The following is a 57671-nucleotide window of genomic DNA, read 5'->3' on the forward strand; positions in this document are numbered from 1 at the left end:
TCCTGAAAAAAACAAAGATGCTGTTAAGTATGAAAACATTACCTTTAAAGATGTAATCGACAAAGGTCTTAAAGTTATGGATATGACTGCTTTTACATTGAGTGAAGAAAACAAATTACCAATCATTGTTTTCGACATGAACACTAAAGGAAACTTGTTAAAGTTAATATCTGGAGAAAATATTGGAACAATAGTTGATAACGAATAAATCGAAATTACCCTCTAATGAGGTTTATAAATACGAACAAAATGACTGAAGAAATTGATTTTATTTTAGATTCGGCCAAAGAGGCAATGAATGATGCAATTGAGCATTTAGTAAAAGAATTGCGTAGTATTAGAGCTGGTAAAGCATCTCCAGCCATGTTAGCAAATGTACAGGTAGACTATTACGGTTCTGCAACTCCATTAGGACAAGTTGCTAACGTAAATACTCCTGATGCTAGAACAATTTCAATTCAGCCTTGGGAAAAAAACATGTTACATGAGATAGAAAAAGCCATCATGCTTGCTAATCTTGGTTTCAACCCAATGAATAATGGTGAAAACATTATCATTAATGTACCACCATTAACTGAAGAGCGTCGTAAAGATTTAGCTAAACAAGCAAAAGCTGAAGCTGAGCATGCTAAAGTTGGAGTTCGTAATGCTCGTAAAGATGCTAACAACGAAATTAAAAAACTAGATGTTTCTGACGACATGAAAAAGATTGCTGAAGCTGATATACAAAAGCTAACAGATAACTTCGTAAAAGAAATTGACGACAAGCTTGTAGTGAAAGAAAAAGAGATTATGACCGTATAATTTTTTCTAAAAAATAAATTGAAAAAGAGTGTTTTTAACACTCTTTTTTTTTTCGTTTAATTGTTTCATTTAACATAACTTTGCTAAAATTTTTTTGAATGACTTTTTGGACTAAAATCGCAGGATTTGTATTGCGAAATCGTTATCTAGTTTTAATTACCATAGCTATCATTACAGGACTTTTAGTCACTCAAATGAAATATATGCGCTTCTCTTACACAGAAGCAAACCTGCTTCCTACCGACCACGAGGCTAATGTCCAATACGATAAGTTTTTAGAAATTTTTGGCGAAGAAGGAAACTTAGTTATTCTGGGAGTTAAAGATTCTACAGTATTTACACCTGCAAAGTTTAACGCTTGGAATAAACTTGTAAAAGATTTAGATAGTTTACCTCAAGTAGATTTCACCATTTCTATTGCCAATGTACAACAGTTAAAAGCTGATAGAAAGCAACGCAAATTTGTTGTAGAACCGTTGTTTAAAAACAATCCTAAAACGGCTAAAGAGGTAGATAGTATAAAAAAACAACTTTTTGAAAAACTTCCTTTTTACGAAAACTTATTGTACAACGATCAAGGAACTTTACAAACCGCTATTTATCTTAATAAGGATATTGTAAATACTCCTGCTCGTAGAGACTTTATAGCAGATGTTTTAATACCAACGGTTGATTCATTTGAAAAAGAATATCAATTAGATATCCGTGTATCAGGAATGCCATACATACGAACTGTAAACTCTCAAAACATCATTGATGAAATGGGGATTTTCGTTGTAGGAGCTTTACTTATTACTGCTATTATATTCTTCTTCTTTTTCCGTTCGTTTAGAGCCACATTTATTACTCTTTTGGTAGTAGGAATTGGAGTTGTTTGGGCTTTTGGTTTTATTGGGCTTTTCCGTTATGAAATAACGGTTTTATCAGCATTAATCCCACCACTAATTATTGTTATTGGAGTGCCAAATGCTGTATTTCTCATCAACAAGTACCAACAGGAAGTAAAAAAACACGGAAATCAAGCTAAATCATTACAACGTGTAATTTCAAAAGTTGGAAATGCTACGTTGATGACGAATATTACAACAGCTTCTGGATTTGCCACGTTTGTTTTTGTTAAAAGTCAATTACTACGTGAATTTGGTATCCTAGCATCAGTAAACATTGTCAGTATTTTCATTTTAGCTTTATTAATCATTCCAATTATATACAGCTTTATGCCACTTCCAGAGCAAAAGCATTTAAACCATTTAGAGAAAAAATGGATGGAAAATGTAGTAAACTGGATGGAGAACATGGTAAAAAAACAACGAATAGGTATATACATTACCGCCGTTGTGATTATCATTTTCAGCATGATTGGTTTATACCAAATTAGAGTATCTGGTAGCTTAATTGAAGACATGCCAAAAGGCAAGCAGTTTTATAAAGACATTAAGTTTTTTGAGTACGAATTTGGGGGTATAATGCCTTTAGAAATTTTAATTGACACCAAAAAAGATAAAGGTGTTATGAATCTTTCTACCTTAAAAAGAATGGAAAAGTTGAATGAAACTATTGAAACTTTTCCAGAATTATCAAAACCTATATCTATTACCAATTTAGTTAAGTACTCTAAACAGGCTTACTATAATGGAAATCCTAAATACTATCAGTTACCAACAAGTCAAGAAAAAGGATACATTTTTGCTTATACCAAAAATTCTAACAGTAATTCTGGCATGCTTAAAAATTTTGTTGATAGTACTGGGCGATATGCACGTATTACAACTTTTATGAAAGATATTGGTACTGATAAAATGGATATTATCCAAGATAGATTACAAGCCGTAATTAAAAAGCAATTTCCAGAGGATAAGTATGAAATTTCTATGACAGGAAAAGCTTTAGTTTTTCTAAAAGGAACAAACTACCTGATTAAAAACTTAGTAATTTCATTATCCTTAGCTATTATACTAATTTCTATTTTCATGGCGTGGATGTTCCGTTCTCCACAAATGATTTTAATCTCATTAGTTCCTAACATGCTTCCGTTGTTAATAACAGCTGGATTAATGGGATATTTAAGCATCCCTATAAAACCATCAACCATATTAGTATTTAGTATCGCTTTTGGTATTTCAGTAGATGACACCATTCACTTTTTAGCGAAGTATCGTCAAGAATTATTAGCTAATAACTGGAAAATAAAACCGGCTGTATATTCTGCCTTAAGAGAAACTGGTGTTAGTATGTTTTATACTTCTATTGTACTTTTCTTTGGCTTTTTAGTATTTACAATTTCTAGTTTTGGAGGCACAATCGCTTTAGGTGGTTTAGTCTCTATAACATTATTATTAGCTATGGTTTCAAACCTGTTATTATTACCTTCTCTTCTTCTTTCATTTGAAAAGAGAATTGCTAATAAGAACGTTTTAAAAGAAACCAAATTTAAAATCTTGCCCCCTAAAGAAGATAAATAAAACTTTACTTGCTTTTTGTAGTTCATCATTGCACATTTATTAGCAAAAAAAGTATCTTTGCTTGTTTTAATTGAAGATATTAAGTAATGAACAGAAGTAGCATTAAAGAACTATTACAATCGGATAAATTTTTACATGAGGTACACGTAAAAGGATGGGTGAGAACTTTTAGAAGCAATCGTTTTATTGCTCTAAATGATGGTTCAACCATTAATAATATTCAATGTGTTGTAGATTTTGAAAATACCGATGAAGCTTTATTAAAGAGAATAACTACTGGAGCTGCTGTAAGTATAAATGGTACTTTAATTGAAAGTCAAGGTAAAGGACAAACGGTAGAAATCACGGTAACAAACTTAGAAATTTTAGGAGATTCTAATCCTGACGAATACCCAATTCAACCTAAAAAACATAGTTTTGAATTTTTACGTGAGAATGCACATTTACGTATAAGAACGAATACTTTTAGTGCTGTTATGCGTTTGCGTTCTGCATTATCATTTGCAGTACATCAGTATTTCCAACAAAATGGATTTTATTACGTAAACACACCAATCATTACTGGTTCAGATGCAGAAGGTGCTGGTGAAATGTTTAAAGTTACTCAATTTGAGACTAACAAAGCTCCTTTAAATGAAGAAGGCGAAGTAGATTACACTAAAGATTTCTTCGGAAAAGAAACAAACTTAACTGTTTCTGGACAATTAGAAGCTGAAGCCTATGCAATGGCATTAGGTAAAGTATATACTTTCGGACCAACATTTAGAGCTGAAAACTCTAACACAACTCGTCACTTAGCTGAGTTTTGGATGATAGAACCAGAGGTTGCATTTAACGATTTAGATGCAAATATGGATTTATCTGAAGACTTCATCAAATATGTATTACAATATGTATTAGATAACTGTAAAGAAGATTTAGAGTTTTTAGATAACCGTTTAGCTCAGGAGGAAAAAGCAAAACCTCAAGCAGAACGTAGTGAAATGGGGTTATTAGAAAAATTACGATTTGTTGTAGATAATAACTTTAAACGTGTTAGCTATACCGAAGCTATTGAAATTTTACGTAATTCTAAACCTAATAAAAAGAAGAAATTCCAATTTCCTGTTAACGAATGGGGAGTGGATTTACAATCTGAACACGAGCGTTATTTAGTTGAAAAACACTTTAAATGTCCAGTTATTTTGTTTGATTATCCTGCAAACATTAAAGCATTCTATATGCGTTTAAATGACGATGGTAAGACAGTTCGTGCTATGGATGTTTTATTCCCTGGCATAGGTGAAATGGTAGGGGGAGCGCAAAGAGAAGAGCGTTTAGAAGTTTTAAAAGAAAAAATGGCTGCCTTAGACATTCCTGAAGAGGAGTTATGGTGGTATTTAGATACTCGTAAGTTTGGTACCGCAGTACACTCTGGTTTTGGTTTAGGTTTTGAGCGCTTGGTTTTATTTACTACAGGAATGAGTAACATTAGAGACGTTATTCCTTTCCCTAGAACACCTCAAAACGCTGAGTTTTAAAAAAATCATAAAACTTATAAATAACAATCGCCATTCAATAAGGAATGGCGATTTTTTTTATCCTATTTCATATCTTTGTGCATATGCTAAAACAAAGTTTACATCAAAAATTACTTCAAAAATTATCGCCTCAACAAATTCAGTTGATGAAGTTAATTCAATTGCCTACACAAGCCTTTGAAGAGCGTTTAAAACAAGAAATTGAGGAAAACCCTGCACTTGACACAGGTAAAGAGGAATCTGATAATTTTGAAGATACTTTAACGAATGATGAGTATGACGATTCGGGCAATGAAAAAATTGACGCCGAAGACATCAATATTGATGAATATTTAAGTGATGATGAGTTTCCTAGTTATAAAACACAAACTAATAACTATTCAGCAGACGATGAGGAAAAACAAATTCCTTATGCTGCTGGAACAACTTTTCATCAGTCTTTAAATAATCAATTAAACACCTATAGAATTGATGATGAAGAGCGTGCTATTGCTGAATTTTTAGTAGGTAGTATTGATGATAGTGGTTATATTCGAAGAGACATTATTGACATTGTTGATGATTTAGCTTTTACTCAAAACATTTTTACAACTGAAGAAAAAGTAAAAGATATTTTAATAAATATAGTACAGAAATTAGATCCTGTAGGGGTTGGTGCTCTAGATCTAAAAGAATGTTTAATTATTCAATTGAAATCTAAATCTGAAAATGAAAGCCGAGTTTTAGCTATTAGAATACTAGAGGATGCTTTTGATCATTTCGTTAAAAAACACTACAAAAGGCTTCTTGAAAAATTTACCATTTCAGAAGAACAGTTAAAAGAAGCTATTACCGAAATAAGCAAACTAAACCCTAAACCTGGAAGTTCTTATGCGGGTAATAACAAAATAGCTGAGCAAATAGTTCCTGATTTTTCCATTAGAATTATTGATGGTAATTTAGACTTAACCTTAAACTCTCGTAATGCTCCAGAATTACACGTTTCAAGAGAGTATAGCAACATGCTTAAAGGCTATCAAGACTCCAAAGAAAAGAGCAAATCACAAAAAGATGCTGTTCTTTTCATTAAACAAAAACTGGATGCTGCAAAATGGTTTATTGATGCTATTAAACAGCGCCAACAAACGCTTTTGATAACCATGAATGCAATTATGCATCGTCAAGAAGAATATTTTTTAACTGGTGATGAGCGCAAACTTAAACCAATGATTTTAAAAGATATTGCTGATGAGATCAACATGGATGTTTCTACCGTTTCGCGTGTAGCTAATAGCAAATATGTATCTACCCCTTATGGTACAAAGTTGATTAAAGAGTTCTTTTCTGAATCAATGAAAAATGACCAAGGTGAAGATGTATCTACTAAAGAGATAAAAAAGATTTTAGAGACAGTAATTAGTGAAGAAGATAAACGTAAACCTCTTACTGATGAGAAATTATCTAATATTTTAAAAGAAAAAGGATATCCTATAGCTAGAAGAACAGTTGCCAAATATCGTGAGCAATTAGACATTCCTGTAGCTAGGTTACGTAAAGAAATTTAATGCGCTGGCACAAATTTATATCAACTATTTTACACCCCATAGTAATGCCTACTATTGGGATTATTTTGTATTTTATTTTATCTCCAATACAACTTAATAATCAACAACAGCTTACAATACTTACAGTAATTTTTATAGCTACATATCTTATACCAATGCTTCTTTTAGTCTTTTTAAAGTCTATTGGTTATATAAAGTCTTTTCAAGTACACAGTATAAATGAACGTAAAGCTCCTATTTTCTTTATGATGACTTTATTTCTTATTCTTGGAAAACTCTTCTCAGATATGAGTATTGTTAGAGATTTAAGTTATTTATTTTATGGTACAGTTTTCGGCTTAGGAATAACTTATATACTTTTCCCTTTAAAGATAAAGAGTAGTTTACATTTATTATCAATGGGAGTAGCTACTGGCTTTTTTTTATTATTTCAACAAATACAAGCAATTTTTGTACTTCCTCTTATAATCACTTTTATTTTCCTTTCAGGGCTCTTAGCAAGCTCTAGATTGCATCTAAAAGCTCATACCTCAAGAGAAGTTTACATTGGCTTTTTTATTGGTTTAATAAGCCCTTTTATAGCTTATTATTTATTATAAGAGGTAAAAACTTAGTCCTAACCTTACAATCTTACTATTTATAGGGCTTCCATTCAGTTTAACATTTTTGAACATGGGTGTCAATCCATAATACACATGAAAGTTAAAAGTACCATAACCTGCAGACACAGTTAAACCAGTTTGCCATGTATTGTATTTTGACACATTAGAAATGTTTACACTCTCTGTAGGTAAATTATATTGAAAATTATTATTTAAGTTGTATATAATCTTTATACCTGCATAAAACCGCCAAAAAGAATATATATTGACGTCAGATGATCTCCATCTAAATTGTATCGGCATTTCAATATTATGAAGTTTTATTTTATTAGATGTGATCTCTGAGTCTATCTCATACTGGTTTACATCTCCTTCTAATACTTTTAAGCTATGATTAAATGAATCAAAACTGTAACCTAGTCCTATACCTAAAGCTGTTTTTCCTTTTCTGTTTAATGGAAAATCTTTTATATATCCAGCTGCAACACCATATGAAAATCCTGTTTTCCTTACTCCTTCTGGCTGATCGTTTAATAAGTTATAGGTAATGTCAATATATAACTGATCTTCCCAATATTTATCTCCAATTTGTAGAGAATCCTTTTGGGAAAAAGCATTTAATGACAATAATAATACAAGAAGATTTAATATATTTTTCATAATAATTATCTAACGATAAATATACTTTTTTTGTATAAAAAAAGAGCAATCGTACGATTGCTCTTTTTTAATTATTTAAAAGTAATTACTTGCTAATTACACTTCCTTTATGAGTAGATAAACTTAACTTAAGAGCATTTACATCTCTTAACTTTTCACGAATATCGGCTAAAGTACCAACACTCGATTCTTTATCTGCTTTAATAGAAGTTGTCATAAAAGGTACTTCAGCTTCTGATACGTTATCTCTTTCAAGAAAGATAAACGATGGTACATCCTCTGGTGTAGCAATCTTATCGTTTAACTGAATTCTATTATAACCTGTTCCATATTTTTGGTCCTTCGCTTTACCAACATAAATTGTACTCACTAAACTTTTACGTTCAAGTTTCTTAACTTCACTTGCACTAGGTAAACGTGGTGAATCAATCAATAAATCTGTTTCTCTCATAGTAGTAGTTACCATGAAGAAGAATAACAACATAAAAACAATATCTGGTAAAGATGCCGTTGATAATGCTGGCATACCTTTTTTCTTCTTTCTAAATTTAGACATACTATATTGTTTTATTATTGAACATTTGTTGGATCTGTATCAGATATAATTTGAGGGTAACTCGCTTTAATATCTTCAACTTTCTTTCTTAAAGACTCATCTTTTCTTGCTCCATCAATAAAAGCTTTTTCAAGTTCGTCAAAACTCATACCATATTTCTCCTGGCTAAGTCTATTACGTAAATCTGTATAAGCTCTTAATAATTCATTTTGAACAGCAACATAAGTACCATACTCAGTACCTCTATCGCTCTCTACTGAAATAATTGCTTTGTTTGGATGATCAGATGATTCTGGATCCTTTGCTCCTTTACAATAGTCGCAAGCTGCACCAGCTTCTTTACCTGGCATTGGGTTACCAATACCTCCACCATTATCAATAAATTTCATTGCAGCATCTTTTAAGTCTTTCAACTCCATAACCTCGTTTTCAACTAAAAGTTGGTTGTTACGGTTAATACTTACTTGAAAAATATTCTTTTCTTTAACGACTGGTGGTGGAACATCTGTTTTTTCAGCTAACTTTTTAGGGATACCTGAATCCACATCCATTGTTGTTGTTACAAGGAAAAAGATAAGTAGCAAGAAGGCAATATCTGCCATCGAACCTGCATTAATTTCTGGGTTTTCTCTTCTTGCCATAATAATCTATGATTTAACTAATCCTTTTAATAAATCCCACACGAAGAAACCTCCTGCGATCACTATTAAGATAATACTTAACCAAATACCTGTACTTGTGTTTTTAGACACACTACTACCAGCAGCTGCTATTACTTTTTCATTTGCGTCTATTACTTGACTGTCACTTGAAAACATGTAAGATACTACTAATAAAACTCCCATAGCTAATATCCCTAATAATGCTTTTTTCAATGCAGCTGGGTTTTTAAACAAGCTAAAAACAGAAGCTAAAACAGTTACTCCGGCTGTTAATATTAGTAATACTAAAGAATAAGTAACCAATGGAGAAACCGCATCTGACATTGCTACTTTGTCCTCACTATCTACTCCCATAGTCATTAAGAATAAGACTATACCGATAAGTGAAAGTAAAGCAACAACGATTGTTATTAATCTATTGTTCTTCATACTTCTATTATTTTTTATACTTAGCTAATAAATCGATTAAAGAGATAGATGCATCTTCCATGTTGTTTACAATACTATCTACTTTAGAAATGATGTAGTTGTAGAAAATCTGTAAGATAATTGCTACTACTAAACCAAATACTGTAGTTAAAAGTGCTACTTTAATACCACCTGCTACTACCGCTGGAGAGATATCGTTTGCTACTGCAATCGCGTCGAATGCTCCAATCATACCAATTACAGTCCCCATGAATCCTAACATCGGTGCTAAAGCGATAAATAATGAAATCCAAGAAATGTTTTTCTCTAATAATCCCATTTGCACTCCTCCATATCCTACTACAGCTTTTTCAGCAGCATCTAAACCTTCGTCAGCTCTTTCTAAACCTTGATAGAAAATAGAAGCAACAGGACCTTTTGTATTTCTACATAGTTCTTTAGCAGCCTCTACTCCACCTGAACTTAATGCCTCATCTACACTTGCTACTAATTTTTTAGTGTTAGTTGTAGCCATATTTAAATAAATGATTCTTTCAATTGCAATAGCTAAACCTAAAATTAAAGCTACTAATACAATTCCCATAAACCCTGGTCCACCTTCAATGAAATATCTTTTTAAAATTTGGTGGAAAGTCTCTGTTCCATCTGCTGCTGCTGCGTCTTGAGCATAAGTTGATTGAATAGCTCCTAAAAACATAAATCCTGCAATAGTTAGGATATTTACTACTTTTTTCATTTTGTTATAATTAATTTTAAATAGTTAACGGGTTAAAAATACAAATTTTACTACGAAAAACTTAATTTTTTATCAATAAGTGATTCTTAACTTGTACTTATTACGCTTTTTAATTTTTCAGAGTGGCAAGTAACAAAAAAATGTTGGGACATTAAAAAAAAACTCTTGCATTTCTATTAACACCCTACTTTTTTAGCCTTCCCCTTAGTATTTCAAGCAGTTACAGCTGCTAATTTAACAATTTATTTACAAATCAAGCCATTTCTCCTCTTAGAGGTTTCTCAAAATAATGCTTAAATTCTTCTTTTGAAAGCTTTTCTCCTAATAAATACATCATTTTTGCGATAGCTGTTTCTGTAGTAATATCCTTACCATCAACAATACCAATACGTTTCATTTCTGAACTTGTTTCATAATGTCCTAAAATTACGCTACCTCCAGCACATTGGGTTACATTAACAATATTAATTCCTTTTTGCACTGATTCTTCCAACAAATCAAGAAACCATTTCTCAGTAGGCGCATTTCCTGAACCGTAAGTTTCTAAAACAATTCCTTTTAATTCTGGTATGTTTATAAAACTTCTCACTACTGGCTCAGTAATTCCTGGGAACAATTTTAAAATCGCAACATGATTATCTAATTTTTTTCTAAAAACTAGTTTATCTTCTTCTTTTGTTGGCTTTAGTAATAAATGATGATTAAAGTTTAAATGTACACCACTTTCAGCCAATGGAGGGTAGTTCATCGACGCAAATGCTTCAAACTGTTCTGCATTAATTTTCGTAGTCCTATTAGCTCTATATAATTTGTATTCAAAATACAAACCTACCTCCTGAATTATTGGTTTATCATTTTCATGAGCCGATGCTATTTGTATCGAAGTTATCAAATTCTCTTTAGCATCTGTGCGTAAATCTCCTATCGGTAATTGAGAACCTGTAAATATTACTGGTTTTTGTAAGTTTTCGAACATAAAACTAATTGCAGAAGAAGTGTACGACATCGTATCTGAACCTGTTAACACCACAAAACCATCAAACTTATCATAATTACCAGAAATAATTTCAGCAATTTGAATGTAATAATCTACATTCATGTTTGACGAATCTATAGGATTCTCAAATGATATTGTGGTTATTTCACAATTAAGCTGTTGTAATTCTGGTATTTTACTAGATATTTGACTAAAATCGAAAGCCTTTAATGCTCCTGTATCATAATCCTTTACCATACCAATGGTACCCCCTGTATAAACAATTAAAATTTTAGGTTTATTTGTCATTTTGACACTTTTTATTACCGTTAATAAATTGGAATAATTTATGATATAAATTTATCCAACAAAAATGACATAAAATTTTAAAACTATATAAATTATGATTGGATTTTATATTCTGATTGGGATTATATCTTTATTCAGCTGGTTAGTAAGTAACACCTTACAACAAAAATTTAAAAAATACTCTCAAATTCACTTACGAAATGGAATGAGTGGAGCTGAAATCGCACAAAAAATGCTAGCTGACCATGGCATTTATGATGTACAAGTCATTTCTACCCCTGGTAGATTAACCGATCATTACAATCCACAAAACAAAACTGTTAATCTTAGCGAAGCAGTTTACAACCAACGTAACGCTGCTTCTGCCGCAGTAGCTGCACACGAAGTAGGACATGCTGTTCAACATGCTAGAGCTTATCAATACTTACAAATGCGTTCTAAATTAGTCCCTATGGTAAGTATTACTTCACGCTTTTCTCAATGGATGGTCATAGGTGGTATTGCTTTTGGAGCCGCTTCTGGTAGTACTGGTATTGGTTTTTATATAGCCATGGCTGGTTTAGCTTTTATGGCACTAGGTACTATTTTTAGTTTTATTACCTTACCTGTAGAATATGACGCAAGTAATAGAGCCTTAGCTTGGTTAGAAAATAAAAACATGGTTACTCGTGAAGAGTTAACAGGTTCTAAAGATGCATTAAAATGGGCTGCAAGAACGTATTTAGTTGCTGCTCTCGGTTCTTTAGCTATGCTTTTGTATTGGGGACTACGTGTTTTAGGAAACAGAGATTAGCTTTCAACCTAGCTATTTGAAAGTATACCAATTAAAAAAACCATTTTGATTAAATCAAAATGGTTTTTTTATTCTCTATTAGCTTCTTCTCAAAAAAACTAGTCATTCAACTTCAAAACTGCCATAAACGCTTGCTGTGGAATTTCTACATTTCCAACTTGACGCATACGTTTTTTACCTTTTTTCTGCTTTTCTAATAATTTACGTTTACGAGAAATATCACCTCCGTAACATTTAGCCGTAACATCTTTACGTAAAGCTTTTACCGTTTCACGAGCTATAATTTTAGCTCCAATAGCAGCTTGAATAGGAATATCAAATTGTTGACGCGGAATTAATTCTTTCAGCTTCTCACAAATACGCTTTCCTATTCCATAAGCATTATCTGCATGTAATAGAGCAGAAAGTGCATCTACTACTTGTCCATTCAATAACATATCAACACGAACCAATTTCGATGACTTCATTCCTATTGGATGATAATCAAATGATGCATATCCTTTAGAAACTGTTTTTAATCGATCATAGAAATCGAATACAATTTCTGCCAATGGCATATCAAAAATTAATTCAACTCGCTCAGGAGTTAAATAAGTTTGGTTTACAATTTGTCCACGTTTTTCTATACAAAGTGACATTACCTGACCTACAAAATCAGCTTTGGTAATAATTGAGGCTTTGATAAAAGGCTCTTCTACCCTATCTAATCTTGATGGATCTGGTAAATCAGACGGATTATTTACAATAATCACCTCATCAGGATCTTTCTTAGTAAATGCATGATAACTTACGTTAGGAACCGTAGTAATTACGGTCATATCAAACTCACGCTCTAAACGCTCCTGGATAATTTCCATGTGTAACATCCCTAAGAAACCACATCGGAAACCAAATCCTAATGCCGCAGAACTTTCTGGTTGAAATACTAATGAAGCATCATTTAACTGCAATTTTTCCATTGAAGCACGTAGCTCTTCATAATCTTCAGTGTCTACAGGATATATTCCTGCGAATACCATCGGTTTTACATCTTCAAACCCTTCAATTCTTTCTGTTGTTGGGTTTGCAAAATCAGTAATCGTATCTCCTACCTTTACTTCTTTTGCTGCTTTAATTCCCGTGATTAAATATCCAACATCCCCTGTTTTAATCTCATTTTTTACAACTTGATTTAACTTTAAGGTTCCCACTTCATCAGCTCCGTATTGCTTACCCGTTGCCATGAATTTTATTTGTTGATTCTTTTTAATAGAACCATCAATCACTCTAAAGTAGGTTTCAATTCCACGGTACGAATTATACACCGAGTCAAAAATCAACGCTTTTAAAGGTCCATCAGGATTTCCGCTTGGTGCTGGAATTTTTTCTATAATTGCTTTTAAAATATTATCAACCCCAAAACCTGTTTTTCCACTTGCATGAATTACATCTTCAGGATTACATCCTAATAAATCAACAATATCATCGGTTACTTCTTCAGGGTTTGCTGAAGGTAAATCTACTTTATTTAAGACAGGAATAATTTCCAAATCATTCTCTAACGCTAAATATAAGTTAGAAATAGTTTGTGCTTGAATACTCTGTGCTGCATCAACAATCAACAAAGCTCCTTCACAAGCTGCGATAGAACGAGAAACTTCGTAAGAAAAATCTACGTGACCTGGAGTATCGATTAAGTTTAGAATATAATTTTCTCCTTCGTAAACATAATCCATTTGAATAGCGTGTGATTTAATAGTAATACCACGTTCGCGCTCTAAATCCATGTTATCTAGTAACTGGTTTTGTTTTTCACGCTCAGTAACGGTTCCTGTATAATCTAATAATCTATCGGCAAGAGTACTCTTACCATGATCAATATGTGCAATAATGCAAAAATTTCTTATGTTCTTCATTCTTCGTAATCTAACTACTTGTGACTTGCAAAGATACTTTATTTACACAAAATAAATAGCGAAAATTTCACCTCTCTTTTAGCTTGAAAAAATATTTGATTTTATCTTAAAAATCCTTTTTTAAGCCGTCAACATACTTCCACATATACCTAAGCCAACTATTAAATATAAAGCTGCCAATATATAGAGTACTTTAGACGCTGTTTTATTTTTTTTTCTGATTGCTCCCCCAACAATTGCTAGTGCAATTGGTGGACCAAACATAATAAAACCAATAATTATAAATAGCCCTGATAAATCTCCTACTTCTAAAAACATCATATGATTAATGCTTAGTGTTATACTTTTTGTCTTAATTCTTCTAAATATTCTTTCTTATCATCCCTATAAAATAGGTTCATTGTTTCAAAAGGAATAATCTTATTGTCTTTATCTACAATATGTACACATGATTTTTTTACAGCTCTTACGTCAAAATTATAAGCATCTATAAATTGCATGATTATCACCCTAAACAAGTTGTCATATCCCAACTCTGGCGCATCGATATTTGGCAGACAACACATGATAGATTTTAAATTCTCCTCAGCTACTTCTACCGAATTCCCAGTACTAAATAGGTCAATCATTTTACCATGTAAAGTTTCATCTTGCTCATAAATAATGGTGTTTTTACTGTTATCTAGTAAATCATTCGGATTAATATATCTCGTTAACGGAAACACTTCTCCTCCTAACTTAAGCGCATACCCCATTACTAGTGCATCAGGATTACAAGGCACTGGTATTAAATCATCCGAATTAAACACACTAGTTTGCTCCATAATTTTTCTACGAACTTCTGTGAGAGTTATCCGATCTATTTCAGGATTAAAATTCTCTAATCTTCCTGCTATTTGCGTTGGTTGAAAAGTAACTCCTCGAATACATTTTTGTTCCAAGGCATAGTCGATCACTTTACCTATCTCGTGATCATTTAATCCTTTTTGAAGTGTCACTACTAAAGTTGTTGACAGGTTTAACTTATTTAAATTTTCAATTGCTTGTTTCCGTATTTTATTTAAATCAGCTCCTCTTAATTCTCTTAAAACATTATCTTCAAAAGAATCGAACTGTAAATAGACTTCAAAATCTGGCGCATACGTTTTTAATCGTTCAGCAAAAGCTAAATCTGTAGCAATTTTTATTCCATTGGTATTTAACATTAAATGCCGTATTGGTAAAGATTTAGCATAGTCTAAAATCTCCCAAAACTGCGGATGTATTGTTGGCTCTCCTCCACTTATCTGCACAACATCAGGTTCTTTTTCATTTTTAACCACAGCATCTAACATTGCTTTTATTTCTTCCAATGTTCGGTGTCTTCCATAAGTAGGAGAAGACCCTGCATAACAAGTAGGGCAAGTCAAATTACATCTGTCGGTAACCTCAACAACCGTTAAACAAGAATGCTGTTCGTGGTCCGGACATAAACCGCAATCGTAAGGACAACCATAATCTGTTTTGGTATTAAATGTATAAGGCATTTCACTCGGCTTATTATAATTACGAATGTTTTTATAATACGCAACATCATCGGCAATTAACACTTTAGAATTTCCATGCTCCCTACAACGTTTAAGCATATAAACCTTATCATCTTCAAAAACAATTTTTGCATCTACTCTTTTCAAACATTCAGGACATAAACTCAATGTAAAATCATAGTAATTATATTTTCTTTCTGGCATATTCTTTTTTTTGAATTACAAACCTAATATAATATAGCCAACAAACTATACATAATAACTGAATTGTACTTAATCCGAAGACATAAAACGTATTGGGTTTTAAAAACTCTATAAAAAAACGAAATCCAAAATAAGACAGCATAAAAATTTTAAAGAGTTCTCCAGATTGTAAAATGTACACTCTTTGCACATATCTTAAGCTTATAAATAAAACAATTAAAAACAGTAATTCGTATAACGCAACAGGGTGTCTTAAAACTCCATCACCTAAATTCATCCCTAAGAAAGATTCTGTTTGTCTTCCGTAAGTAAACTCATTAATTCCAGAAAGAAAACACCCTATTCTTCCTATAAAAATTCCTACAATTATTGGAAACACAAATAAATCTCCTGAAGATTTTATTTCTCCTATCATTTTCTTTGCAATCTCAACACCTAACAAACCTCCAAACAAACCTCCCATAATTGTTTTAGTATTCAAAATTTGAATTATATGTTCTGTGGAAAAAGTTATTAATGGATTTTCTAACACTCCCACTAAACGCGAACCAATTAAAGCTCCAATTGCAGCTCCTAAAATAATGGTTAAACGATTTTCTGAAGAAATACTGTCTTGTTCTTTTTTTCGCAAATAAAGGTAGAATCGAAACGCTATAAAAAAAGCCAAATACTCTAAAATTAGGTGTATGTTAATGGCATAACCAAATACAATAGGTTCAAATGGTAATTTCAATAAAAAAAATTGAGAGTTAAAAAACGAAAGATACGTAATTCCTTAAAAAAAAGTAACTTTGCAGCATGGTAAAAATAGGTAACATAGAACTTCCTGATTTTCCGCTATTATTAGCACCGATGGAAGATGTGAGTGATCCACCATTTAGAGCTTTATGCAAAGAGAATGGTGCTGATGTAGTGTATACTGAATTTATTTCTTCAGAAGGATTAATTCGCGATGCAGCAAAAAGCGTAATGAAGCTAGATATTTACGAAAAAGAACGCCCTGTGGGGATTCAAATTTTCGGTGCTAATCTAGACTCTATGCTTAAAACTGTTGAGATTGTTGAAAAATCAAATCCTGATATTATTGACATCAATTTTGGTTGTCCTGTTAAAAAAGTAGTTTCAAAAGGAGCTGGAGCAGGTATTTTAAAAGATATTGATTTAATGGTTTCACTTACTGAAGCCATGGTAAAACACACAAAATTACCTGTTACTGTTAAAACTCGTTTAGGATGGGATCATGATTCTATTCGAATTCTTGAAGTTGCCGAGCGTTTACAAGATGTAGGTTGTAAAGCCATTTCTATTCACGGTCGTACGCGTGCTCAAATGTATAAAGGTGACGCTGATTGGGCACCTATCGCAGAAGTAAAAAACAATCCGAGGATGCATATTCCTGTATTTGGAAATGGAGATGTTACCTCTCCTGAAAAAGCAATGGAAATGCGTGATATATACGGATTAGATGGCTGTATGATTGGTCGTGCATCTATTGGATATCCTTGGTTTTTTAACGAAGTAAAACACTATTTTAAAACAGGAGAACATTTACCAGGGCCTACCATTTCTGAACGTGTTGATATGGCACGTCGTCATTTAGAAATGGCTATCGATTGGAAAGGTGAGCAATTAGGTGTGGTAGAAACTAGAAGACATTATACCAACTATTTTAAAGGGATTCCTCATTTTAAAGAGCATCGAATGAAAATGGTTACTTCTGACGACCCTAAAGATGTTTTTGCTGCTTTTGACGAAGTACAAGCTAAATTTGGCAATGCTATTATTCCAGAGGTTGGATAACTAAAAATAAGCTTAATTTTTTACAGTATATGACCACACTAAACTTTGTAAAGTTTAGCTGTAAACGGCTTACTTTTACCCTTCAATAAAGGCTTTAGAAATTCTAGAGCTTGCAATTTTAGCAGCTAAATACCCTAATATTAATATAGTAGCAACAACCACTAATAAATTAGTCAATCTAAATTCTACGGGATATGCTAAGTTCTGTGTAATCATCAACAATCCATATTTCTGTTGAATTATCACCAAAACAACTGCCAAAACTAAGCCTATTGCCATACCTACTAAGGTTAGTAAGAATCCTTGAAATATGAATATCTTTTTTATTTCATCAATAGTGCTTCCTAAATTGTATAATGTTTTTAAGTTTTGACGTTTATCAATAATCATCATAATTATTGATCCAATAACATTAAATAAAGCTATCGCTACAATTAATGTGAAAATTAAATATGAAATGAAGTTTTCCGTATTAATCACCTTATAGTACAGCGTGTTTAGCTGTGCTCTCGTTTGCACCTTAAAATCAGCACCTAAAACTTCTTGCAAGTTTTCTTGAAAAGAATCTAAATCTATCCCTTCTTTTAATTTAAGTTCAACTCCTGATACCTGATTTTCTTTATAATCCAGCAATTCTTGTGCTAAAGAAATTGGCACATACACATATTTATTTTGAAATTCTTCTGATCCTGTATACACTCCGACAATTTGAGTAGAAACAGAACGAAACGCATTATTTGCATTGATAAAACCTTTACCTGGTTTCGGAACCAAAACTTGCAGAGGCTCACCAAAATTCAAGATTCCCAAAGACAACTTATACGATATTCCGTATCCAATTACCGCTATGTTTTTAAACTCAGGATCTAACCAAGTACCCACAGTTAAAATTGAATCAGCAGGAATAATCTGCGAGTAACTTACATCAACCCCTTTTACTTGGGCTATATGATCTTTGTTTTTATATTTTAAAAAAACTCTTTCTTCTACAACTTTAGAAAAGGCTTCAACCCCCTCCTTTTCTTGTAAAACATCATGAATTTTTGCTGAATACTCAAAAGATTTTCCTTGAGTTGCTGTAATTTTTATATCAGGATCTGAAGCGTTCAATAACGAATCACTAAAAGTTCGTAAGCCTGAAAAACCAGAGAGAATCACAAACATGGCTAAAGTACCAACAACAACTCCAAAAACAGCAATTGCTGTTATAATATTAATTGCATTAGTACTTGTTTTTGAAAACAAGTATCTTTTAGCTATGTATAGTGAAAAGTTCAAACATTAATAAATTTAGCTAGCCAAAGTACAGAAAATTTATTAACGTTTTTGACGGCGAGGTAAGATATCTGGGTTTTTAATCGGATCTACATCTTTTCCTTTTAAAGATTTATCTATTTCCTCTATATAATCTAAACTATCATCACCAAAGAACAACAATTCTGGCATTCTTCTTAATTGGTGTTTTGTTCGTTGTGCTAATTCGTGACGAATTAAGGGCGTATTAGATTTTACTCCTTGGATAATCTCATCTCTTTTTTCTGAAGGAAATACACTTAGGTACACTTTAGCAACTCCTAAATCGGCAGTAACCGAAACTTTAGATACCGATATAATCACCCCCTTCATTCCATCTTGCGCAGCACGTTGTAAAACGTCTACCAAGTCTTGTTGCAACACTCCTGCAATTTTACGTTGTCTATTTGTTTCTTCCATACTGCAAATTTAAGCATAAAATTATGGAGTATAAATTTTATTTTTAATAGCGTACATTACTAATCCCACTCTATTTCTAACATTTAGTTTTGTAAATAAACTATCTCTGTATCCATCTATAGTTTTGGGGCTTAAAAACATTTTGTCGGCAATTTCTTTGTAGGTTAACTCAGAGCATGCTAACTTCATAAAAGTAATTTCGTTTTCTTTAAATGATAAATTGTTTTTTGTATGTTTTCCTGAAACTGAATCTAGTAAAATAGTCGTTACATTTTTTGTGTGATAAAAACCATTATCCATCATTTCCAATAACGCTTTTTCTAATACATCTTTTTCAGTATCTTTTAGTAAATATCCAACAGCACCTGCTTTTAGCATTTTCAATATTGTACCATCTGCATCTTCTACAGATAATGCCATAACATGTACATGTGGATAGTTATTCACAATCCATTCAGTAGTCTCAATACCATTCATCACAGGCATATTTACATCTACCAAAACTACATCAGGAACATTTTTTGGTGAAGCTGAAAACTTCTCAGCTACTTCCTTTCCGTTTTTGCACGTGTAAAGCACTTTAAACTTATCAAAGGTATTTACCATTCCTTCAATAGCCTGTGATAACAACGTATGATCATCTACAACAACAACTGAGTATTTCATAATTTCTTAGGTTAGATTAGTTTTTTTTGTTGTTGGGGAAATACACTAGGGCTCCTTAAATATAATAATTTATTATTAAACTTGTGCCTTTTTGAGGTTCCGATATGAATTTTGCTTCCGCATTTATCAGTTTTGCCCTAGCTTTAATATTCTGTAAACCAATACCTTTTAACCTCACCCTATCCATTTCAAACCCAACACCATCATCTTTTGCTTCAATTTGAATAGAATCTTCAGAATAGTTTAAAAACACCATAAGTTTAGATCCTTTTGAATGTTTAATTGTATTGGAAAAAAACTCCTGTAAAATCCTAAAAATAACTATTCCATGTTTTTGATTAATTTCTTGCTCTTCCCCTTTTACCTCTAAACTTGCATCTATATAATTTAACCTGTTAAACCGCTCAATTTCTAATTTTAGAGCATCTTTTAACTTTACATTATTAATAAAATCTGGATTAATTACTTTTGACAACGCTCTTACTTCCGTTAAGCTTTTAGCTATGATTTCAGATATCTCTCCTATACTTTCTGGAGAAGAATGTTGTAATTGTATCTTCGCTAAAGTTAGGAGTTGTCCGATATTATCGTGCAACTCCCAACTAATATTTCTTAGTGTTTCTTCTCGTATTTCTATTTGGGCTTCTGCAATCTCACGCTCATATCGTTTTTTATTTTCAGCGCGTTCAAACAATAACTTATTTTTTCTCCGCTGGAAAACAGTGAATAATATCACCAAAAAAACAATAATTATAGTAATAACAATTGTTGCAATTATTAATATTCTTCCTTCTTGTTGCTCCATAATAACCCAAAAGAAATAATAATATTCATTAAAACAATTAAAAAATGTAAAATCGGCAATAAATTCCTATTCTTCATATAACTCCAAAAACTAAAAAAAGGAATAGCTGGTAAATGAAAAACAAGAAACCCTACCGACACCCAGAACGGTAAAAGCTCTTTATAATTTACTATTTTATCAGACAAGAGCAACTCTCTTAAATATAAAAAAGCCAAAATCCCTACATTAAATGACCCAATAATTATCGAATAAAAAAGGAACGTTTTGTTATAAAAAATAAGGCTCCAAATTACAATAAAAACAAAGAGCATAACTTTAGAAATATTCAACCTCTTTTTATCTTTTATGAGATTCTCGTATAGAAAATAAATAACTATATACTCAAAAAAGGTATAATAATGATAGATAAAAAAACTTGGCTTTTTTATCTCAGTATAATAAGCTCCAGCCAATTCAACCAAAAATGTAACCACTAAAAACAACGTTAAAACCTTTAAGAAACGTGTTTTCCTAAAAATTAAAAAAAAACAACTTAACAACGCTGCTAATAGCTGTGAATATAAAGGAAGTTCGCTTATAATCATAAATTAAAAAGGTGGTGATAATTGTCCTTGGTTCCCAGCTCCACTCAATGATTCTTCATCAAGTGTTAAAGCTGATACAAAATTTGCTTTGTTTTCTCTCAATACTCTTATGTTGTAGTTATAATCGTCTCTTTTTCCTTTTTCAAACTCTTCTTTAGTATCATATATCCATTTATATCCGTTTGAAACCAACATTTCTTTAAATGTTACCAATTTCCCTTGTTTTGCAGATTGCACAGGATCAAAAGCTATTTGTTTTCCATTTATGGTAGTAGTAGGAATATAAATCAAGTTTTGGTAAGTTTTTCCCGTTCCTTTATAATCTGGTTTTGCTGCTGAAATAAAGCTAATACCAGTTATCTTAACATTTGCCTTTTTACTCATATTTTCCACATGTGCTAAATATTTTTTAAATTGTACAAAGTCAAACGTATTTGCACGAGTATCTTCATAACCTAAAGTCTTTTCAACTGGTGCTATTCTTGTTCTATCATAATTCGACAACATTGCTACTATTTCTTTATAGTTAAGCATTTCTTTTGTTCTTCCTTCATCTGAATAACAAAATGTCCCTTCAGGAACTTGAGATCGCCAATCATCACAATCACATTTACTGTCAGTTTTTTCGCATGATACGGCAAAACTCATGACTAGAGTTAAAAATAATAATTGAAGTAGGGTAGTTTTTTTCATAATAAATTTGATTTTTTGATTTTCTAAATATAAACGCTTATTTTTTAATAAAAAAAGCACTTTTAGCAAGAAAGCCTTTAAAACTCCAACTACCAACCACTTAACACAAGGATGCAAATTCACAAACAGTGAAAACCCCCTAACCTCATCAATGTTTTAACCATTCTTTTTTCATGTCATATACTCTTGTTTTTATCTTTCAAAAAAAGTTAAACACCCTTCACAAAAAATTACTTTATTGCAAAGGGTGTTTACATGGATATTTTATCTTAGAAAAAGATTTACAATCTCAATTGTCTTTTTACTAAGGCATATAACTTATTAAAGCTCTGGCTAATAAGGAGGTGATAATTGCCCATAATTACCTGCCCCACTTACCTCATCTCCTTTTAGTTCTCTTTTTAAAAAATTCTCTTGTGTCTCTTCATTAACTTTATCTCTATTATCATAATCTTCTTTACTATCATATACCCAGTTATACCCATAACCTCCTAACATTTCTTTCATCGTTACTATTTTATTTTCAGTAGAAACTTCAGGTGCAAAAGCTATATTTTTACCTTCGATTTCAGTTGTAGGCATAAACATAATGGTTTGGTAATTTGGAGTACCTCTCTGCATTGTTTCTGGGTATGACGCTGAGACTATATTTATACCTGTTAGTTTAATCCCTTTCTCTTCTGATACTTTTTTCATATACGCTAGATATGTTTCTAAAGTTTCAATAGTATAAAAGTTAATACGTGTATCTTCATACCCCAAAGCTTTTTCTAAAACAGATTTCCTTGTTTCATCATAATGTTCTAACATTGCTACCATTTCTTTATACATAAGCAAATTTTGTGGTTTTGCAGTTTTCACTGTTTTTTCCGCTAATGCGTCTTCTGTTTTATCTTGACTACAAGACATAAAACTAACTATAGCAACCATCGTTGCTAAAAAAAAATTGGCTGTTTTCATAACGAATAACAATTTTTAAGTTAAAATTACTTAAATATAGTGCTTTCTCTCAAAAAGAATTGAATCTTCTTTCATACTTTTACCCTATGAACAAAATTGAACACATTGGTATTGCCGTTAAGGACTTAGAAAAATCGAATGCTTTATTTGCATCTCTTTTTGGTGAAGCTCACTATAAAATTGAAGAAGTTGCTAGTGAAGGAGTAAAAACTTCGTTTTTCAAATCAGGTCCTAACAAAATTGAATTATTAGAAGCTTCAAATCCTGATAGTCCTATTGCTAAATTTATAGAGAAAAAAGGAGAAGGAATCCATCATATTGCTTTTGCTGTTGATAACATAAAAGAGGAAATTAAGCGTTTACAAAACGAAGGTTTTACAGTTTTAAACGAAACTCCTAAAAAAGGAGCCGACAATAAACTAGTAGCTTTCCTACATCCTAAAACTACCAATGGAGTATTGATTGAATTATGCCAAGAGATAGAAGAATAGGATAAATTTTAAAGATTTTATATTTGTATCTTGCAACGCCTTAAAACCAGTATTTAATAATGACAACCTCTTTTGATTCTTTTCAAAAACGCCGATTACAATCTTCCTATATATCCGTTGTGGTTAGTATTGCTTTAGTCCTTTTTATGATAGGTGTTTTAGGATTGGTTTTATTAAAATCAACCAAAGTTGCCAATCATTTTAAAGAAAAAGTGGTTATGACACTTTTCCTAAAAGATGAAGTAACTGATGAAAATGTTAAAAGCCTTAAAGAATCTATTAAAAAAGAAACCTATGTAAACAAGGTTGTTTACATTCCTAAAGAAGAGGCTGCAAAAGAGTACAAAAAAGATTTAGGCGAAGACTTTTTACAGTTTTTGGGAGACAATCCTCTTAAAAATGGAATTGACATCTATTTAAAAGCAGACTATGTTACTCCTGAAAAAATGACGGAGCTTGAAACGTCTTTTGGAAAAAATCAATTTGTAGCTGAAGTAAATTATGATAAACCATTGGTGCAGTTATTAACTAAAAACATTCAACGTATAAGTTTTTGGTTGTTAGTATTAAGTGGATTCTTTGGTTTAGTAGCTATTATTTTAATCAACAGTTCTATCCGTTTATCAATTTACTCTAAACGATTTAATATAAAAACCATGCAAATGGTTGGGGCTACGAAAAGTTTTATTCGTAAACCTTTTATTTGGCAAAGTATACGATTAGGAATGCTGGGAGCTTTTATAGCTATAAGTGGATTGTCTATTGTAATTTATTATGTTGACAAGTACATTCCAACCTTAGAATTACTAACGGATTATTTAGCTTTAGGATATGTTGCAGGTGGTATTGTATTAGTTGCCTTCTTTATTACATGGATTAGCACTTTCTTTGCTACTCAACGCTTTTTAAACCTACAAACAAACGATTTATACTACTAGTATTAAGATATTATGAAAAAAGATAATTTACCAAAACAAGAATTTCTATTCGGTAAACGAAATTATATCATTATGTTAATCGGTATTGCTGTTATTGCCTTAGGATTTATTTTAATGGCAGGTGGTGGTAGTGATGACCCTAATGTGTTTAACCCTGAAATTTATGGTTGGCGTAGAATTCGTTTAGCTCCAACTCTAGTAATTATTGGTTTTGGTATTGAGATTTATGCTATTTTTGCCAATCCTAAAAAATAAGCATGGATTTATTAGAAGCTATTATCCTTGGAATTATTCAAGGACTTACCGAGTTTTTACCTGTATCATCTAGTGGGCATTTAGAATTAGCGAAAGCCTTATTTGGAGATACCTCCGTACCACAAGAAAGCTTAACTTTCACCGTAGTTTTGCATGCCGCAACGGCCTTAAGTACTATTGTTATTTTTAGAAAAGAAATTACTGAAATTTTTAAAGGACTCGTTCAATTCAAATGGAATGAGGAAATGCAATTTTCAGTAAAAATTATTTTATCAATGATTCCTGCTGTGATTATTGGACTTGCTTTTGAAAAAGAATTAGAAAGCTTTTTTGGTGGAAAAGTTTTATTGGTAGGATTCATGCTTTTAATAACCGCTGTATTACTTTTACTAGCCGATAAAGCCAAAAACACTAATGAAAATGTTTCTTTTAAAAGTGCTGTTATTATAGGTATCTCACAAGCTATTGCCATGCTACCTGGTATTTCTCGTTCAGGAGCGACTATTTCAACGTCGGTATTGTTAGGGGTAGATCGTACCAGAGCAGCTCGTTTTTCTTTTTTAATGGTGGTTCCACTAATTTTAGGGAAAGTAGCCAAAGATATTTTAAGTGGAGATATTAATTTTCAAAGTTCAGAGATTGTTCCACTTTCAGCTGGTTTTATTGCTGCTTTTATTTCTGGATTATTAGCTTGTACTTGGATGATAGCTTTGGTTAAAAAGAGTAAATTATCGTATTTTTCTTTATACTGCGCTATTGTAGGTTTAATTGCCATTGGCTATTCTTTATTTTTCTAAATGACTGCGGAAGATTACAAAAACGGACAAATTTTATTGATTGACAAACCACTAGAATGGACTTCTTTTCAGGTGGTAAATAAGCTTCGTTGGCATATTCGTAAACACTTTCATATTAAAAAAATTAAAGTAGGACATGCCGGAACCTTAGATCCGTTAGCTACTGGTTTATTAATTATTTGCACAGGTAAGCAAACCAAAAACATCAACGAATATCAAGGTCAGATAAAAGAATACACAGGTACCTTTGTTATTGGCGCTACCACACCTAGTTACGATTTAGAAACTGAAATTAACGAGACGTTTCCTACCGAACATATAACTGAAGAATTACTCCATAAAACTACAGAACAGTTTATTGGTAAAATTCAGCAAAAGCCACCTATTTTTTCTGCTATTAAAAAAGACGGAAAGCGTTTATACGAACTTGCTCGTAAAGGCGAAACTACCGAAATCAAAGCTCGTGAAGTAGAAATTAATGAATTTGAAATTACCAAAATTGATTTACCTAACGTAGAGTTTAGAATTGTGTGTAGCAAAGGAACCTACATCCGTTCTATTGCCAACGATTATGGAGAAGCCTTAAATTCTGGAGCACATTTATCCGTATTACGAAGAACCAAAATCGGAGATTTTTCAGTAGAAAATGCGCAGAGTGTTAATGAGTTTGTAGAAAAAATCACCTCTGTCGAGTAAACATTTTAAAATCAATAGAAAAGTCAGAAAATAGGTAGTAAAAAATAACAGCCACGACTATAGCTGTCAAAATCATAATAAGGTTAAATCTTTCCTTGTCTCTTTTAGCCTTAATCCTGATATTTTCTTTTATCTTTTTAAGATCCTTTTCAGAAACCTTCCCGAACTTTAAGCTAGTATTATTTCTTGTGCAAGTTTGTTTGTTTTTAAACAACCTTTTTCTATCTAACATGTTCTTTCTATTTTCTCGTAAAGTTGAGCCAACTTGACTCATATGTCCTTCTCCAGCCATAACCTATAATTTTACTTATAGGACGAGAAAAAATAAAATTGTTACAAAAATCGATTGTACCAACTTTCAGTAATAGGTACTTCCCAGTAATTTTCTAACTCACCTTTCGTTTGCACTAAGTTATCAAAAACAACTGTTTTAGCGGATACTGACTTCTTCTTAAGCAGCGTTTTAAACTCTTTTACATCTTTGTATTGGATGAACTCTCCTTGCTTAAAACATACATTCATTTTATCTAATAATTCAACCTCATACTCTTGCTGTAATTGTAAAATAAAAGCCACTTGTTGATCAATGTCTGCATTGATTAATTGAGCGTCTTCTTCCGCAGAAAAAACAATAAAACGATCGTATTTCAACTCGAAAGAAGCTTTAAAGTCAGCATCATCTTGTTTCCATACTTCTACAAAGCTTTGTAATTTTTCTTTTAATTCGTCAATTTCTTGAGGATAAAATTTTCGACTTGATGGATATACCCAAACTTTTGCTTCTTCTGATAAGGTATTGAATTCTACAAACATATTGATTCGTTATGGGCGCAAAGATACAGAAAACAATTCCCCTTCTTGAATAAAATCAAAAAGGGGAATTTATTATTGTCTCCTATTATTTATTGAAGCATTGAAATAATATCTTCTTGTGTATTTTCTCCTTTGTTTTTGTTATACCAAACCTGTAAGTTCTCTTTAAATTCGGCATCTAAACTTCCATTCTTAGCTTTATAATCAGCTACCATTTGTGTAGCTAACGTAGGCCTTGGTCCCCAAGTATTAATTACTTCTTTCTCTTCATTTAAAGCAATTAATTTAGGAATAGACCTTCCTCCATTGGTTAAAAAAGCATCCATCAACTCCAAGTTTTCATCTCGTAAAACCAATTTAAAATCGATGTTCGGATTTTCAGCCGCTATTTTATGAATCACAGGGATGTTTTGTGCTGCATCACCACACCACCCCTCTGTTAACACCAACCAAGTTTGAGGTTCTTTTACATCTTTAATTTTAGCGATGGTTTCCTCAGTAAGTTTAATTGTTTTGTCCAAACGCTTCATACGCTTGTCGTTTAACTTACTGTAGTTTAACAAATCATCTGACTGATTGGGTCCAGTAGATTTACCTTCCGTTAATAAATCGCTTACTAAGCTTCTATACTCAGTGTACGACAATGCTCTTTCTAAGCTTTCTTCAATAATTTTTTTCATCAGTAACATATTGCTATACAAAAATATTCCTTCTATAGTAAAGAATAAGTAACCTAGGTTACACTTCACGATAAAACTTGAATACCATAGACGAAAGAAAGAATGTAACCTTACATCTCTGTTGACTCTCCCGCTTTTGCTTGTAAATTCGTAATGATGTCTTTAGTCATAGAAGCTAAATCAAACTGATGTCTCCATCCCCAATCTTTTCTTGCTGCCGAATCGTCTATTACCTGAGGCCAACTATCAGCAATCGCTTGTCTAAAATCTGGATTGTAAGTAATGGTAAAATCTGGAATATATTTTCTAATCTCTTCAGCAATTTCTTTTGGTGTAAAACTAATTGCCGCTAAATTGTATGAAGTTCTTGTTTTAATCTTTTCAGCATCTGCTTGCATTAACTGAATGGTTGCATTGATAGCATCATCCATATACATCATAGGTAAGCGAGTGTTTTCAGATAAAAAGCATTCAAAAGTTCCTTTTTCTATCGCTTCGAAATAAATATCTACTGCATAGTCTGTAGTACCTCCACCTGGTAATGTTTTCCAACTAATAATTCCTGGGTAACGAATACTTCTTACATCTACCCCGTATTTTTCATGATAATAATTACACCAATGTTCACCTGCCACTTTACTAATCCCGTAAACTGTAGAAGGTTCCATAATAGTTTGCTGTGGTGTATTCATTTTTGGAGAAGTAGGTCCAAATGCTGCCATAGAACTAGGCCAGTATACTTTTTGAATATGCTTTTCTTTAGCCAATTCTAATACAGCTAGTAATGAAGTCATGTTTAAGTCCCAACCTTTTAATGGGTATTTTTCAGCTGTTGCTGATAACATAGCTGCCATTAAATACACTTGGGTAACCTTATATTTTTGAATGACACTTAAAATTTGCTCTTGGCTTGTAGCATCGATAATTTCAAAAGGACCAGCGCTCATCATTTCTGCATTTCCTTCTCTAATATCAGAAGCTATCACGTTATCTTTTCCATAGATAGAGCGTAATTTTTCAGTTAATTCTGTTCCAATTTGCCCGCAAGCTCCTAAAATTAATATGGTATCACTCATTTTAAATTATTCAAAAATATATGGCTGCAAAGTTATTAAATTTAAGATTTCGTAAAAAGTATTTATTCTTTTTTAACTATCTACAATACAGAATGCTAATACACTGATTTCAAACTTATAATTTAATCTTACAAATAATGCCAAGTAAAATATGTATTTTTATCGCTTTAATTTCTTGAGTAAAATGAGTCGTTTTTTATTAGTTATTGCTTCGTTGCTACTTTTTGTTTCTTCATGTCAAAAAAAGAAATCTCAAAAAACAGAACTACCTACTAAAACTGAAATGAATATTTCTGTTAAGCATGCTGATTACTCTAAAATAAAGGAAGATTATGTAAAAGAAATTAAACCTTGGAAAGAATACTTTGTAGTCGAAGACTTTTTACAGGAGTTAAAAAACACAACCCCAACAGAAGCTTTAAACAACGCTTTAGAGCTTAAAACTCTTACCAAACAACTTAAAGATAGTTTAAATATAGAAATTCTTAAAACACCTGCTTTTAAGGCTCGTATTAATGTTTTTGAAAACGAAACGTTGCGTTTGGCCGATATGACTTTTATTCCTTCTATTTCTGCCGATGAAGTAAACAATCAAGTTGAAAAAATTATGGTGATTTTTGGAAGTATGAATGATAAAATTAATACCGTTTACACTAAGAAAAAATTTGATAGTGAAATAAATATTGACAGCTTATTTAAGAATCAATAGTTTTTAAAGCTTCATAGACTAAGTTACTTTCAAACCCTCTGTACAACAGATAATCGGCTATTTTCTTTTTTCGTTTAAATTGATTGGTTTCGGATATAGATTCGTTCTTTTTTTCAACCAACTCATATAAGGTTTTGATGTATTCTTCTTCATCAATTTCTTTCAATGCTGATTTTATATTGTAGATCGAGATATCTCGAAATTTCAATTCTCTAACAATTCGTTCTTTTCCCCACTTTTTTATTCTGAACTTTCCTCTGGCGAAGCTTTTTGCAAAACGCTCTTCATTTAAAAAATTATGCTCTAATAAATGCAATAAAATATGCTCTCTCGCTTCCGGAATCAAACGGTATTCTTTCAGTTTTTCTTCCACTTCCTTATGACATCGATCTTGATACACACAGTAGTGTTCTATCTTCCTCTTTATTTCCTCAATTGTAAAAACCTGTTTATTCATAGCACGAAAATATAAAAAAGGGTTAAAAACAATAAGTTTTTAACCCTTTTCGTAGTTAACAAAAAATCAATTATAAAACGCTACGTAACCACATTTTGAACTTAGTGATTAAGTAGAATAATATCGGTACTACAATTAATGTTAAGAAGGTAGCGATAAATAATCCATAAATAACTGTCCATGCTAATGGACCCCAGAAGATTACGTTATCCCCTCCAACATATACGTGTGCATCTAGCTCACTAGCTAAGGTAAAGAAATTAATATTCAATCCTGTTGCCAATGGAATCAATCCTAAAATAGTGGTAATAGCCGTTAATAGTACTGGACGCAAACGAGCTCTACCTCCTCTTATGATTGCTTCTCCTAAAGTATTTATATCAACAAACTCATCTGCTGACAATCCATGTTCTACTTTCTTTCTATCAATCAATAACTGGGTATAATCCAAGAGGACTACTCCGTTATTTACCACAATACCCGCAAGTGAAATGATCCCCATCATTGTCATCATAATTACGAATGGTTTTGCGGTAATTATCAATCCTCCAAAAACTCCGATTAAACTTAAGAAGATTGCTAACATGATAATTGCAGGTTTTGAAACAGAGTTGAACTGGAAAATTAAAATCAAGAAAATCAATCCTAACCCACCAAAAAACGCTTTCATTAAGAATGCCATTTGCTTGTTTTGCTCCTCAATTTGTCCTGTGTAATCAATTTTTACTGAATCTGGTTTTTCAGTAAACGTCTTCATTTCATTTTGAATTTTAGAAACAATTGCTGCTGCATCCGTATACCCCGGTGCTAAAGCTGAATACACTGTTACCACTCTTTTTACATCTTTATGCTTAATAGCACTAAAACCAGATGTATTAGTTTCTTCGGCTACTGCTGATACAGGAATTTCCTTAATCGTTCCTGTAGCCATATCTCTAAAGGTAATCTTTTGATTGAAAATAGCACTCTTGTTATATCTATTCTCTTTATTAAAACGAACATAGATATCGTAATCATCACCATCTTCTTTATAGATTCCTGCCTTCGCCCCAAAAATAGCATTACGTAATTGACTTCCTACTTGAGAAGAGCTAACACCTAATTCACCTGCTTTTTTACGATCAACATTTACCAACATTGAAGGCTTAGACTTATTCACATCTATTTTTAACTCGTCGATACCTGCTATACTCTTAGAATTGATAAAATCACGCATTTTCTCAGCAGTATTGATCAATTCAGCATAATCATCTCCCTCTAATTCGATATTAATTGGATATCCAGCAGGAGGCCCTACAGCTTCTTTTTCAACCGAGATTTCCAATCCTGGATAAATTCCACGTAAAGCCTCAGTTACTTTCTTTTGCAACTCTTTACTATCCGCTCCTCTACGATCCTTATACTCACGCATTGACGCTGTAATTTTTCCTCTATGAGGCATCTCTGCTGTTGAACCTCCATCAGTTTGTGGGTTTCCTGAACCTGCTCCTACTTGAGAAACTGCACTCTCTACCAAGAAATTATACCCTTTATCAACATATTCAGGTGAATTCAACACTTTATATACACGCTCTTCCAAATCTTTCATTATCAGATTTGTTTTTTCAATATCGGTTCCTTGAGGATACTCGATATATACAATAATCTGGTTTGGTGTGTTATCTGGGAAAAATTCTACTTTAGTCCTCTGACTTCCAATTGAAGCCCCAAATCCTCCAAAAGCTATAATCAATAGCACAAAAGTTGCTACAGAAATTATATACGGTCTCCATCCTTTAAGAGATCCTCTCAACACTCTTTCATAAAAACGTTCCCAACGTGGTAACACCGTATTTTGAAAACGATTTGCCCATGGTCTTAATGCCAAACGGTACACCCATAACATAATCGAGGTAAAAATCATCACTGTACCTAAAGCTCTATACGTTCCCCCCAACAAAGCTATTAACAAACCTATGATTGCCATAGTAGACGATAAGATAATGATACGTCTTAACGGCATATTTTTATCTTCCACACTCATAAATTGTGACACCATTACTGAGTTAAAGAAAATAGCTACAAATAATGAGGATCCTAATACCGCAGAAAGTGTTATTGGGAAATACTTCATGAATTGCCCCATAGTTCCAGGCCACATTCCTAAAGGAACAAAAGCTGCTACAGTCGTTAATGTTGATATAATAATTGGGAATGCGATTTCTCCGATTCCTTTTTTAGCTGCTTCAATTCTAGGCATCCCTTCATCCATTAAACGATACACGTTTTCAACAACTACAATACCATTATCTACCAACATACCCAGCCCCATAATTAATCCGAAAAGAATCATGGTATTCATCGTGTAACCAGCCCAACTCAATATCATCAACGACATAAACATTGACATAGGGATAGCAAACCCAACAAATAAGGCATTTTTGAATCCTAGGAAGAACATCAATACCAATACCACTAAGATTACCCCGAAAATGATGTTATTTACTAAATCGTCTACTTGTCCAATGGTTTTAGAAGATTGGTCATTCGCAACAGTAACTTTTAAATTACTTGGAAATACATCTGCTTTGGCATGCTGAACAATTTTTTGAATTTTTTCAGCTGCCTCTACCATGTTTTTCCCTGAACGTTTTTTTACATCCAACATCACTACTGCCTCTCCAAACTCACGTGCATACGTAGTTTTGTCTTTATCTTTAAAAGATACTTTTGCGATATCTTTTAAATAGATTGAGTTTCCTTTTTCAGATTTTACCACAAAATCTTGTAATTCTTGTGGATTTTCAATTTCCCCTAAAATTCTTATAGTTCTTCTTTGTCCACTAGCAATTAAATTTCCTGCAGACATCGTTAAGTTTCCTCCATTTATAGAATTGATAACATCTTGAAAACTTACTCTTGCCGCCATCATTTTATAAATATCAACAGCTACCTCAACTTCTTTTTCTTCAGCACCACGGATATCAACTTTTTTAATTTCAGATAAATCTTCGATTTCGTCTTCTAAATATTCACCGAACTCTTTTAATTTTTCAACCGGATAATCTCCCGAAATGTTGATATTTAAAATTGGCATTTCTTCTGAAAGGCTTAACTCGAACACATTAGGTTCTACCTTAGCACCATTAAATGTAGGCCAGTCTTCACTCGAAGTTTCTTGGTCTATTTCATCTTTTACCTTTTGTTTTGCTTGATCTACTGTAATTTTCTCGTCAAACTCCACAATTACCATTGAGTAATCTTCTTGCGAGGTAGAAGTGATTTCAACCACATTACTTACCGTTTTTAGCCTATCTTCAATAGGGTCAGTAATTAGTTTTTCTATGTCTTCCGCTGTATTTCCAGGATACAGAGAACTAATATAAATTTTAGTTTCTCTAATTTCAGGGAAATTTTCTCTTGGCATGCTTAAAAAAGCAGATATACCAAAAATAAAAATGATTACCATCATTACATAGATGGTCATTTTATTATTAATTGCCCAAGAGGATAAGCCAAATTCTTTATCTACTTGTTTTTTTTGTTTTTCAGTCATCAGTCGTGTAACTTTAATGAATTATTTTGCGTCTTGAGAAGCCGTTAAAATTTTTACTTCTTGTCCATTTTTAACACTACGTGCTCCTTCTTCAATAATTATTGCTCCGCTTTCAACTCCGCTTAAAACTTCTATAATATCTCCTTGAGTTTTCCCTGTACTTATAATTGTTTGCTTAGCAGTACCTACCTGATCTTTTATATTTTCAACCACATAAATGTATTGCTCTCCATTTGCATTTTCAGAAATGATACTTTGAGGAATTAATAATGCTTTTTCGTTTGAGTAATCGTTAATTTTCAACTTAGCAGTTAAGTTAGGTTTGATTTTACCATCTTGATTTGGAACACCCACCTCAACTTTGAAAGTTCTGTTTGCTGGATTGATAAAATTCCCCGCTTGACGAATCTTTGAAGTCAATTTTTCTCCTAAAATTGGGAACTCTACTTCAACAGCTTTTCCTTTTTTGATAGAGGTTATATAGCTTTCAGGTACATCTGTTTCTATATACATATCTTTTAAGTTTACAATTCTGAAAACTTCAGAACCCATACCTGGAGCAACCACAGTACCTTGCTCTTTAATTACGTCATCTATAACTCCAGAAAATGGTGCTGTAATTACTGATTTAGCTAATTGTCTTCTTAATTGGCTTGCTGCATTTGTTTGCGCTTCATAACTAGTTTTAGCTTGTAAAAACTGAATTTCAGAACCTATTTTTTGCTCCCATAAACGTTTTTGACGCTTGTACGTAGTTTCTGCTAAAGCTGCTTGCGCTTCAACTTGTGCTAATTGATTTGCTAAACCTCCGTCATCAATTTTAGCTAAAGTTTGTCCCTTTTTTACATATTGTCCTTCTTTAACATAAATGCGTACTAACAGTCCTGGCATTTCAGGATATATTAAAACATTTTGTTTCGTTTGAACATTTCCTTGTAACTCTAAGTAGTGATTAAACACTTCTTCTTTAGCTGAAAGTACGGTAATTAAAGGAACTTTTTTATTGGTATCTAGCTCAGAAATTTTATCGTTTAAAACTTTGATCTCATCTGCTAATGTTTGCATTTGCGCATCCAACGACACTTTTTTCTCTCGAATTTTCGCTAAATCGTTAGAAGCAATTACATCTTGAACAGATTGTTCTTTTTTACCTCCACATGAAGCTAAAAGAAGTGTAATTATGAATAGTGAATATATTTTTCTCATTATAGTTGATTTTATTTTAGTGGTATGTTTAATGCGTTTTCTAGTTGTGCTTTTTTAGCAATTACATTCAACATAGATTGTACGTAATTGTTTTGTTGTGTGTATAACTGGTTTTGTGCCTGTAATAGATCAAAACTTGAAGAAATCCCTTCAAAAAACTTTACTTGTTGTTTCTTTTCAATTCTTTCTGCTAAAGCCAAGTTTTTCTTAGCTGTTTCATAATTCTCTATTCCTAATTGATATTCGCTCTTTGCAGTTTTTACTTGTAAGTTTAATTTTTGCTTTGCTTCTTCTAATCGAATATCAGCACTCTCTAATTCTATTCTTGCTTGCGCAGTTCTTGAACTTCTACCGAAACTACTGAATATAGGTACGTTTAAGCTTACACCAAATAAAGAATAGTCAAACCATTTTTGATCGCTGCTGAAAAAATTAAAGTCATCAGAGTTTGCGTTTGCTCCATAATTTATAAAAGCCGATAAGCTAGGCAAAGCCTTACTTTTTTCAAACTTCATCAATAAACGTTTACTCTCTCTGTCGTTTTGAGCGATTTTAAAATCAATATGATTGTCAATATTAAATTGTGTGCTTAATAAACTTAAATCAGTGTTCTCAATAACCAAGTTATCTAAGTTAGAAGTCAGTGTTAGTTTTACATCGATTGGATTTCCTAACGATATGTTTAGCATTTGATAAGCAATCTCTTTTAACCTCTCTGCATTTCTTAAATTACTTTCAATATTTCCTAAAGTAATTTGTAATTGCTCTACATTTTCTAACTCCGTTAACCCATTATCATAGGTTTTTTGGGTTTCGTCTAAGTTTTTTTCAAGAACTTCTTTATTTCTTTCTAAAATCTCTATCGTTTTTTCAGTAATCAATACATTACCATAAGCATTAACTACTGCCTCTCGTGTTGCTAACTCTGTCTTTTCCTTAGCTTGTTCAGAGATTTTTAAATAAGTTTTTGCTGATTGCAAGCCTACCAAATACGAACCATCAAAAAGCAACTGAGTTAAAGTTACAGAAGCATTCATTGTTTGCTTTGTTCCAAAACGTAATGGTATAAAACCAGTTGGCGATGTAACCTCTTTACCATTTCTTGTTGCACCATCAAAATAATCTTCAACAACGTCTATGGTACTTTGTGTATTATCAAAAGCTGCAGCTGGTAGTAAAGATACTTGTTGTTTTAACCAATTTTGATAATCTACCTTTCCATTAATTTGAGGTAATCCAATCGTGGTAGTTTCCCATTTTTTCTTTTTTGCCGCCTCTATATTGTTTAAAGAGACTTTATTTTCGTAGCTGTTCTTTATAGCATAATCAATAGCTTCTTGCATTGATAAACTCATTTCTTTTTCTTGAGCAAGTATAAAACTCGTAAAAAAGAACACAAATACACTGTATATGTATTTCCTCATTGTTTTTAATTTAGATTTATATTCTTTAATTGTTTTTCTAATTCTTTCACTCCTTTTGCTGTAGCAATTGCTCTTATGTGATATTCTAAAATCTCATACTCAATTTGCATTACCTGTTGCATGTCGTTACTGTACAATTCACTTTCAAACACTCCAAAAACCAACGTGAAATAAAAATTCACTAAAAGATCTCTTTTAATTTCTGGTCTGTACAATCCTTGGTTAATGCCTTTTTCTAAATTATCTATATTACAATCTCTAAACATACATACCTCACGTTCTATTAACTTCGTATAAGTTTCCGGGTAATACTTTTTTAATTGAAACATGGGTGAAGTCTTGGCATTTTTAAACATCTCTTTAAAAATTGCTTTTACCGCAAACTCTTCCTCTACTGCATTGTAATTTTCACTTTTAACTTTATTAATCGTTTCACTAATTGTATTATGAACTGCCTCAGTACTTGCATCTACTAAAGCTGTTTTATTAGGAAAGTACTTGTATAAGGTTTTTTTAGATACCCCAAGTTCTCTCGCAATATCATCCATCGTTGTGCTTTTAAACCCTAAGGTTAAAAACATTTCTCCTGCTTTATCTATTATTTTATCTACCATAATTGCCTGCAAAAGTACAACAGGAAACTTTAGAAACAAAAAAAGTTTCCGGAGTTTTAATCATTTTTTAACATACCCTTATAATTAAAATTTATGTTTACCGTATTTTTACAAAAATTTTCAGATTTGGACATACTATCATATCAATCAGACTTTATCACTTATTTAGAATCTCAGAAGTTTTCAAGAGAACCTAAAAACCTTTATGAACCAATAGATTACATTCTTCAATTGGGAGGAAAAAGAATCCGTCCGTTACTAACACTTATTGCTTCAGATGTTTTTTCTGGTGATTATCAAAAGGCATTACCTGCAGCATTAGCTGTTGAAGTTTTTCACAACTTTACTTTAGTGCACGATGATATTATGGACGATGCCCCTTTACGAAGAGGAAACGAAACGGTTCATGAAAAATGGAACATTAATACAGGAATTCTTTCGGGTGACGCTATGCTAATTTTAGCCTATCAATATTTTGAGAATTACGAGCCTGTGGTTTTTCAAAAATTAGCTCAGCTTTTTAGTAAAACAGCTTTAGAAGTTTGTGACGGTCAGCAACTGGATGTAGATTTTGAAACCAGAAATGATGTAACCATTGACGAATACATTAAAATGATTACCCTTAAAACTTCTGTTTTAGTTGCCGCTGCTTTAAAAATGGGAGCTATTGTTGCTAAAGTTGATGAAGAGCAAGCACAACACTTATATGACTATGGATTGAATTTAGGTATTGCTTTTCAGCTACAAGATGATTACTTAGATACGTTTGGTGATCCTGAATCTTTTGGAAAACAAGTAGGAGGAGATATCATTGAAAACAAAAAAACATACCTTTATTTAAAGGCTTTGGAAGTAGCCAATGCTAATGACAAAGAAAACTTACGTGTTTTATACAACGGAAAACAAAAAAATAATACAGAAAAAATAGCGGTTGTTTCTTCTATTTTTGAAAAGAATAATATCCCTGAAGAAACACACAAACTTATTGAGTATTACACAAATAAGTCATTCGAAAGTTTAAACCACTTAGACATTAGTGATGAGAACAAAGAAGGTTTACGTGCCTTTGGTATGAATTTAATGAGTAGAAAAGTGTAAAAAAATAGCTTTTTATTTAAAAAAGTTTTTATTTTTGCACACCTAAGAAAACTGGTCCTATAGCTCAGTTGGTTAGAGCACCTGACTCATAATCAGGTGGTCCCTGGTTCGAGTCCAGGTGGGACCACATTTAAAGCATCAACATTACGTTGGTGCTTTTTATTTATAACACATTTACTACCTGGTAGTTAGCACAAAAACTTTTCATCTTAAAAAATCCCTAATCAATCACCACTAAACCCAAGTCTTTCCTACCTAATCATAACCTACCATAAAATCGTATTTTTTTTGTAACTTTAGGGGCACTCCTCGGGAAGTATTTTTTCATTCTGAAAAAATAAATTAACAAATCAACAAGCGATTTAATTTTACAGTATCATTAAAGCATTGAATTAGTCAATAAAAGATTCGTAAATGAAACAAAACTAAACCATAACTCCTCATAAACAAAAGTGCTCTCGGTAAACTTTTATCGCATAAACTTTATAGGGATGACTACTATGATTACCAAAGAAACCGATTTTCTTGAAAACACAGGCATGTACACTACTAGAAAAGAGCCTCGAAAATCTTTTGCTACTTACCAGAGAAATCAAAACAAATTTTACCTGAATACTTTAAATTTAATAGACAGGAAAGCTGCTATTATGCTGCGTGTAAATGCTACTATCCTTTCTGCCTCCGTAATTTTCTTTAATTATATTACTTCAATCAACTTTGGGGTTAAAATCGCAGCTATTTTAATCGTAACCTCCTTTGTTTCTTTACTTTTTTCCATTTTAGCCTCTAAACCTAATAGTCTCTCATTTCTAAGAAGATTCAAAAAAGATATTGTCTCTAAATACAAGAAAAAAGAGGAAAACTTATTTATGATTGGTATGTCTAGTGACAAAACTTTAGACGAATATGAAGAAGCCTATAATAAAGTGTTAAAAAGCCAAGAGTTACAAATAGGGAACCAAGTTCGAATTATGTATTTATTAGAAAAAGAAATGAAACGTGGTTTTTTTTATTTAGAGCTAGCTTATAGTAGTTTTTTAGTAGGCTTACTCATTTTAATCTTAGTCTTGTTTTTTGCTAATATTTAATCGGCTTCAGAATCCGTATTACTAACGAATATAGATACTTTCTTTAAAAAAACTTTTTAATTACCTACCTATTTGTGGATGACAAATATCATTGTCCTTCAATTCTTGAATTAATAATTTAGAAACTGTTTAATTCATTTTCTTACCCATGAAAGTACTCGTATATAGTTCCAAAAAATTTGAGGTACCTTATTTAGAAAAAGCCAATAAAGGAAAACATAAACTAACATTTACAAAAGAGGCTTTATCTTTAAAAACTGTGATATTAGCTAAGGGGTATGATGCAATATCCATATTTGCAGCAGATGAAGCTAACACTGCTATTCTTGAAAAACTAAATGATCTAAGCATTAAACACATTACTTTAAGATCTGCTGGATACGACAATGTAGATTTAAAAACAGCCGCTAACTTAAACATAAAAGTAGCAAATGTACCTGCTTACTCACCTCATGCTATTGCTGAACATGCTACCGCATTGTTATTAGCTTTAAATAGAAAACTGATAGAGTCTAATAAACGTATAAGTAATTTTAATTTTACTCAAGACAACCTTATTGGTTTTGATTTAAACGACAAAACAATAGGCATTGTTGGAACAGGAAAAATAGGTTCGGTTATGTGTAAAATTATGCATGGTTTTGGGTGTAAGTTACTGGGATATGATATTAAGGAGAATAAAGAATTAGTGAATTCTTATCAGTTGCAATATGTACCTTTAAAGACCCTATGTAAAGAGGCTGATGTTATTTCTTTACACACACCTTTAACTACTGAAACCCACCACTTGATTAACGATAACTTAATTTCTAAAATGAAAGAAGGTGTTATTATTATCAATACTGCTAGAGGTGCCATTATAAATACGGAACATATAATAGCGGGGTTAGAAAAGGGAAAAATTGGTGCTTTAGGTATTGATGTATACGAAAAAGAAAAAGGTGTTTTTTTTTGTAATGATTCTCAAAAAGCTCTTGAAGATAATCTTTTAGTGAAATTAATAGCAATGCCAAACGTACTCATTACTGGTCATCATGCCTTTTTAACTAGAGAAGCGATAACCAATATTGCTGAAACCACTATTTATAATTTAAATTGTTGGGAAGAGAATAAAACAAGTAAAAATGAACTCACCAATGCGTAGTATTAAAATAAAAAATTACTTTTTATAAATATTTTTTAAATACTTTTTGTTCCCTTTTTCGTCTAAGATCTCCAAATTATACCTTATCTCTATTTTTGTACCTATAGGTGTATAATAATAAACCACCCAAGCATCTGCTTCCTTTATTCCAATACAACCATTTGAATATGCCTTTCCTAAAGTTACCGGGTTTGTTGTTGGATGTATCATTTGACCATAGCGTAATCCATTTATTTCTGTTTCTGTAAAAGGAATTTGAGGAAGCTTGGTTACTCTATTATCATCTCTTTTAGTAGTAAAGTACTCATGGTTATTAACTGGATTAACATATCGTGGTTTACGAACGTGATTTACAATTAAACCTTTTCCCGTTTTAGTTTTTAAATCCTCTACCCTATCAGACATTTTAAGATATTTTTCCTCATTTCTTCCAACCCTTATGGGAAAATCATACAACTTCAAAGAATCTTCATATATTCTAAGTTTAAACTCTGGAATGTTAATATTTATACTAGTTTTTTGAAAAGAATTAAGCATCTTTTTCGCAGCTGTAGAATCTGGAATAACTATTAATGCTCCTTTGGGTAGGACTATCATTTTTTTCTGATCAAAGACAAAAGAATCTTTCGCTTTCATCCTATAATAGTCAGTATTTTGAAGTGTATCTATAATCCAAGGATTTGATCGAACTAAAAGGTGCTCTGTTAACACATAAGGAACTAATGAATCATACTTTTTAACAATCGAATCTAAATACTCAAAATAATTTTCTATAAGGATATTGTTATGAACTTTAACCTTTACTGGCAAAGTAGATTGAGCCTTAACTTTACCTCCAATTGCTTTTTCCTTTAAAGCTACATTTTCATCTCTTAAAAAACAAAACTTTAAAATAATTAAGAAGATAAGGGTAGAAGTAATTTTTAATAACTTTAGCATTCTTTGATGTTGTCTTTATATTCATCAGGGTTACTTAGTAAAGGTAAGTTTGCTAATAGTCTTTTTAAATGACAATTATCAGTTTATAGCTTTCTTTAAAGCTGTTACTTGTTTAAATGTTAGTTGATTTGTCAATGCTTCTTTCGCTTCATTATAACCTATATTAAAAACTTCATCAAGATGTTTTTTATCAAAAATACCATACTTACTTACTCTTTTTGATGAAATCACTAGAGTGCAATCGTTAAATTTCTCATAATCATCCTTAAAATATTTTAACCTAAAAGCACGCTTCATCACATTATGAGGGTATTTTAACTCATTAATGGTCATAGCGTTGAATCCATTTACATAACTCCCTATTATAATATCACATTGTGGTTTTAATAACTCTACTGGAAAATTATTAAGTGTTCCCCCGTCTATATAATAAGAATTATTAATCTTAACAGGAGCAAAAACACCTGGGAAGGCTGCAGATGCCAATACTGGTCTTATCAGTTCTCCCGTATTAAATGTTTTTAGAGTTCCATTTAAAATATCTGTCGCTGTAATTACTAATGGCTTTTTAAGATGACTAAAACTGTCTTCCTTTAAATAAGCATTAAACTGCTTATAAAACTTTTCAGTATCAATAAGTCCTGGTTTTCTAAATGCATATTTTTTAATATCTAATATTTGAACACTTTTAAAAAACTCTAACATCTCTTTCCAACCATAACCATAAGCATATAATGAACCAACAATAGCTCCTATACTAGCTCCAGAAATATGTGTTGGAAAAAGACCAAACTCTTCTAAAGCTTTAATCGTCCCAACATGAGCAATTCCTCTACTACCTCCACCAGAAAGAACTAAACCTATACTCATAACATATTTACTTAAAATTTTATACTTAAATTTATATTCAAAATGTTTTATTTGAAATGATATCTATCAGTTTCACAATATGATTTTTATCATTTTGAACACCTTTTGGTTCATATACATTTAATGATAACATTAAATTTAACTTATGCTACGCTTTGATGCCATAACTAAGCAGCTAAAGTCTTTTTTTATAGAAATTGGAGAATTATCCCTTTTTACCTCTCGTTTTTTTAAAGAAACCTTTAAGCAACCGTTTGAATTAAAAGAGTTACTGCAACAGTGCTATCAAATAGGTAATCGTTCCTTACTTTTAGTGGGGGTTACTGGTTTTATCATTGGATTAGTAATAACCCTACAAACTCGTCCTACATTAATGGAATTTGGCGCTGTATCTTGGATGCCCTCTATGGTTGGTATTTCAATTGTTAGAGAAATAGGCCCAATTATTACTGCTTTAGTTTGTGCTGGTAAAATAGGTTCTGGTATTGGTGCCGAATTAGGTTCTATGCGTGTTACCGAGCAAATAGATGCGATGGAAGTATCTGGTATAAATCCTTTTAAATATTTAGTTGTTACTAGAGTTTTAGCCGTTACTTTTATGCTTCCTTTATTAGTAATTATAGCCGATACCATTGCTTTATTTGGATCCTTTTTAGTTGAAAACGTAAAAGGAAATGTCTCATTTGTATTGTATTTTAACCAAGTACTAGATGGTTTAAAGTTTGGAGATGTGGTTCCTGCCACAATAAAATCGTTCTTCTTTGGAGCGGCGATAGGACTTATAGGCTGTTTTAAAGGATATAATTGTAAAGAAGGAACGGCAGGTGTAGGTAAGGCTACTAACACCGCTGTAGTATCTACATCCTTATTGTTATTCATTATTGATTTTATAGCTGTTTTTGTAACCGATATCTTTTTTGAGTTATGAGTAATATGCCTGACAAAAAGATAGTTCTTGAAATTAAAGACTTACACAAAGCCTTTGGAGACAACCATGTGCTTAACGGATTTAATATGCAACTTTATAAAGGCGAAAACCTTGTTGTTATGGGAAAATCAGGCTCTGGAAAATCGGTTATGATTAAATGTTTAGTCGGTTTAATGGAAGCCGACAAAGGAATCATTTCTGTAATGCATCATGATATTACAAAACTGGATCAACAAGCCTTAGATGTCCTAAGAGCTGATATTGGTTTTTTATTTCAAGGAAGTGCTTTATATGACTCTATGACCGTCCGAGAAAATTTAGAATTCCCTCTACGTGGTCATAGAAAACAGAATGGAAAGCTGATTGATACCGAAAAGTTGGTTATTGAAGCCTTGGAAAATGTTGGATTAGCACACACAATAGACATGATGCCTGCAGAATTATCTGGAGGAATGAAACGACGAGTTGCGCTAGCTCGAACACTTATTTTACAACCAAAAATTATTTTATACGACGAACCTACAAGTGGGCTAGACCCTATTACTGCGAAAGAAATTATTATCTTAATGCAAGATATTCAGAAAAAATACAATACATCATCGCTAATTATTACCCATGATGTAGACTGTGCACGAGTTATCTCGGACAGAATGATATTACTTATTGATGGTATTGACTATGCCGTTGGTACATTTAAGGAATTATCAAACTCTGAAGACCCTAAAATCAAAGCTTTTTTTAAATAAGTATTATGAAAAAAACAAACTCACAAAAATTCAGACTAGGGCTATTTGTATCTATAGGCACAATAATTTTTCTTATTGTCATTTACCTTATTGGACAGCGACAAAGTATGTTCAAAAAAAACTTCACCATTAGCGCTTATTTCCAAAATATTAACGGATTACAAAATGGGAACAATGTGCGTTATTCAGGAATTGATATAGGGACTGTAAAAGAAATAACTATGATCAACGATTCTACAATTAAAGTAGATATGGCTATTGACAAAAAAATAGCTAGTCATATACAAAAAGATGCTATAGCAACTATAGGTTCAGATGGTTTAGTAGGTAATATGCTTGTAAACATTGTTCCAGGAGAAAGATTGGAGCCTACAATTAGCAATGGTGATGTAATTAAGTCTGCCGATAAACTGGGAACAGATGATATTTTAAACACCTTAAATATTACTAATAAAAATGCCGCAAAACTTACTGCTGATCTTTTAAAAATAACCAATAAGTTATTAGAAGGTAAAGGTACTTTAGGGGTTTTATTAAACGATACTATTATGGCCAAAGATTTAAAACAATCTGTTGCTAATCTTAAAAAAGTAAGTCAAGGAGCATCAAATACTGTTAATGAATTAAATCAAATAATGGTTTCGTTAAAAACAAATGATGATACTGTTTTAGGTATGTTGATTAATGATACTATTTCAGGCAACAAGCTAAAAACTATTGTTTCCAACTTAGAAGTTTCAAGCTCTAAAGTTGATAGTCTTATTGGTAATATTAATGTTTTAGTCCGTGATGTTAACTCTAGTAAAGGAGCTTTTAATTATATTACAAAAGACACTTCTTTAGTAAATAGTCTAAAATCTACACTTAAAAATATAAATGAAGGAACAGAAAAGTTTAATGAAAACATGGAAGCCTTTAAGCACAATTTTTTAACACGAGGTTATTTTAGAAAATTAGAAAAGCAAAAGAAAAAAGCTGAAAAGAAATCAAATAACTAATACATTGCTTATTTAGAAGAGCAATATTGTCATAAGTATAATTACTTTTTCTTTTTTGAATCGGTACTTTTAAAACCGATTCTTCGTCTTGACTCTTGGTCTTTTCTTTCTAATTCTTCTTCTAGCATTTTATACCTGCTTATATCTTTAATCGTTACAACTACAGCTGCTATATTATTTTCATTATCTATTATAGGCCTTCCACTCAATAAAACCCTTCTAATATTATTCGTTTCTTTATTCATCAATAACACATCAATATCGTTGGTGATTTTACCTACTAAAGCCTGTTCTGCTGGAAGATTTTGTGCTGGAAAAGTCCTTCCTCCATGTGGATTTAACACTTTAAAATGATCTGAAAAATCAATAGAAATTTTAGAATCATCTTCTATCCCAAAAAGCTCATTTGCTACCTCATTAGCCAATATAACCTGTTTATCAGTATTCGCAACTAATACTCCATCACTAATATTTTCTAGAATCATGTTTAGTTTTTGTTGATTCTCATACAGTTCATTCATCCTTTTCTCATTCTCTTCTTGGAGTAATAGATCTTCGGTAATATCTCTTACAACGGCATATAACCTACCTGTATTCAAATCAGAAGTAGCATTCCAAGACAGCCACTTAATACTCTCATCTTTACATATCCATCGGTTGTTAAAACTTACTAGGTTAGCTCCACTTTCTAACTTTTTAATTGCCTCTTGTGTCATTTCAAGGTCATCAGGAAGAATATAATTAGCAAATGGATTGCTTATCAGTTCCTCAGTAGTATATCCTAAAAGGTTACTTAATGACGGATTTACTTTTATAAATCTCTCATTAGAGGCAATGACAAGACTATCAATTGAAATATTAAAGAAAGTATCCGCTGCTTTTTGAGATTCTGTTATCACCTTCCTTTCTGTAATGTCTGTAGAAATATTTCCAATAGCGTATACCCTGTTGGATGCATCTAATAAAGGGAATTTTACAGATAAATACGTGTGTGGTCCATCAGATTGCTCAACAACTTCTTCTATTTGAATTTCCTCACCTGCTTTTATAACCTCTAAATCGGCTTCAAGATATCTATCGGCAATTTCTTTAGGTAAAATATCGTGATTCGTTTTTCCGATTAAATTTTTCTCCGACCCTCCAAAAAAAGATTGATACTTCTCATTTACCAGTATATATTCACCATTTATCTTTTTTACAGAAATGGCGTTAGTGGTGTTATTTATTATTGATTGTAATAATTTCTGATTCTTTAAAAGTGCTGCTTCCGATTGTTTTTTGGCCTTGAGCTGTGCTTTTAAAATAAAAAACACTGTTGTAAGCATCCCTAGAATAACAATTATTAGTGCCAATGAAATCCAGTTCCACAAACTACTACCAGTGTCATTCATTTGTTTCCAATAAATAATACCAAGCACTATAACCATAATACTATTTATGATGTAGCCGTACAAATTTTTTCTTTCCAATGAGATTTTCATTTATATTCTATTTTAACACATCAATGTATTGAACTTCGGTAAAATCTAAAATGACAAATATCACCTAAAACACTACCTATCAGTAAATTTACGCAAATAATCAATACCAATATTTCTTTCTATAAGCTCTTTACATATGACGAATATCATTTCAAATAAAAAAAGTTCATTTTACTTTAGTTATCAATATCATGATTAATTCAACATTAATCTACAAAATTCAGCACCATGAAAAAATCTATAATTCTTTTGTTAATCCTTGGATCCCAAATACTAATTAGCTGTAATCAAAAACCAGACGTAGATAAGATTCTTAAAGATCAAGAAACAAAAGAGAGAATTTTTAAGTCTATCGCAGAAAATCATGAATACATGACAGAATTCATGGAAACGATGCACAATAATGAACATGCCATGCAAATGATGATGAATAATAATATGATGATGAATAACATGATGGGAAATAAAAATATGATGTATCAAATGATGAATGACAGCACTAAGATGCACAACATGCTACAAATGATGCATCAAAAAGGTATCATAAGCAATACGTGCTTTCAATCCTGTATGGAAAACATGAGCACCAAGAAAACTTCGGATAATAAAGAATAATAATATGTCCAAAAGTATTTAACTTAAAAACAAACACCATGCATTATTACAAACATTACTTTGACATACATGTTATATGGTGGTTTATATGGATTATTTTTATTATTTGCCTTTTCGCTGTGTCGTACAATTTCCCTTTCCTAAGAACAAAAAAAGATAGTCCGTTAGATATTTTGAAAAAGCGCTTCTCGAAAGGTGAAATTTCAAAAGAAGCCTATGAAGAAGCTAAAAAAAACTTAGAGTCTGATAAATAAATTAGACTCTATAATTAAAAATAGAAAAAAGTACTAAAATGAATTACCAGCAACGAGAGTTTCACATATTTGTAGCACAAATATTCCCTGACCTCCTTAAATCAAAAGAAAAAGGAGATAAGGAAATTTTCAATAAACTAATATTGAAAATTTTACCAGGCATTAGAAAGTACGTTAAACAACGATTAGTTGCCGCTATTAAAAAAGGGCATTTTCATAAAAACAAGTACAAGCCTGATGATTTTGTCGACCAGTTATTTATAGAAGTTTATGAACATATAGAAGAAGTAAAAAAAGCAAAAGATTTCTATTTGTGGTTATTTCAAAAAACAGATCAACTACTAGAAAACATTATTGAAGAAGAAGAGTTTGATGATCTCTTTTTTAGAAATATTGATGATTACTCTAAACCTGAATGGGATGAAATGGAAGAAAAATTTAGTGCCGATGCTGAAGGTGATTTATTAATGATGGATGAATTAGACGATAGTTCTTTTCATAAGAATGATTATACATTAAATCACGTTTTTGTTGAAGATGAGGAACAAGGTTATATAGACAAACTTGACGAAGAATTAAGCGAAGCTAAAACTCAAAAACATATGCAAATGATACTACATAAATTACCATTACATATGCAATCAGTTTTTGAACTTTATTCAAAATATAGTTTTAACGTAGATGAAATTTCAGTAATTAAAGGGATTACGATACAGGAAGCAAACCAATTAATAGAAGATGCAAGAAACAAACTACGCAAAAGCTTTCTTAGCAGATATTTAACTGATGACAAATAATTCAACACACACTGTAAAAACAGTTTAGTTACTACTTTAACAAATTATTTAGTAGGTTAGTTATATTTCCAAATAAATTTGGGTTTATCACTTTCAAGAACATTTCTTGTAATTTTAAAAACTACATATTTCAATAGCTTTAAAATTTTCAAAAACTCTGCAATTCTATCTTCAAGTAACCCATGTTCATGTCTAAAAATTGAAGTATCATAATTTGAAGGATTATCTATTATATCAACATTATGAAATAATTGTACTTGAATACTGTTTTGTATGCTCTTGGATTGATTTTTTACTTCTGACAACTCTCTTCTTAAGTCTACCAACTTATCTAAATCTTCATTTAATAGAAGCTTTACAAAACTAGCCTCAACTAATTGTTCAAGAAATTCAATTTCAAAAAGACAAAACTCTAAATTGTTTCTCCAACTTTTAGTAAGCATATACAAATCTTTTAAAGAAGCTTTTTGAATGTAGCGGCCTTTGGGTCTGTCTCTATAACTACGCATAATAGTATTTTTTAAATATAGATTAAAAGTAAACAAACTCTTATGCTTTACAAATGACCAAAATCATGAACAATAAAATAATAACAAATTGTTTTTAAGACACTTACAAATAAGTAGATGAGATTAAAAAATACTATTAGAACTTAGCTTACTTCTTTAATTTGATCTAATCATATTTATAATATCATTTTTTTGAAGTACACCTGATTCCCTCCAAATTGGGGTACCATTTTTAAATAAAATCATGGTTGGAACTCCTTTTACCTGATATTTAACAGCTAATAATTGATTTTTGTCTACATCTATTTTCACTATCCTAACAGTATCTCCAAGCTCTTCTTTAACCTGTTTTAAGATAGGTGCTAATGCTTTACAAGGACCACACCAATCTGCAAAAAAGTCTACTAAAACTAACTTTTCTGAATTTATAATTGCATTAAAACTACTTTTCATTACGACATTAATTTACACAAACCTTACTTCTCTTCTACTAAAAACCGTTTTATGGCAAAAACAAAAATAGAAGATTTACAAACACTTATACATGATATAAATCATCAATACCAAACCTCAAATTCTACTTTTATCATAGAAGCACCTTGGTTATTATTCTAATTTTAAGTAAATTAAACCCATCATCAAACTAACACAACTATGATGTTTCAACAAGATCAAGATATTTTTGATATTCTTTTGGGTTCAATCTCTGAAGGTGTTATAGTAGTTGATAGCCATCAGAATATTGTTGAGGTAAATGATGCTACTGAAAAAATGTTTGGTTATAACAAAGGAGAACTTATAAAGCAACCTCTTGATACTTTAATTCCCAAAAACCATCATAAAGAACATCAAACTCATTTTAAAAGCTTTATGAAACAACAGGAACGTCGTCAAATGGGACAAGGTAGAGATATTTTTGGTGTCCGAAAGGATGGTAGTGTATTTCCTGTAGAAGCTGGTTTAAATCCTTTCTCTATTTATGGTGAAAAATATGTTATGGCATTAGTTATCGATATTTCAACCCGTAAAGAGCAAGAACAAAAAATTAAATCATTAAATGAAAACCTAGAAGAAAAAATTTCAAAAAGAACCTATGAATTAAAAAATATGGTTCTTGAATTGGAAGCAGAGAACAAAAAACGTGTTAAGGCTGAGAAAGAAGCTAAATTGGCACTTAAAAAAGAGAAAGACCTTAATGAACTAAAATCTAGATTTCTTTCTTTAGTTTCTCATGAATTCAAAACTCCTCTAAGTGGTATTCTAACCTCTGCCATACTATTAAGTAAGTATAAACTAACAGAACAGCAAGAGAAACGTGACAAACATATTAAAACCATATCAGATAAAGTACACTACCTCAACAACATACTAAACGACTTCTTAACTATGGAGAAGCTTGAAAAAGGTAAAATTAAATACTCTCCAACAACATTTAAGTTAAGCAAGGTAGTCAATGAAGTTGTTTATAATGCCAATATGCTACTGAAAGAAGGGCAAAAGATCAATTACCCAAAAGATATAGACTCTTATTCTTTATATCAAGATGAAAAAATTGTAGAACTAGCTTTATCTAACTTGATACATAATGCCGTAAAATACTCGTCAGAAAATACTGAAATAAACATCTCAATTACTCAAGATGATACTAAAACAGTATTTAAAGTAAAAGACAACGGTATAGGAATTCCCCAAGAAGATCAAAAAAATATATTTAACCGTTATTTTAGAGCAAAAAATGCTTTGCTAACTCAAGGAACTGGTATTGGGTTAAATATTGTTAAAGACCATATGGAAAATTTAAGCGGTAAAGTTTATTTTGATAGTACAGAACAGAAAGGAACTGTTTTTACTATAGAACTACCTAACAGTGCAAAATCATGAAAAAAGTGCTATTAATAGAGGATGATACTATTTTAAGAGAAAACACCTCAGAACTATTGGAACTCTCAAACTACGAAGTAATAACCGCTTCTAATGGAAAAATTGGCGTAGATAAAGCTATTAAAATGCTTCCTGATATAATTGTTTGCGATATTTTAATGCCAGAAATGGATGGCTATAGTGTATTTCAAGAATTAACAAAACATAGCATAGCAAAGTACATACCATTCATTTTTCTATCGGCAAAAACAGAACGACAAGATATAAGAAAAGGTATGAATATGGGAGCTGATGATTACCTTACCAAACCTTTTAATGAAGAAGAACTTATCAACACAATAGAAAGTCGTATTGCAAAAGCTGCTATACTAAAGGAAGAGCGAGAAGTGTCTCAAGATAATACGCATAATAATGTAGAAGAAATGCGAACCTTAGACGATTTAAAAGTTTTTTTAGAAAAAAATGGCTCCATTCTTAATTACAAACAAGACGATATCGTTTATAACGAAGGGGACAATTCCAACTTAATTTATCTGGTAACAAAAGGTGTTATTAAGTGCCACAAACTTGACGAACAAGGAAAAGAATTAACTACCGAATTATATAAAGAAAACGACTTATTTGGATATACCTCTTTTATCCAAAACATTCCATACCAAGAGACTGCTACAGTTATAAAAAATGCTCAAGTAATAAGCATTCATAAAAGTGAGCTTAAAGAAATTTTAAATAAAAACCATAAAGTAACTTTAGAACTCATCCAACTATTAACAGATAGTCTTAAGGACATGAAAGACCAACTACTACAAATGGCATATAGTTCTGTACACAAAAAAACGGCATCTACCATTCTTAAATTTGCTGAAAAACTAAACCGTAAACCAGAAGACCCTATAAGTATTTCACGAAGTGATTTAGCTAGTGTTGCTGGAATTGCTACCGAAACTTTAATCAGAACAATGTCTAACTTAAAGAAACAAGGTATAATAGAGATTGAGGGAAGAAATATAAAAATTATAGACATTGAAAAACTTCAATATATCTGTTAAGATTCTTAGTATAAATACGGTTATGACTAATATCATTTTTTGAGAAGTATTTTCCTTTTAGATTTACTCTGGTAAAAAGAGAAATTTAAATAATGAAGAATATTTTATTTCTAACAGATTTTTCTGAAAATTCATGGAATGCGCTAAAATATGGACTTGATTTTTTTGCTGAAACAAGCTGTAATTTTTACATACTACACGTTAATAACCACATAAGCGACTTCCAAGAAGAAGATGCTCTTTGGCCCGACTCAAAAACCATCGAAGATTTATACACTAAACCTGCAAAAAGACAATTAAAAGAAATATTAAAACAAATTTCTAAAGAAGTACCTCATAACAAAAGGCATAAGTTTTATACACTTACCAATTATGGTTTTTTTATAGAATCTGTACGAAAACATGTTTTAGAGAAAAAAATAAGCCTAATAATTATGGGCACTCAAGGAGCCACTGCCTTAAAAGAATTTATTGTTGGCAGTAATACTGGAGATGTTATAACCAAAGTAAAATGTACCACATTGGTAGTCCCAAAAAATGCTACATATTCAGTACCAAAAGAAATAGCTTTCCCAACTGATTTTGCTATTTCATATGATATACAAATTTTACAACCCATTTTAGATATTTTAAAAAGTAATAATTCTTGTTTACGTGTTCTTCATATTGGTCATAAAGAAGAACAATTAAATAGTGACCAAAAGGCTTGCAAAGAATTAATAGGTGATTTTTTTGATGGTTTTGATTATAGCTACCACTTTTTAACCAATAAGAAGGTAGAAAAAGGAATACAATGTTTTGTTGAAAGTAGAAATATTAACATAATAGCAATGGTTGCCAAGAATTTAAATTATTTCCAACAAATTCTATTTCATACTAAAACTGAACAAATAAGTTATCATACAGATATTCCTTTTTTGGTTCTTCATGAATAATATTTATAAAAATTAAACTTGTACATGAATATGAATGCACTTACCAACAATGCTATTCAAATTCTAAAAAACCGCTACTTATTAAAAGATGAAAAGGGGAGGTTAATAGAATCTCCCAATGAAATGTTTATACGAGTGGCAAAACATATTTCAAGCTGTGAAAAGAAAAATACTTTTTACCAACAACAGTTTTATAACCTTTTAAACAGTTTAAAATTCTTACCCAATTCTCCTACCCTTATGAATGCAGGAAACAAAAAAGGACAATTAAGTGCCTGTTTTGTATTACCAATAGAAGATAGTATGGATAGTATTTTTACTACCTTAAAAAACGCTGCGCTAATACACCAAAGTGGAGGTGGTACAGGATTTAATTTTTCCAAACTACGCCCCAAAGAAGACTTAGTTAGTTCTAATAGCGGCACATCATCTGGACCCGTTGCTTTTATAAAAATATACGATGCCGCTACAGAATATGTAAAACAAGGAGGAAAACGAAGAGGTGCCAACATGGGAGTTCTCAACATTGATCATCCTGATATTGAAATATTCATAAAGTCAAAGTCTTCAAAAAAAGCAATTGAAAATTTCAACATTTCTGTAGGAATTCCTGATGCTTTTATGATTGCTCTTAAGAACAATCAAAATTGGCAATTGATTAATCCTAGGACAAAAAAGGTAAGTAAAACAATATCTGCTCAATCACTTTGGGAACTTATTATCAATGAAGCTTGGAATACAGGAGACCCAGGAATTATTTTTTTAGACACAATAAATAAAAATAACCCAATACCAACTATTGGGCATATAGAAGCTACCAATCCTTGTGGTGAAGTTCCTTTATTAAGCTACGAAAGCTGTAATTTAGGTTCTATAAACCTGTCAAAAATGGTTGCTGTAAAAAATGGTAATTATATTTTAGACTGGAACTGTCTTTCTGAAACCATTCACCTAGCCATCCGTTTTTTAGACAATGTTATTACAACCAATTATTATTTACTACCAAAAATTGAAGCTATCACAAAATCCAATAGAAAAATTGGTTTAGGAGTTATGGGATGGGCAGAATTGTTAATTTTATTGGAGATACCCTATGCTTCAAAAGAAGCACTAAGTTTAGCAGAAACTCTAATGAGCTTTATTAAAAATGAAAGTTATAAAGCTTCTGAAAATTTAGCTAAAGAAAAAGATCCATTCCCTAATTGGAGGAAGAGTACTCTTACCAAGACTCCCTTAAGAAATGCTACCTGTAACAGTATTGCCCCTACTGGAACTATTTCCGTAATCGCTAATACAACATACTCTATTGAACCTTTATTTGCTTTAGCTTATAAAAGAGTAGGCATCCTTGATAATCAAACTCAAATTGAAATAAATGAGTCCTTTATTCAAAAAATGAAAAAATTAAAGCTCTGGAATAATGAACTCGAAAAGGAAGTGTTGGAAAAAGGAAGTATTAAAAATATAAATACAATTCCTGAAAAAGTGAAATCTATTTTTCAAACTAGCTTAGAAATTCCTTGGCAATACCACTTAAAACATCAAAAAATATTTCAACAGTATACAGATAACGCTGTTTCTAAAACTATTAATTTACCCGAACAAGCTACTGTTGATGACATTTCAAAAATTTACAAAACCGCCTGGGAATACGAACTTAAAGGGATTACTATTTATAGATATGGAGCTAAAAACTATCAAGTGCTTCAAAAATGCAATTTGAACACTAGCAAATATTGTTAGCATAGTAAACCTGATATATATCATGGCTAACCTATATTTTATAGCGTATTTTTAAGCTACTAATTAAAAAGGGGAATCATGAAAAAAATATTAATTCCTACAGATTTTTCAGAGAATTCTTGGAATGCCATAACATATACCTTACAATTGTTCAAAGATGAAGATTGTACATTTCATTTACTAAACACCTACACACCCATAATTTTTCAATACGATTATACAAGTGCAAGTATGGCTCAGTTTAGTTTGATTGATACCATGAGAAATGTTTCTGAAACTAAACTTAAAGAATTCAGCGAAAGAATTCAGCAACAGTTTAATAATCCAAAACACAATTTTTTATCTTCTTCAGTATTTAACACTTTACCTTTAGAAATTAGTGAACTTTGCCATGATAATGCAATAGACATGATAGCTATGGGTACCAAAGGAGCCTCGGGAGTTAAGGAGGTTTTATTTGGTTCAAATACAATACACGTTCTAAAAAATGCCAAATGTCCTGTATTAGCTATACCCAGTGAATTTCCTTTTGAAGCTCCTCATGAAATATTGTTTCCCTCTGATTATGGAATTAATTTTCAAGAAAAGCACCTACAGCCTATTATAGATATTGCTTCTATGTATCATTCAAGAATTAATATATTAAATGTACGTTACGAACATGAATTATCGGAACAACAAACACATAATCGTGAAAAATTAGAAACATTTTTTAAGCATATAGCTCATCTTTTTCATGATATAAAAAACCAAAATATTGCCGATGCTATTACAAATTTTCAACTAAAAACACGTATAAATTTGCTGGTAATGATTAACAATAAGCATTCATTTTTTGAAAACTTATTTTTTAAATCAACAATTAATCAAATAGGATTTCACCTAAACATTCCTTTTTTAGTTATCCCATCAAAAACCTAACTAATTAACATCATGCCTAATAAAAAATTCCTATGCTTTTTTAGTTTCTAACACTATTAGTTATGCGAAAAAACATTTTACTACCTACAGATTTTTCAGATAATGCATGGAGTGCCATTATATATGCATTGAAACTATACGCGGATGAAGTTTGTACTTTTTACATACTTCATTCCTTAAAAAAGAGTGTATCTGTAATGTACAATCTCACCACCAAACTTTCCAATATCATAGCAGAAAATGCTATGGAAGAATTGGTAGAATTACAAGAAATGGCACAAGCAGCAAATACAAATGCAAATCATGAATTTAAAGTTGTATTAAGCAAAGAGGATTTATCAACTGCATTAAAAACAACTATTAAAAGTCACCAAATAGATCTTGTTGTAATAGGAACAAAAGGCTCTACTGCGGCGAAAGAGTTGTTCTTTGGAAGCAATACACTTAAAATCATCAAACAATTGAGGTTATGTCCTGTTTTAGTAATTCCAGAAGACTTTGATTTTGTTATTCCTAAACAAATAGCCTTTCCTACAGATTTTAATCGGTTTTATGAAGATCAAGAAATAAAACCATTAAAAGAAATAGCAGAATTGTATGATTCTACAATTAGGATTGTACATATAGCAGAAGAAAATGAGCTTAGTGAAGTGCAAAATTATAATCTAACTATGCTGAAGGGCTATCTATATGACTACTCCTATACCCTACATTGGATGGCTAATTACACCAAAAAAGCAACAGAAATAAATGATTTTATAAAAGAGTTAAAAATAGACATGCTAGTCATGGTAAACTACAAACATGGTTTTATTGAAGGAATTGTTAAAGAGCCAGTAATAAAAAAAATAGGATTTCACCCCATAGTACCTTTTTTAGTTATTCCCGATTAAAACAGAAACGCTATAAAACATACTATGCTTATATAAAGAAACTCTCTTAACCAAAAAACAGCACCTTAATTAACTGATAAATATCATTTTAAAAAAGACATTCTGTTAATAACTTAGTTGTTCAAATCAAGTTTAACATCAAAATTAACAATTATGTCACTTATTAAATTTAACGACAAAAGAGGGCTATTTCCTTTGTGGACAAATGAGGGCTTAAGAAATTTTTTCAATACTGATTTTTTTGAAGAAAATAGTTTAATGCCCGCCATGAACGTTAAGGAACAAGACGATAATTTCGAAATCGAATTTGCTGCTCCAGGGTTTTCTAAAAAGGACTTCGAAATAACTATTGATAATAATGTGCTTAACGTTTCTGGAGAAAAAAAACACGAGGCCGAAGAAAAAGAAGAAAATTATACTCGTAAAGAGTTTAGTTACAACTCTTTTAAGCGATCTTTAAGCTTGCCTGAATCTATTAATACAGATCAAGATGTTAAAGCTATTTACGAAAATGGTATTTTAAAGCTTAATCTCCAAAAGAAAAAAGGACCTGATGAAAAACCAAAAAAAATTATTGAAGTAAAGTAAGAAAGTAAAGTAAAAAGTAGCCCTTGGCGCTGCTTTTTACTTTATTAACCTAAAATCAAAACTATTACATTATAAACGCTAGCAAAGTAAGTAGAATGTTTAATCTAGATTCCCTTACAAAAATTTACTATTAAAATAACACCAAGCAAAAATGAAAACTATATTCTTAGCTATTATTCTACTTTTAATAACAAGTTGCTCTCCTGTTATTTTAGTAGACAACTGGAAGAGTCCAGAAATTGACACTTACGAACCGTATAAAATATTAGTTGTTGGCTTGACATCTAATAACGATGCTAGACAAATGTTTGAAAACAAATTTAAAGAGGAATTACAGCTTCGAGGAACTGAGGCAGTTAGTAGTTTAACCCTTTTTGATTCAGCTTTTAAGACAAAAAAAATGACTGAAGATGACCTGAATGTATTAGAAAATAAACTTATCGAAGATGGTTTTGATACTATCTTACTGTCAAAGGTAATTGGAGTAGAAAATAAACTAGCTTACAATAAAAATTACAAGGGAGATGATGAAGTTTATAAGAAATTTAAGGATGAATATTACATGTATCAGGACATCTTCTATAATCCAGACTATTACCAAGAATACAAAGTTTATCATATAGAAACTACGATGTATTGTATTTGTCCTACAAAAGACAAAGAACTTATCTGGAAAGGATATATTGACATCGTTGACCCAAAATCTACCGATAAAACGATTAATGAGTATGTTAACTTAGTAATTATGGCTTTGGAAAAGCAACAACTTATTGCTTCTAAAACCACATTGCCAAAAGATACCGAAACAACTCCAATAAATTAATATCTTTCTTTTACTACTTAGAACTAGAAAGCTACAATAATTTTACTTTTCTTCTGGCGAGAAATATTATGGTAGAATTATTTACTCTTAGTTCACATATACCTTTATGGGTAAGCTCTATATTATTGAATAACAAAAACTCGAGATTGAAATTCAACCTCGAGTTTTTTGTTGTAATCCATAAATGTACACTATAACTTATTCATTTAACCTTTTTTTATCAGATTTAGCGATTTTTTTTATTGTATCAAAAAGTGTTTCTTTAAAACTCTGATACTCTTTTAAAAATTCACTAATCTCAATAATCAACCTTCTATGTTCATTTTTATATACTTCCTCTTCAATTACCTGATCTACTCCATCTACCATTATTTCTAAACCTCTCTCATGAGCTTTAACTATCTTAATCAGTTCATCTGTTTTCTTTCTTGAACTACTTAAAGACTCTACTATTTTAGTAGTTTTTTTGAAATGATCTGGGTCTATTAATTCAAAAATGTATTTTCTAATTAAATCTTCAAAAAAAAGCTGTTCATCTTTTAAAAAAGCAAGCTCCGATAACCATTGTTTTGATGCTATGTGCATATCCTCTGCACTAAACCATTCTACATATTTTAAGTGTGCTTCTGTTGTTTTCATCGAGTTTGTTTTTATGGTTAAAAATTTTGTTCTACACAATCAACTCTTTTACATCATGTAATTTTGGAATAAGTACATTCCATTTTTTCTCTTTCTGTATTTTTAATCTTAAAGCATCCAAAGCTGTTTGCTCTCCATGTAC

63 protein-coding genes and 1 tRNA gene (2 of these 64 cut by a window edge) are annotated in these 57671 nt (G+C 31.4%); 32 read left to right on the top strand and 32 right to left on the bottom strand.

Features of this window, described 5'->3' with window-relative positions; all coding sequences use genetic code 11:
* From pyrH to ACQY6M_RS07135, 6 genes are all read left to right on the top strand, one after another.
* Positions 1-208 carry the 3' end of a UMP kinase gene (gene pyrH, locus ACQY6M_RS07110; protein WP_428742602.1) on the top strand. 503 nt of this gene lie to the left of the window's left edge, so 208 of the gene's 711 nt are visible here — the last part of the coding sequence; its start codon lies beyond the left edge, outside the window; it ends in the stop codon at positions 206-208.
* A gap of 41 nt (positions 209-249) precedes the next feature.
* Positions 250-804 carry a ribosome recycling factor gene (gene frr / locus ACQY6M_RS07115; protein ID WP_428742603.1) on the top strand — a complete coding sequence of 185 codons (555 nt, stop codon included), beginning with the start codon at positions 250-252 and terminating at the stop codon, positions 802-804.
* A 98-nt stretch (positions 805-902) separates the two neighbouring features.
* Positions 903-3266: an efflux RND transporter permease subunit gene (locus tag ACQY6M_RS07120; RefSeq protein ID WP_428742604.1), complete on the top strand. Its 2364-nt coding sequence runs from the start codon at positions 903-905 to the stop codon at positions 3264-3266.
* Between the two features lie 86 nt (positions 3267-3352).
* Positions 3353-4786 carry an asparagine--tRNA ligase gene (gene asnS / locus ACQY6M_RS07125; RefSeq protein WP_428742605.1) on the top strand — a complete coding sequence of 478 codons (1434 nt, stop codon included), beginning with the start codon at positions 3353-3355 and terminating at the stop codon, positions 4784-4786.
* Positions 4787-4869: 83 nt separating this feature from the next.
* Complete coding sequence (gene rpoN, locus ACQY6M_RS07130) at positions 4870-6330, top strand: RNA polymerase factor sigma-54 (protein ID WP_428742606.1); 1461 nt, start codon at positions 4870-4872, stop codon at positions 6328-6330.
* Positions 6330-6929 carry a hypothetical protein gene (locus tag ACQY6M_RS07135; RefSeq protein WP_428742607.1) on the top strand — a complete coding sequence of 200 codons (600 nt, stop codon included), beginning with the start codon at positions 6330-6332 and terminating at the stop codon, positions 6927-6929. Before rpoN ends, ACQY6M_RS07135 begins: the two co-directional genes overlap by 1 nt.
* Here the strand turns inward: ACQY6M_RS07135 and ACQY6M_RS07140 are convergent.
* The 6 genes from ACQY6M_RS07140 to ACQY6M_RS07165 form a co-directional block, all read right to left on the bottom strand.
* A complete protein-coding gene (locus ACQY6M_RS07140; protein WP_428742608.1) occupies positions 6924-7592 on the bottom strand; it encodes a porin family protein in 669 nt (222 codons plus the stop codon). The two genes, ACQY6M_RS07135 and ACQY6M_RS07140, sit on opposite strands and share 6 nt — an antisense overlap.
* An 85-nt stretch (positions 7593-7677) precedes the next feature.
* On the bottom strand, positions 7678-8148 hold the full coding sequence (locus ACQY6M_RS07145) for an ExbD/TolR family protein (protein WP_428742609.1): 471 nt from the start codon (positions 8146-8148) through the stop codon (positions 7678-7680).
* Positions 8149-8162: 14 nt separating this feature from the next.
* Positions 8163-8789, bottom strand: coding sequence for an ExbD/TolR family protein (locus ACQY6M_RS07150; RefSeq protein WP_428742610.1), 627 nt, complete (start codon positions 8787-8789; stop codon positions 8163-8165).
* Between the two features lie 6 nt (positions 8790-8795).
* A complete protein-coding gene (locus tag ACQY6M_RS07155; RefSeq protein ID WP_428742611.1) occupies positions 8796-9239 on the bottom strand; it encodes a hypothetical protein in 444 nt (147 codons plus the stop codon).
* Between the two features lie 7 nt (positions 9240-9246).
* Positions 9247-9975, bottom strand: a complete 729-nt coding sequence (locus ACQY6M_RS07160) for a MotA/TolQ/ExbB proton channel family protein (protein WP_428742612.1) — start codon at positions 9973-9975, stop codon at positions 9247-9249.
* Between the two features lie 253 nt (positions 9976-10228).
* Positions 10229-11260: an asparaginase gene (locus ACQY6M_RS07165; protein ID WP_428742613.1), complete on the bottom strand. Its 1032-nt coding sequence runs from the start codon at positions 11258-11260 to the stop codon at positions 10229-10231.
* A gap of 94 nt (positions 11261-11354) precedes the next feature.
* On the opposite strand from ACQY6M_RS07165, the gene ACQY6M_RS07170 reads away from it, so the two are divergent.
* Positions 11355-12053 carry a zinc metallopeptidase gene (locus ACQY6M_RS07170; RefSeq protein ID WP_428742614.1) on the top strand — a complete coding sequence of 233 codons (699 nt, stop codon included), beginning with the start codon at positions 11355-11357 and terminating at the stop codon, positions 12051-12053.
* Between the two features lie 98 nt (positions 12054-12151).
* Here the strand turns inward: ACQY6M_RS07170 and lepA are convergent, their stop codons facing one another.
* From lepA to ACQY6M_RS07190, 4 genes are all read right to left on the bottom strand, one after another.
* Positions 12152-13948 carry a translation elongation factor 4 gene (gene lepA / locus ACQY6M_RS07175; RefSeq protein WP_428742615.1) on the bottom strand — a complete coding sequence of 599 codons (1797 nt, stop codon included), beginning with the start codon at positions 13946-13948 and terminating at the stop codon, positions 12152-12154.
* Positions 13949-14068: 120 nt separating this feature from the next.
* On the bottom strand, positions 14069-14269 hold the full coding sequence (locus ACQY6M_RS07180; protein ID WP_428742616.1) for a hypothetical protein: 201 nt from the start codon (positions 14267-14269) through the stop codon (positions 14069-14071).
* A gap of 17 nt (positions 14270-14286) precedes the next feature.
* The gene (locus ACQY6M_RS07185; protein WP_428742617.1) at positions 14287-15678 is read right to left on the bottom strand and encodes a radical SAM protein; all 1392 of its coding nucleotides are present in this window, start codon (positions 15676-15678) and stop codon (positions 14287-14289) included.
* The gene (locus ACQY6M_RS07190; RefSeq protein ID WP_428742618.1) at positions 15659-16411 is read right to left on the bottom strand and encodes a prolipoprotein diacylglyceryl transferase; all 753 of its coding nucleotides are present in this window, start codon (positions 16409-16411) and stop codon (positions 15659-15661) included. Before ACQY6M_RS07190 ends, ACQY6M_RS07185 begins: the two co-directional genes overlap by 20 nt.
* Before the next feature lie 65 nt (positions 16412-16476).
* Between ACQY6M_RS07190 and dusB the strand changes: the two genes are divergently transcribed.
* Positions 16477-17478, top strand: a complete 1002-nt coding sequence (gene dusB, locus ACQY6M_RS07195; RefSeq protein WP_428742619.1) for a tRNA dihydrouridine synthase DusB — start codon at positions 16477-16479, stop codon at positions 17476-17478.
* A 75-nt stretch (positions 17479-17553) separates the two neighbouring features.
* Here dusB and ACQY6M_RS07200 read toward each other — a convergent pair whose 3' ends face one another.
* The 6 genes from ACQY6M_RS07200 to ACQY6M_RS07225 all read right to left on the bottom strand — a co-directional run bounded on the left by ACQY6M_RS07200 (position 17554) and on the right by ACQY6M_RS07225 (position 22899).
* Complete coding sequence (locus ACQY6M_RS07200) at positions 17554-18756, bottom strand: ABC transporter permease (RefSeq protein WP_428742620.1); 1203 nt, start codon at positions 18754-18756, stop codon at positions 17554-17556.
* A gap of 39 nt (positions 18757-18795) precedes the next feature.
* Positions 18796-19191: a 30S ribosome-binding factor RbfA gene (gene rbfA / locus ACQY6M_RS07205; protein ID WP_428742621.1), complete on the bottom strand. Its 396-nt coding sequence runs from the start codon at positions 19189-19191 to the stop codon at positions 18796-18798.
* 21 nt (positions 19192-19212) lie between these two features.
* The gene (locus ACQY6M_RS07210) at positions 19213-19860 is read right to left on the bottom strand and encodes a response regulator transcription factor (protein ID WP_428742643.1); all 648 of its coding nucleotides are present in this window, start codon (positions 19858-19860) and stop codon (positions 19213-19215) included.
* 52 nt (positions 19861-19912) lie between these two features.
* Complete coding sequence (locus ACQY6M_RS07215) at positions 19913-20662, bottom strand: sensor histidine kinase (RefSeq protein WP_428744936.1); 750 nt, start codon at positions 20660-20662, stop codon at positions 19913-19915.
* 587 nt (positions 20663-21249) lie between these two features.
* On the bottom strand, positions 21250-21939 hold the full coding sequence (locus tag ACQY6M_RS07220; RefSeq protein WP_428742623.1) for a hypothetical protein: 690 nt from the start codon (positions 21937-21939) through the stop codon (positions 21250-21252).
* A gap of 333 nt (positions 21940-22272) precedes the next feature.
* The gene (locus ACQY6M_RS07225; RefSeq protein ID WP_428742624.1) at positions 22273-22899 is read right to left on the bottom strand and encodes a hypothetical protein; all 627 of its coding nucleotides are present in this window, start codon (positions 22897-22899) and stop codon (positions 22273-22275) included.
* 86 nt (positions 22900-22985) lie between these two features.
* Here ACQY6M_RS07225 and mce point away from each other — a divergent pair, with 86 nt between their 5' ends.
* The 5 genes from mce to truB are packed head-to-tail and all read left to right on the top strand — an operon-like array spanning position 22986 to position 26076.
* Complete coding sequence (mce, locus tag ACQY6M_RS07230; protein ID WP_428742625.1) at positions 22986-23390, top strand: methylmalonyl-CoA epimerase; 405 nt, start codon at positions 22986-22988, stop codon at positions 23388-23390.
* Positions 23391-23449: 59 nt separating this feature from the next.
* Entirely contained in the window at positions 23450-24328 is an 879-nt protein-coding gene (locus tag ACQY6M_RS07235) for a cell division protein FtsX (RefSeq protein ID WP_428742626.1), read from the top strand.
* 12 nt (positions 24329-24340) lie between these two features.
* A complete protein-coding gene (locus tag ACQY6M_RS07240) occupies positions 24341-24583 on the top strand; it encodes a DUF3098 domain-containing protein (RefSeq protein WP_133538000.1) in 243 nt (80 codons plus the stop codon).
* A 2-nt stretch (positions 24584-24585) separates the two neighbouring features.
* On the top strand, positions 24586-25380 hold the full coding sequence (locus ACQY6M_RS07245) for an undecaprenyl-diphosphate phosphatase (protein WP_428742627.1): 795 nt from the start codon (positions 24586-24588) through the stop codon (positions 25378-25380).
* On the top strand, positions 25381-26076 hold the full coding sequence (gene truB / locus ACQY6M_RS07250; RefSeq protein ID WP_428742628.1) for a tRNA pseudouridine(55) synthase TruB: 696 nt from the start codon (positions 25381-25383) through the stop codon (positions 26074-26076).
* Here the strand turns inward: truB and ACQY6M_RS07255 are convergent.
* The 4 genes from ACQY6M_RS07255 to ACQY6M_RS07270 form a co-directional block, all read right to left on the bottom strand.
* Positions 26060-26368: a hypothetical protein gene (locus ACQY6M_RS07255; protein ID WP_428742629.1), complete on the bottom strand. Its 309-nt coding sequence runs from the start codon at positions 26366-26368 to the stop codon at positions 26060-26062. The two genes, truB and ACQY6M_RS07255, sit on opposite strands and share 17 nt — an antisense overlap.
* A gap of 41 nt (positions 26369-26409) precedes the next feature.
* Positions 26410-26889, bottom strand: coding sequence for an ABC transporter ATPase (locus tag ACQY6M_RS07260; protein ID WP_428742630.1), 480 nt, complete (start codon positions 26887-26889; stop codon positions 26410-26412).
* Between the two features lie 89 nt (positions 26890-26978).
* Positions 26979-27569 carry a thioredoxin family protein gene (locus tag ACQY6M_RS07265; RefSeq protein ID WP_428742631.1) on the bottom strand — a complete coding sequence of 197 codons (591 nt, stop codon included), beginning with the start codon at positions 27567-27569 and terminating at the stop codon, positions 26979-26981.
* Positions 27570-27679: 110 nt separating this feature from the next.
* Complete coding sequence (locus ACQY6M_RS07270) at positions 27680-28645, bottom strand: NAD-dependent epimerase/dehydratase family protein (RefSeq protein WP_428742632.1); 966 nt, start codon at positions 28643-28645, stop codon at positions 27680-27682.
* Between the two features lie 184 nt (positions 28646-28829).
* Between ACQY6M_RS07270 and ACQY6M_RS07275 the strand changes: the two genes are divergently transcribed.
* Positions 28830-29354, top strand: a complete 525-nt coding sequence (locus ACQY6M_RS07275; protein WP_428742633.1) for a hypothetical protein — start codon at positions 28830-28832, stop codon at positions 29352-29354.
* On the opposite strand, the gene ACQY6M_RS07280 is transcribed toward ACQY6M_RS07275, so the two are convergent.
* The 5 genes from ACQY6M_RS07280 to ACQY6M_RS07300 all read right to left on the bottom strand — a co-directional run bounded on the left by ACQY6M_RS07280 (position 29341) and on the right by ACQY6M_RS07300 (position 36590).
* Entirely contained in the window at positions 29341-29811 is a 471-nt protein-coding gene (locus ACQY6M_RS07280) for a regulatory protein RecX (protein ID WP_428742634.1), read from the bottom strand. The two genes, ACQY6M_RS07275 and ACQY6M_RS07280, sit on opposite strands and share 14 nt — an antisense overlap.
* A gap of 70 nt (positions 29812-29881) precedes the next feature.
* The gene (locus tag ACQY6M_RS07285) at positions 29882-33346 is read right to left on the bottom strand and encodes an efflux RND transporter permease subunit (protein ID WP_428742635.1); all 3465 of its coding nucleotides are present in this window, start codon (positions 33344-33346) and stop codon (positions 29882-29884) included.
* A 21-nt stretch (positions 33347-33367) separates the two neighbouring features.
* Positions 33368-34552: an efflux RND transporter periplasmic adaptor subunit gene (locus tag ACQY6M_RS07290; RefSeq protein ID WP_428742636.1), complete on the bottom strand. Its 1185-nt coding sequence runs from the start codon at positions 34550-34552 to the stop codon at positions 33368-33370.
* Positions 34553-34563: 11 nt separating this feature from the next.
* Positions 34564-35976: a TolC family protein gene (locus tag ACQY6M_RS07295; protein ID WP_428742637.1), complete on the bottom strand. Its 1413-nt coding sequence runs from the start codon at positions 35974-35976 to the stop codon at positions 34564-34566.
* 5 nt (positions 35977-35981) lie between these two features.
* Positions 35982-36590: a TetR/AcrR family transcriptional regulator gene (locus ACQY6M_RS07300; RefSeq protein ID WP_428742638.1), complete on the bottom strand. Its 609-nt coding sequence runs from the start codon at positions 36588-36590 to the stop codon at positions 35982-35984.
* A gap of 93 nt (positions 36591-36683) precedes the next feature.
* Between ACQY6M_RS07300 and ACQY6M_RS07305 the strand changes: the two genes are divergently transcribed.
* The 4 genes from ACQY6M_RS07305 to ACQY6M_RS07320 all read left to right on the top strand — a co-directional run bounded on the left by ACQY6M_RS07305 (position 36684) and on the right by ACQY6M_RS07320 (position 39920).
* Positions 36684-37688, top strand: a complete 1005-nt coding sequence (locus tag ACQY6M_RS07305; RefSeq protein WP_428742639.1) for a polyprenyl synthetase family protein — start codon at positions 36684-36686, stop codon at positions 37686-37688.
* Positions 37689-37741: 53 nt separating this feature from the next.
* Positions 37742-37815 (top strand) — tRNA-Ile (locus ACQY6M_RS07310).
* A gap of 364 nt (positions 37816-38179) precedes the next feature.
* Positions 38180-38776 (top strand): hypothetical protein, encoded by a 597-nt coding sequence (locus tag ACQY6M_RS07315; RefSeq protein ID WP_428742640.1) that lies wholly within the window; start codon positions 38180-38182, stop codon positions 38774-38776.
* A gap of 148 nt (positions 38777-38924) precedes the next feature.
* Complete coding sequence (locus ACQY6M_RS07320) at positions 38925-39920, top strand: 2-hydroxyacid dehydrogenase (protein ID WP_428742641.1); 996 nt, start codon at positions 38925-38927, stop codon at positions 39918-39920.
* A gap of 15 nt (positions 39921-39935) precedes the next feature.
* On the opposite strand, the gene ACQY6M_RS07325 is transcribed toward ACQY6M_RS07320, so the two are convergent.
* Together ACQY6M_RS07325 and ACQY6M_RS07330 are read right to left on the bottom strand one after the other, a co-directional pair.
* Positions 39936-40859 carry a L,D-transpeptidase gene (locus ACQY6M_RS07325; RefSeq protein WP_428741029.1) on the bottom strand — a complete coding sequence of 308 codons (924 nt, stop codon included), beginning with the start codon at positions 40857-40859 and terminating at the stop codon, positions 39936-39938.
* Positions 40860-40937: 78 nt separating this feature from the next.
* Complete coding sequence (locus tag ACQY6M_RS07330; RefSeq protein WP_428741028.1) at positions 40938-41729, bottom strand: patatin-like phospholipase family protein; 792 nt, start codon at positions 41727-41729, stop codon at positions 40938-40940.
* 145 nt (positions 41730-41874) lie between these two features.
* Between ACQY6M_RS07330 and ACQY6M_RS07335 the strand changes: the two genes are divergently transcribed.
* The 3 genes from ACQY6M_RS07335 to ACQY6M_RS07345 are packed head-to-tail and all read left to right on the top strand — an operon-like array spanning position 41875 to position 44401.
* Positions 41875-42657 (top strand): MlaE family ABC transporter permease, encoded by a 783-nt coding sequence (locus ACQY6M_RS07335; protein WP_428741027.1) that lies wholly within the window; start codon positions 41875-41877, stop codon positions 42655-42657.
* A complete protein-coding gene (locus ACQY6M_RS07340) occupies positions 42654-43403 on the top strand; it encodes an ABC transporter ATP-binding protein (RefSeq protein WP_428741026.1) in 750 nt (249 codons plus the stop codon). The genes ACQY6M_RS07335 and ACQY6M_RS07340 overlap by 4 nt, the downstream gene beginning before the upstream one ends.
* Positions 43404-43408: 5 nt before the next feature.
* Positions 43409-44401: an MlaD family protein gene (locus tag ACQY6M_RS07345; protein WP_428741025.1), complete on the top strand. Its 993-nt coding sequence runs from the start codon at positions 43409-43411 to the stop codon at positions 44399-44401.
* Positions 44402-44442: 41 nt separating this feature from the next.
* Here ACQY6M_RS07345 and ACQY6M_RS07350 read toward each other — a convergent pair whose 3' ends face one another.
* Positions 44443-45882, bottom strand: coding sequence for a PAS domain S-box protein (locus ACQY6M_RS07350; protein WP_428741024.1), 1440 nt, complete (start codon positions 45880-45882; stop codon positions 44443-44445).
* A 228-nt stretch (positions 45883-46110) separates the two neighbouring features.
* Here ACQY6M_RS07350 and ACQY6M_RS07355 point away from each other — a divergent pair, with 228 nt between their 5' ends.
* The 3 genes from ACQY6M_RS07355 to ACQY6M_RS07365 are packed head-to-tail and all read left to right on the top strand — an operon-like array spanning position 46111 to position 47548.
* Complete coding sequence (locus tag ACQY6M_RS07355) at positions 46111-46497, top strand: hypothetical protein (RefSeq protein WP_428744938.1); 387 nt, start codon at positions 46111-46113, stop codon at positions 46495-46497.
* Positions 46498-46535: 38 nt separating this feature from the next.
* Positions 46536-46751, top strand: coding sequence for an SHOCT domain-containing protein (locus ACQY6M_RS07360; RefSeq protein ID WP_428741022.1), 216 nt, complete (start codon positions 46536-46538; stop codon positions 46749-46751).
* Positions 46752-46789: 38 nt separating this feature from the next.
* Entirely contained in the window at positions 46790-47548 is a 759-nt protein-coding gene (locus ACQY6M_RS07365) for a sigma-70 family RNA polymerase sigma factor (RefSeq protein ID WP_428741021.1), read from the top strand.
* 56 nt (positions 47549-47604) lie between these two features.
* On the opposite strand, the gene ACQY6M_RS07370 is transcribed toward ACQY6M_RS07365, so the two are convergent.
* Positions 47605-48057 carry a hypothetical protein gene (locus ACQY6M_RS07370; RefSeq protein WP_428741020.1) on the bottom strand — a complete coding sequence of 151 codons (453 nt, stop codon included), beginning with the start codon at positions 48055-48057 and terminating at the stop codon, positions 47605-47607.
* Positions 48058-48213: 156 nt separating this feature from the next.
* On the bottom strand, positions 48214-48510 hold the full coding sequence (trxA, locus tag ACQY6M_RS07375; protein ID WP_428741019.1) for a thioredoxin: 297 nt from the start codon (positions 48508-48510) through the stop codon (positions 48214-48216).
* A gap of 204 nt (positions 48511-48714) precedes the next feature.
* On the opposite strand from trxA, the gene ACQY6M_RS07380 reads away from it, so the two are divergent.
* The 8 genes from ACQY6M_RS07380 (at position 48715) to ACQY6M_RS07415 (ending at position 56890) form a co-directional block, all read left to right on the top strand.
* On the top strand, positions 48715-49938 hold the full coding sequence (locus tag ACQY6M_RS07380; RefSeq protein ID WP_428741033.1) for a PAS domain-containing sensor histidine kinase: 1224 nt from the start codon (positions 48715-48717) through the stop codon (positions 49936-49938).
* Positions 49935-50987: a response regulator gene (locus ACQY6M_RS07385; RefSeq protein ID WP_428741018.1), complete on the top strand. Its 1053-nt coding sequence runs from the start codon at positions 49935-49937 to the stop codon at positions 50985-50987. The genes ACQY6M_RS07380 and ACQY6M_RS07385 overlap by 4 nt, the downstream gene beginning before the upstream one ends.
* 92 nt (positions 50988-51079) lie before the next feature.
* On the top strand, positions 51080-51922 hold the full coding sequence (locus tag ACQY6M_RS07390) for a universal stress protein (RefSeq protein ID WP_428741017.1): 843 nt from the start codon (positions 51080-51082) through the stop codon (positions 51920-51922).
* Positions 51923-51946: 24 nt separating this feature from the next.
* Positions 51947-53665: an adenosylcobalamin-dependent ribonucleoside-diphosphate reductase gene (locus tag ACQY6M_RS07395; RefSeq protein ID WP_428741016.1), complete on the top strand. Its 1719-nt coding sequence runs from the start codon at positions 51947-51949 to the stop codon at positions 53663-53665.
* A gap of 78 nt (positions 53666-53743) precedes the next feature.
* The gene (locus ACQY6M_RS07400; RefSeq protein WP_428741015.1) at positions 53744-54586 is read left to right on the top strand and encodes a universal stress protein; all 843 of its coding nucleotides are present in this window, start codon (positions 53744-53746) and stop codon (positions 54584-54586) included.
* Between the two features lie 62 nt (positions 54587-54648).
* Positions 54649-55479 carry a universal stress protein gene (locus ACQY6M_RS07405; RefSeq protein WP_428741014.1) on the top strand — a complete coding sequence of 277 codons (831 nt, stop codon included), beginning with the start codon at positions 54649-54651 and terminating at the stop codon, positions 55477-55479.
* Positions 55480-55632: 153 nt separating this feature from the next.
* Positions 55633-56067 (top strand): Hsp20/alpha crystallin family protein, encoded by a 435-nt coding sequence (locus ACQY6M_RS07410; RefSeq protein ID WP_428741013.1) that lies wholly within the window; start codon positions 55633-55635, stop codon positions 56065-56067.
* Positions 56068-56218: 151 nt separating this feature from the next.
* On the top strand, positions 56219-56890 hold the full coding sequence (locus ACQY6M_RS07415; protein ID WP_428741012.1) for a hypothetical protein: 672 nt from the start codon (positions 56219-56221) through the stop codon (positions 56888-56890).
* Between the two features lie 198 nt (positions 56891-57088).
* Here the strand turns inward: ACQY6M_RS07415 and ACQY6M_RS07420 are convergent, their stop codons facing one another.
* Positions 57089-57529, bottom strand: a complete 441-nt coding sequence (locus ACQY6M_RS07420; protein WP_428741011.1) for a hypothetical protein — start codon at positions 57527-57529, stop codon at positions 57089-57091.
* Positions 57530-57560: 31 nt separating this feature from the next.
* Positions 57561-57671, bottom strand: partial view of an MBL fold metallo-hydrolase RNA specificity domain-containing protein gene (locus ACQY6M_RS07425; protein WP_428741010.1) — the 3' portion only. It continues 1263 nt past the right edge of the window; 111 of the gene's 1374 nt are visible here — the last part of the coding sequence; the start codon falls outside the window, past its right edge; the stop codon is at positions 57561-57563.

The sequence above is a fragment of the Tenacibaculum sp. genome (genome assembly GCF_050290165.1).
Lineage (GTDB): Bacteria > Bacteroidota > Bacteroidia > Flavobacteriales > Flavobacteriaceae > Polaribacter.

Coding starts and splice junctions, on each gene's coding strand:
- ACQY6M_RS07165 (WP_428742613.1), bottom strand. CDS start 11,260: ATGACAAATAAACCTAAAATTTTAATTGTTTATACAGGGGGTACCATT.
- lepA (WP_428742615.1), bottom strand. CDS start 13,948: ATGAAGAACATAAGAAATTTTTGCATTATTGCACATATTGATCATGGT.
- ACQY6M_RS07350 (WP_428741024.1), bottom strand. CDS start 45,882: ATGAAAATCTCATTGGAAAGAAAAAATTTGTACGGCTACATCATAAAT.
- frr (WP_428742603.1), top strand. CDS start 250: ATGACTGAAGAAATTGATTTTATTTTAGATTCGGCCAAAGAGGCAATG.
- ACQY6M_RS07410 (WP_428741013.1), top strand. CDS start 55,633: ATGTCACTTATTAAATTTAACGACAAAAGAGGGCTATTTCCTTTGTGG.
- rpoN (WP_428742606.1), top strand. CDS start 4,870: ATGCTAAAACAAAGTTTACATCAAAAATTACTTCAAAAATTATCGCCT.
- mce (WP_428742625.1), top strand. CDS start 22,986: ATGAACAAAATTGAACACATTGGTATTGCCGTTAAGGACTTAGAAAAA.
- ACQY6M_RS07185 (WP_428742617.1), bottom strand. CDS start 15,678: ATGCCAGAAAGAAAATATAATTACTATGATTTTACATTGAGTTTATGT.
- ACQY6M_RS07160 (WP_428742612.1), bottom strand. CDS start 9,975: ATGAAAAAAGTAGTAAATATCCTAACTATTGCAGGATTTATGTTTTTA.
- ACQY6M_RS07255 (WP_428742629.1), bottom strand. CDS start 26,368: ATGGCTGGAGAAGGACATATGAGTCAAGTTGGCTCAACTTTACGAGAA.
- ACQY6M_RS07265 (WP_428742631.1), bottom strand. CDS start 27,569: ATGAAAAAAATTATTGAAGAAAGCTTAGAAAGAGCATTGTCGTACACT.
- ACQY6M_RS07170 (WP_428742614.1), top strand. CDS start 11,355: ATGATTGGATTTTATATTCTGATTGGGATTATATCTTTATTCAGCTGG.
- ACQY6M_RS07290 (WP_428742636.1), bottom strand. CDS start 34,552: ATGAGAAAAATATATTCACTATTCATAATTACACTTCTTTTAGCTTCA.
- ACQY6M_RS07275 (WP_428742633.1), top strand. CDS start 28,830: ATGAGTCGTTTTTTATTAGTTATTGCTTCGTTGCTACTTTTTGTTTCT.
- ACQY6M_RS07300 (WP_428742638.1), bottom strand. CDS start 36,590: ATGGTAGATAAAATAATAGATAAAGCAGGAGAAATGTTTTTAACCTTA.
- ACQY6M_RS07330 (WP_428741028.1), bottom strand. CDS start 41,729: ATGAGTATAGGTTTAGTTCTTTCTGGTGGAGGTAGTAGAGGAATTGCT.
- ACQY6M_RS07355 (WP_428744938.1), top strand. CDS start 46,111: ATGAAAAAATCTATAATTCTTTTGTTAATCCTTGGATCCCAAATACTA.
- dusB (WP_428742619.1), top strand. CDS start 16,477: ATGGTAAAAATAGGTAACATAGAACTTCCTGATTTTCCGCTATTATTA.
- asnS (WP_428742605.1), top strand. CDS start 3,353: ATGAACAGAAGTAGCATTAAAGAACTATTACAATCGGATAAATTTTTA.
- ACQY6M_RS07120 (WP_428742604.1), top strand. CDS start 903: ATGACTTTTTGGACTAAAATCGCAGGATTTGTATTGCGAAATCGTTAT.
- ACQY6M_RS07420 (WP_428741011.1), bottom strand. CDS start 57,529: ATGAAAACAACAGAAGCACACTTAAAATATGTAGAATGGTTTAGTGCA.
- ACQY6M_RS07225 (WP_428742624.1), bottom strand. CDS start 22,899: ATGAAAACAGCCAATTTTTTTTTAGCAACGATGGTTGCTATAGTTAGT.
- ACQY6M_RS07140 (WP_428742608.1), bottom strand. CDS start 7,592: ATGAAAAATATATTAAATCTTCTTGTATTATTATTGTCATTAAATGCT.
- ACQY6M_RS07400 (WP_428741015.1), top strand. CDS start 53,744: ATGAAAAAAATATTAATTCCTACAGATTTTTCAGAGAATTCTTGGAAT.
- trxA (WP_428741019.1), bottom strand. CDS start 48,510: ATGAAAAGTAGTTTTAATGCAATTATAAATTCAGAAAAGTTAGTTTTA.
- ACQY6M_RS07220 (WP_428742623.1), bottom strand. CDS start 21,939: ATGAAAAAAACTACCCTACTTCAATTATTATTTTTAACTCTAGTCATG.
- ACQY6M_RS07315 (WP_428742640.1), top strand. CDS start 38,180: ATGACTACTATGATTACCAAAGAAACCGATTTTCTTGAAAACACAGGC.
- ACQY6M_RS07135 (WP_428742607.1), top strand. CDS start 6,330: ATGCGCTGGCACAAATTTATATCAACTATTTTACACCCCATAGTAATG.
- rbfA (WP_428742621.1), bottom strand. CDS start 19,191: ATGGAAGAAACAAATAGACAACGTAAAATTGCAGGAGTGTTGCAACAA.
- ACQY6M_RS07280 (WP_428742634.1), bottom strand. CDS start 29,811: ATGAATAAACAGGTTTTTACAATTGAGGAAATAAAGAGGAAGATAGAA.
- ACQY6M_RS07245 (WP_428742627.1), top strand. CDS start 24,586: ATGGATTTATTAGAAGCTATTATCCTTGGAATTATTCAAGGACTTACC.
- ACQY6M_RS07370 (WP_428741020.1), bottom strand. CDS start 48,057: ATGCGTAGTTATAGAGACAGACCCAAAGGCCGCTACATTCAAAAAGCT.
- ACQY6M_RS07385 (WP_428741018.1), top strand. CDS start 49,935: ATGAAAAAAGTGCTATTAATAGAGGATGATACTATTTTAAGAGAAAAC.
- ACQY6M_RS07305 (WP_428742639.1), top strand. CDS start 36,684: ATGTTTACCGTATTTTTACAAAAATTTTCAGATTTGGACATACTATCA.
- ACQY6M_RS07235 (WP_428742626.1), top strand. CDS start 23,450: ATGACAACCTCTTTTGATTCTTTTCAAAAACGCCGATTACAATCTTCC.
- ACQY6M_RS07360 (WP_428741022.1), top strand. CDS start 46,536: ATGCATTATTACAAACATTACTTTGACATACATGTTATATGGTGGTTT.
- ACQY6M_RS07145 (WP_428742609.1), bottom strand. CDS start 8,148: ATGTCTAAATTTAGAAAGAAGAAAAAAGGTATGCCAGCATTATCAACG.
- truB (WP_428742628.1), top strand. CDS start 25,381: ATGACTGCGGAAGATTACAAAAACGGACAAATTTTATTGATTGACAAA.
- ACQY6M_RS07155 (WP_428742611.1), bottom strand. CDS start 9,239: ATGAAGAACAATAGATTAATAACAATCGTTGTTGCTTTACTTTCACTT.
- ACQY6M_RS07150 (WP_428742610.1), bottom strand. CDS start 8,789: ATGGCAAGAAGAGAAAACCCAGAAATTAATGCAGGTTCGATGGCAGAT.
- ACQY6M_RS07180 (WP_428742616.1), bottom strand. CDS start 14,269: ATGATGTTTTTAGAAGTAGGAGATTTATCAGGGCTATTTATAATTATT.
- ACQY6M_RS07415 (WP_428741012.1), top strand. CDS start 56,219: ATGAAAACTATATTCTTAGCTATTATTCTACTTTTAATAACAAGTTGC.
- ACQY6M_RS07405 (WP_428741014.1), top strand. CDS start 54,649: ATGCGAAAAAACATTTTACTACCTACAGATTTTTCAGATAATGCATGG.
- ACQY6M_RS07345 (WP_428741025.1), top strand. CDS start 43,409: ATGAAAAAAACAAACTCACAAAAATTCAGACTAGGGCTATTTGTATCT.
- ACQY6M_RS07365 (WP_428741021.1), top strand. CDS start 46,790: ATGAATTACCAGCAACGAGAGTTTCACATATTTGTAGCACAAATATTC.
- ACQY6M_RS07320 (WP_428742641.1), top strand. CDS start 38,925: ATGAAAGTACTCGTATATAGTTCCAAAAAATTTGAGGTACCTTATTTA.
- ACQY6M_RS07395 (WP_428741016.1), top strand. CDS start 51,947: ATGAATATGAATGCACTTACCAACAATGCTATTCAAATTCTAAAAAAC.
- ACQY6M_RS07335 (WP_428741027.1), top strand. CDS start 41,875: ATGCTACGCTTTGATGCCATAACTAAGCAGCTAAAGTCTTTTTTTATA.
- ACQY6M_RS07325 (WP_428741029.1), bottom strand. CDS start 40,859: ATGCTAAAGTTATTAAAAATTACTTCTACCCTTATCTTCTTAATTATT.
- ACQY6M_RS07215 (WP_428744936.1), bottom strand. CDS start 20,662: ATGGAGCAACAAGAAGGAAGAATATTAATAATTGCAACAATTGTTATT.
- ACQY6M_RS07260 (WP_428742630.1), bottom strand. CDS start 26,889: ATGTTTGTAGAATTCAATACCTTATCAGAAGAAGCAAAAGTTTGGGTA.
- ACQY6M_RS07390 (WP_428741017.1), top strand. CDS start 51,080: ATGAAGAATATTTTATTTCTAACAGATTTTTCTGAAAATTCATGGAAT.
- ACQY6M_RS07295 (WP_428742637.1), bottom strand. CDS start 35,976: ATGAGGAAATACATATACAGTGTATTTGTGTTCTTTTTTACGAGTTTT.
- ACQY6M_RS07340 (WP_428741026.1), top strand. CDS start 42,654: ATGAGTAATATGCCTGACAAAAAGATAGTTCTTGAAATTAAAGACTTA.
- ACQY6M_RS07380 (WP_428741033.1), top strand. CDS start 48,715: ATGTTTCAACAAGATCAAGATATTTTTGATATTCTTTTGGGTTCAATC.
- ACQY6M_RS07270 (WP_428742632.1), bottom strand. CDS start 28,645: ATGAGTGATACCATATTAATTTTAGGAGCTTGCGGGCAAATTGGAACA.
- ACQY6M_RS07240 (WP_133538000.1), top strand. CDS start 24,341: ATGAAAAAAGATAATTTACCAAAACAAGAATTTCTATTCGGTAAACGA.
- ACQY6M_RS07285 (WP_428742635.1), bottom strand. CDS start 33,346: ATGACTGAAAAACAAAAAAAACAAGTAGATAAAGAATTTGGCTTATCC.